We start from the raw sequence: 57671 nt of genomic DNA, 5'->3' as shown, positions 1-57671 counted from the left end.
ATTTTTAAGCCCAATACCATGAGACGACTCTTTACCATTAAATTGTCCGGTATTTTTGACACTGATACTGATCTGGTCATTGTCCTTTTTAATTTCTATATATACAAACCCACCATCTTTTTGCCGGGCAACCCCATGTTTTATCGCGTTTTCAACCAGCGTCTGAATACTTAAACGCGGTATAATGAAGGACATCAAAAGCGGATCAATGGCTATATCTTGTTGCAGGCGCCCTTCCATTCTTAACTTTTCCAGTTCAAGATAGTCCTTCACTAAGTTGATTTCATCGCTAACAATAGTCTGCATATTATCCTTGTTATACAGGCCAGATCTCAATAAATCTGATAGCAGGTCAATGGCCCTTCTGGCATCTTTAGGATTTTCAAGAACTAAGGCTTTGATAGTGTTTAGTGAATTGAAGAGAAAATGAGGGTTAAGCTGCGCAGATAAATTATGGAGCTGTGTATCCTTGTTAATCATTACCAGTCGTGCATTTTCTTTAGTAATGGCTATTTCACGCTGTGCGTATTGATATAAATGATAAGCCAGCAACCAGATAGACATGAGCCTGATCCCTGCAATAAAAATGTTCAATCCGCCGGACTTAAAAAACAATAGCAGAGATTGGGAAGGAACAGGAAAGAACCAGTACCTGAAAAGATAAGTCTTCAGTAAAGTAACTATGGTATAGGCTACTCCCATCACAAAAACAGCAGGGATCATGAGTTTTAGAATCTGGTTAAAACCTAAATTCCGCCAGTTGTTTTTTAAGGCAAGTTTGTGGTAAATATTAGTCAGACCTATATATATGGCCACATCGGTAATAAACTGCAACGATCCAATTAAAAAGTCGAAATTCCCACTAAGAAAACCTGCATATCCCCAATACAGGGATGCTACAGACCATCCTATGATCTGGCATTTCCAATAAAGGGACAGCAATGGCCGATGATTTACCCGTTTTACTATCATAATTATTTAAAGCAACGCAATTCATTCCAAACTTAAAAGAGAAAGTACATCAACGGGGAATTTAGGGGATGAGCGCAAATTTTTTATGAGATCACTCCAAATTAAATCAAATAGAGGACATGGCGGACTTAATAGCACCGATATAATTATTTCCTCTTAACCAGCTCATTATAGATTGCAATACGATGCGTACGCAGTTTATAAGGGATCTTCTCTTTGCTATTGCTCATCTGGAAACCTATAGCGTGCGACTCTTTAACCGGCATATGGCAGTCAATGCAGTTCTTTGCCAGCACAGCTTTATCTTTCTCTTTTAATGTTTCATGTTTCACCTCCTGGTGACAGCTGATGCATTTAGCAGAATAAATGGCCAGACCAGGCTTCTTGTTATCATGCACATCGTGACACGTAATACATTCTGCCTTACCAATTTTATAACATACACTAGCCTCAAGCAGCTGCTTTTGTTTTCCGTGTACATCAGGATCTTCTCCTCTGTAGGCACTATATTCAGGCATTGTTTTTAACGTATCACCAGGTTTAAAACTAAATGTAGAAGTCACCGTCCGGATACCCGTTCCTGAATGGCATACCCCACATACATCCACCCTTCTGGTTAACGCCAGCTTTTTATAACTCACCATAAATCTGGCTGTTTTCACGGTAGGATTTTCCTCATGAAAGGCTACGTGCTGTGCCGCAGGGCCATGGCAACGTTCGCAATCTATACCTGCAATAACGGAGTTTTTAACGTATTCTTCCTCTATTGAAAAATTAGCTCCCTGTACCATCTTTTTGTCCGCGAAAGAACTATGGCATTCTAAACAACGGGAAACGATTGGCCTGCCAAAATAAATCTGGTTATCAGGGAATCCCGGGCTGTTTACCCATTGATGTTCTTTAGTCAGGTAGTTCAATGGCATTTGCATCAGCTGTTTACCATACCAGAATGCAAACGTATATGCACTGTTTCCAGCACCAAAAATCATGTCTGTATGTTCTGTTTTTTTATCAACCCCATTGATCAGCGCAGACTGATACAGGCCGTCAACACGGTTCTTCACCTGTACTTTAGTCTGTTCATTAAACACAAACTCTCCGTCAGGTATATGCAGGCTGTCAGCAGAGTCAGGCTTCGTTAACATTTTTGAAGCATTAAAATGAGAATTGTGGACGGCAGATTCGGTAAGGTCTTTATGACAGCTTACACATGCAGTGCTCCCGGCGTAGGCTGGTCCCCTGCTATCATTATTTTTACTTTTTACCTGTGTACATTGCACAACCGCAAACACAAAAATTGCCAGAATACAAAAAATCAGGGAGAAGCGTCTCCGGCCCATATATAAGATTTGGTTAGAATATTAGGAATTGCTAACTAAAATAATAAAAAAAACCACTAGTACAGATAAAAAAATATAACGGCCGGATTTTCAAAATAAACCAGGGGTATTAAGCTAAATTCCCCCTGTCATTTATATTTCCCCCATGTTCATATATTTATTACTTTTGGAAAAATTCAACAGCTCTCCATGTCAAGGATATTCCGCTCTCTCCTATTTGTAATTTGTATCATCTGTATAGCAGCCTGTAAAAAAAACGAACCTTCTCCACCTGATATAGCTCCGGATCGTAACGTAAAAGGTATTGAAATCGTACGGGGGAATAATCAACTGGCATACAAAGAAGAATTCCTGGATACAATTGTACTAAGGATTAAAATGGATGCATCATATGATGGATCGCCACTGGCATATGATGAGAAATCGAATGGGCCTTATGATACTTTTCGACTATATAGTCAGGTTAAGTCCGGCGGAAACATGATCATCAAGGGCTCCTGGCTACCCTACCCCAATGTAGAGAATCCTACAATAAAACTTTACTTCTCTGCTCACTGCAACGCTAAAGATATGACCTCAGGAACCTGCAAAGCAATGGACTCCGTAGTGCTCTCCGCCAGGGTACGCAAGCCCTGGAAAAGTGTATATTATGGAAGTCAGAATGGCTATAATGTATTGCAGGATCTTCAATTCATTGATGAGTATAATGGAATAGCGGTTGGAGAAGGCTCAGGAGTAATCAGAACTGCAGATGGTGGAAAAACCTGGCTAAAAGGTGAGCCGGTAAGGGTAGATAACAGTGCTTATATTATTTCCTTTTCAAGCCGGGACACTGCCCTGGTAAATATTGTAAACAATTACGCTTACTTTACCTATGACGGAGGAAAAACTTTTTTTCAGGCCAACAACTGGACTCCCCCATTTATCGGGCACCAGAGCTCAAGCAGTTATTACCTGCAAAGCAGAAACACGATCTATTCCGTAGGTCTTCAGGGCAATATTGCAAAGACAGTAGATGGTGGGCAAACCTGGAATAAATCAGGTAGTTTCAATATACAGAACAGGCTCTATGACCTGACTCATATCGGTAGCGATACACTATTCACCTGCGGGGCAGTTGGCTTTATCGCACGAACCACTGATGCAGGCAGAACATGGAAACAACTGCCTGTTCAAATAAACAATAATTTGAATAAAATCTACTTCATAAACAGCTCAACAGGTTTTGTAGCTGGACAAAATGGAATGCTCATGCGTACCACCGATGGTGGTGAACATTGGGAAAAAATAACCAGCGGAGCTGGCTTTCCTATCATAGCTATTCGCTTTTTCGAAAAGGGACATGGCTTTCTGGTTAGCTCTGGCGGAGAAATCTCAGAATCCAGAGACAACGGGGTAAGCTGGACACAAATCATGAGAAGCAATTACGGTGTTTATGACCTTCGTAAAGCCGTAATAAAGGATGAAACTACCATTTATGGCCTGCAACAATCCTCAATTCTAACTTACGACCTTTTGAAGCCATAATCATGATCAGACTTACCAACGCTATAAAATTTTTTCTTATCCTATTTGCTGCAATAATAGTGCTTGCAGGTTGTAAAAAAGATGAAAAACCTCAACCCAACCCCATTCCTGAAACTCAGCCAAAGGCAAAGCTTACGCTGGTAAGTGGCAACAACCAGTCCGGAGCCTACGGAGAATACCTGTCTGATGAGCTGACTTTCAAGATTACTGCTCCACAAGAAAAAGAAACGGCACAATACTATCTGCAGTTCGCAATGGTTCAGGGCAATGGCATAGTTAAAAGTGATGCTGACTATTCCAAACCATATATTCTGCCTGACGGAACAGCTAAAGCCAGATGGCAACTGGGATGCAACACTCCCAACCAAAAAATAATAGCTTATGTCTATGCCACTCCGCAATTCTATACCGAGAATGGCAAATCACCTGTTCCACAAGACTCAGTTGAGATACAGGCAACAGGCAGTAAACCTAAAAGCGACTGGGCTAAAGCCTGTGGTTGCGGGACCCTGGATATCTATAACACTCAGATAACAACCTTTGACAATAAAACACTTTACCTGGTAAACAGGGAGCTTTATGCTTCAACTGATCATGGAATAAACTGGGAAAAAGTCAAAGGAATTCCAAATTCCTCTGAGATAGTGTCTGCACAATTCAATAGTAAAGGCTGGTTGTACCTACTTACCAAATCCAACGGTGTGATATACTCCAGGGATCTAAAAAACTGGCATGAGATAAATAATGGTATCCTGGACAAAAGAGATCCTACCGGCTTCATGGTTAAAGATGATATTTTGATGGTTAGTTTTTATTTCGACGGACCATATATTACTACAGACAATGGAGGCTTCTGGCAAAAATTAATCGTGTCACGGGATTCGCAGCGTTTCAGTTTTTTCAATAAACATGCTGACGGAAGTCTGTATCTTTTTGATGATTGGGGAACACTCTTCAGATCTAAAGATACCGGAAAGTCCTGGCAGTCCATCAAATTGGATTATGGTTATTATCTTTCTCAGCCTTCGGGATTTGCAATTGGCCCGGATGGTAACCTTTATGTTGGTTCAGATGACGCTATAATTGCACAAGTATCTCCACTAACGCTAAAGGGTACGGCAAAACGTTACTATGAATGGAACAGCAGCTCGCAATCTGTATCCAATATTTCATTTTACAGAGACGATGTTTTTTATCTGGTACGTTACACTCCAAAACCGGGTATCTATAGTATCAAGAACAATTGGGGAAGATTAGAGCTGGGTTTTGACAAAACTATTTATTCCTACTACATCAAGCCAGATGGAAACTTTTTGCTGGTTGGTCAGGATGGTTTGTATTACAAAAACTGATCAGTTTAAATAATCTTGTTATTAACGGCATAAGAAAGCGCTTCTACGATGTTACTCACATTTAAACGCTCAAAAATCCGTCTTCTGTAATACTTCACTGTATCAGAAGAAACAAATATTTTTTCTGCAATCTGGTTAATAGTTAATCCCTGTGCATGCAGCCGCAATATTTCCATCTCTCTTTTTGTGAGTTTAGGTTTCTCTGATTTACGCCAGACTTTAGTTACTGTATCGAGTTCCCAGGTTATATCAGTGCCCTGCTTATGGATACAAATATTACCTGCTTTTTGATGATGAGCAATAGACACTATGCACATGGCCTTCCACATCTTTTCATCGCTTGTCAAAAACAATGGGGTAAGCTTATGATTGATCAGAATGTGTTTACCATCCTGATTGACCAGATGAAAATCATAAGTTATGCTGTACATTTTTTTCGTATCCCCGGGCAGTTTCTCAAAGAAATCAAATCCTGCTTCGTTAATCAGATTCAATAATTCCAGATCATTTTCAGGAACATTTTTAAAATAGAAGTCATAGCCCATATTCAAAACCTCTTCAGAAGAATATCCACATAAAAACAATGGATTTTCTGAAACGTATTCAAATGCCATTTTTTCATAATCTATAACATAGATACTTTCATAGGTTAATCTTGCAAAAGATTTGACGACTTCCAGATAATTTTGCTGTTTAAGAGAGTCTTCTTCTGATATTTTCCCTACCCTGTTTTTGGTTAGCAGACTTGAATTAGTGTGGTTCTTCATTTTGGCATTGGCTTCTCCCAAATCTACACTAAAGTGTAGTCTTTGAGAATATTTTTGTAGTGATTTTTGGAGAAAATAACCTTTCATAATGGAGAAATTATCAGCATTAGATTTAAATGAATCATACACAGTAAGATGATCAATTGTAGAAACTGCAGTAATATAGCCCAGGGCAATTTCTGTTGCAATTGCGGTCTGCCCGTACAGATTAAAAGAGTGGACAGGCATTATGTCTTACATGAAATCTGGCATATTTTACATTTTGAAAAGGGCATCCTTTATACCATAAAAGAACTCATTAGCAGACCAGGCCAAAATATAAAAGAATTTATAACAGAGAACAGAAGCAGACTCGTAAAACCCATACTTTTTATCATTGTAACCTCTCTGATCTATACAGTGATAAATAACTTATTTCATCTTGATGATAGGTACGTTTCTTTTAACGGCCCGGAAAAATCTGCAATGACTTTAATTTTCAATTGGATCCATCATCATTATGGTTATGGTAATATTATTATGGGCATTTTTATCGCCTTCTGGCTAAAATTATTCTTCAGAAAATATGAGTACAATTTTTTTGAATTATTGATCCTGTTATGTTTCGTCTTAGGAATGGGAATGCTGATCTTTTCTGTTTTTGCCATTTTTGAGGGGTTAACAAAAGTAAGCCTGATGAAAGTTTCAGGAATTATAGCCATAGCGTATTTTACCATGGCCATCGGACAGTTTTTTGATAAAAAGAAAATCGCAAATTATTTAAAAGCATTCGCTTCCTATATACTCGGGATGATTACGTTTTCCATTTCTGCAATACTTTTAGGTCTTCTGATAGACTTTTTCATCAAATCATGAACGGAAAAAAAGCACATTACTATTTACACACATTCTGCCGTTATTTTCTGGCAACGATGATTCTTTCCTATGCTTTTGCAAAGATATTAGGAACTCAGTTTACCACACAGCCAGGCACCTATGACAAACCGGTCGGTTCACTCAGCGGATTTGAATTAACCTGGTATTATTATGGCTATTCATACTGGTATGGCTTATTTATCGCCGGGTCGCAAATAGTAAGTTCTCTGCTCTTATTCTTCAGAAAGACAACAAGACCCGGCATTATTCTCTTTCTTGCTTTTATGATTAATATCTTAATGGTTGACTTTGCATTTGATATTGATGGAGCGAAAGGTTTTGCAACAATACTGACCATGATGGCGCTGTTTGTTTTCTTTTCTGAATTCTCGCTTTTTATTAAATATTTTTGGATCGAACCACCATTATTTCAGAATCATGACCGGCCGGACTGGGTTAATAAATTCAGTAAAATAAAGTGGGTTTATATTCCGTTCGTCTTTGCCGGATTTTTCCTGCTGATCAGCACCTTGAAAAATAAGTATATGGGCCATAATCAATTTTATGGCAGCTGGCAGAATATCGACAAAGCTGCTCAATTCAACAGACTGCATTTTGATGCATTGAATACTTTTAGAATTAATGAGCGATATTCAGGAAAGATTACGTTCAAAAAAATTATAAGATCAGGGAATGTAAACTGACCCGCCGGCTTTTATCTGGCAAACCTGGCCTTCCTTTTATCACTTAAATATTTCCTCACTGGTATATCGTAAACTACCATAACCAGGTAAGCTGCTCCAACCAGCAGGATTACCCCGGATATAATGATAAAAGTCAGCTGCATAGTACCCGGCTTATGGCTGGTATAATAATTTCCGAACATCCATAACGCGGCATAATGCGTCATATATAATGGATAAGAGATTTTTCCGGAAAACAAGCAAAGCTTTTTTAAGCCTGGTGTTAATGTTGCTCCTGCACCCAAAGCTATCAGCAGGGGGAAATAAAGCAATACAACCAAAGGTTCGGAGAACCAGTTCCATTTAGAGGATGGCATTATAAAGGCCAGCAAGAGTAATATCGCCAGTCCGATAAATCCCAGCTTGTTTTTGATGATCCAGTTGGAACGGTAAATAAGCAACCCTGCTAAAAAGGAATACGATATGCGGGCAAAGCCATCCCAAAAAGTCGGGCCACTCCAGCCCCCCAGTAAATTGCCGGCACGGTAACCTACAAAGCAAATAGCAACGGCAGAAAGTATGGTCAGCAGCAACAGGTAACTACGACCAATCCGGTAAAGCACAAATGCGTAAACAATATTGGCTATATACTCCCAAAACAATGACCAGGCGGGTGCATTAAAACTGAACAGGTTAAATCCACGGTCTGCGATTACAGGTAAAGGAATAAGGAATAAGGAGCAAAAAAACGTCAGAATGATTTTACCGGTGCTGTATAATTCGGGATGACCACCAAAGGGGTCGAACAAAAATGCCAGCAAACCAAATATAGATCCTGCGACGACCAAAGGATGGAGCCTGATAATTCTTGATACAAAAAAATTGAGTATGCCCATTTTTGCTATACGATCATCATAGGCATATCCAATCACAAAACCTGATAGGCAGAAGAAGAAATCGACAGCCAGAAAACCGTGTCCGATAAAGTTCTTGCTGGGATCGGTATAAACCCACTCCATAAAATGAAAGACTACTACTGCCAGGGCTGCAAAGCCCCTTAGTCCATCAAGAATTTCGAAATGTTGTTTTGTTTGGAGAACTGTCGCGGTGGTTTTTTCCGTATGCATTTAATAAGTATCCTGTCAGGTTATTTTAATCCGGCGATAGCGCCAGGTTTGTGGTCGCCCCAAATTATCTAAATTAATCCCCCAATCAAAATAAGAATTAAAAATTAAAGCAACAGATTATACCTGCAGAAGGTAATTACCGGCACAATCCATCTTCAACGTCAATTTTACTTCAGGTAAAAATCTCTTTACATTTTTGCCAGAGTATCAGAACCAGCCCATAGCCAACATACAGGGCAATATAAAACAGGAATAAAAGCAGAATTGCTCCTTAATAATCAAGGATAAGCTCCAGAATATTGGCAAGTACCGGATTATGATCATCAGCACGCCAGTTGATAAACAGATCCGTCTTAAAGGGCAAAGAAATAAACCGGAGCCCCGGACTTTGATGATGCAGATAAGAATCTGGTAAAATAGCTATTCCCAATCCTTTCCTCACCAGCGCAATAATCGTAGATCCAAATTCGGAGTGAACAAATACATCAGGAGCAAAATCATAGGACTTAAAAAGTCCATGAATAATATCACTGTAACTGCTCCCCTCATCCCTGGTGGGCAGTATGAATTTTTGCCCCTTAAGGCTTTCTGCAGAGATGTCGCCGAACTCCTTAAAGGGATGATCCTCCGGAACCACTAAAGCTAAATGATCAGAATATAACTTTCTTGATTTTATCCCCAGTTCGTTATTGATGTCCCTGGTAATAGCCAGATCAATCTTATAGGTTTTTAGAAATTCCAGCTGGCTCTCATACAAAACCTGTACAAGCTTAATCTGAAGCTGTGGAAATGCTGCTGCAATCTTCGCCAGTATATCCGGCATAATGGAAGCCGATATAGAATCAGGATATGCAATGGTAAAAGTTCCCCGCTCCCCTAAATGTATCTGTTTTGCAAATTGATGGATATATTCAAGTTCACTCAGCTCTATCTCCCATTTCTCTTTTAAGAATTTGCCCGCAGGGGTCAATTTTACATTTCTCTTATTACGTTCAAAAAGCTGTAAGCCAAGCTCATTTTCAAGAGTTTGGATCTGACGTGAAAGAGCAGATTGTGTAATATTTATCTTTTCTGCCGTCTTCCAGTAATGAAGCTGCTCGGACAGAGCCAAAAAATACTTGATTCGCTGTAAGTCCATTAATGCAATTTATGCATTAATAAATGAATAAATAGCATTTTATTACATTTAAAGACTCCTTACATTCGTACTATGGAAGGTATCATTATCCCAAGGGTAACGCTGGAGGAAATAAAAGAATTACAGGAGATCGGAAGAGCAACATTTTCGGAAACCTTTGCGCATTTAAACAGTCAGGAAGACATGCAGGAATATCTTAAGCAGAGTTTTTCAATAGAAAAGCTGACTGATGAACTAACGAATCAGGATTCCCTGATTTATTTTGCGGTAGCCGATGAAAAGATAATTGGCTATCTGAAGATCAACCTCAGACAGGCTCAGACTGAAAAACAGAATAATGATGCTCTTGAAATTGAGCGGATTTATGTGCTAAAGGAGTTCCATGGTCTGAAAGTTGGTCAGCTGCTCTATCAAAAAGCCCTGGATCTTGCTTATGAAATAAGAGCTCCTTATGTCTGGCTTGGTGTCTGGGAAGAAAATTACAGAGCTATAAAATTCTATGAGAAAAATGGCTTCACCGTTTTTGGTAAGCATCCATTCAAACTGGGACAAGATGAGCAAACAGATCTGCTGATGAAAAAAATAGTAACTGTTGTTAGTGAATCAAAAACAGCCTGGTGAAAAAAAAGAACATTTTTCTCGGTTTATTAATTATGGGCACCGCTTTCTGGGGGATATCTTTCTCGGTTACCAAACTCGCTATTGGAGAAAACCAACCGAGTCTTTTTCTATTTTACCGGTTTTTCCTGGCTACAATCGTATTATCAGTAGTTTTCAGAAAATACGTAAAAACCCTGAACCTGACTGCAATTAAAGCTGGTGCCAGCCTGGCGCTTCCTCTTGTGCTTGGTATTTATCTGCAGACATTGGGCATCACACACACCTCGGCATCGCAATGTTCGTTTGTGGCTGGAATAACCGTTGTTATGATCCCTCTGCTTAAACTTATAATTTACAGGAAATCTGCACCGCTAAAAATATGGATAGCTGCACTTACTGCACTAACCGGCCTGTTCGTCATATCTATTAAGGAGAATTTCAGCATCGGAACAGGTGACCTGTATACCATTGCCGGAGCCTTTTGTTTCGCAGTATATCTCATCCAGATAGAAAGAGAATCAAAGATCCGCGACATTATCTCTACAATAGTGCCTATGTTTGCAACCTGCTCAATTCTGGCCTTTCTATTAACCTTAAGCCAGGGAGATATCAGGTGGATACCTCAGGGAAATACCTTCTGGACAGGCATCATCTTTTGTGCGCTATTTTCAACAGCCTACATGTATACGATCTCCAATATTTCTCAAAAATATATTAGCGCTGAGCGGGTGTCTATTATATATCTTTTTGAGCCGGTTTTCGGAGCTATAGCTGCGCACTTCATTCTGGGTGAAGATATTACATCCCGGCTGCTGCTTGGCGGAGGAATGATATTTATGGCCACTCTTATATCGGAGCTTAATCTGAAATGGAAAACATCAAATATCACTCCTTTACTCAGGATCTCAAAGAAAAAAGAGCATTGCAGTTAACTCATATAACCAATTCCAATGATAGCAAACAAGTATGCTATCAAAAGATATAGTATAAATGTTCAATACCTGATCAGAATCCTGGCAGGATAAAAAAGCTTCAATCTGTATTGAGGCTTTTTTAATGAATTAATAATTATAACCACCTGTTCCAAGGGTGTTTTAACCCTTAACATTTAGCTGTATACCTCCTCCGAATATCCGGATAAAAGAATTTATTTTGTTTTGTTAAACGACATTCATTCAACTCAAACCTACCCTATATCAACCTAAATCCTAACCCTCATGAAAAGAACAATTAATCTCTGCATTATGCTGTCAGTAGTCGTCCTGATTGCCTGCAGCTGTAATAATCAGGACAGCCCCAAAGACGGCAAACTCAAATCAGATCAGGTAACTATAGCAACAAATAATGCTTTTTTAAACCACAGGGACTCTATCCCTTCCAAAAAACAATATGACGGTCCCCTGTTTGTCCTCAGTCATGATTATCCAACAACATTTAAACCCGTTATCAATCCTTCGTGGCAACAGGCTTTAAAGGGAAAGCCAATCTCAGAAGCTAATGTATTTGCTTATATGGATTCGCTAAAGCGCTACATTAAACCTAACATAATTCCCTTTTTCACGGACAATAAAAAGTGGACATCAGCTAAATATGGCTGGTTCAACGAACCCTGGCTGGGAACAGAAAGAGAGGCTATATTAGGGGCCTATCTGGGCAATGGAAACCCGACAAATATGTTTAGTACACTTCATGAAGACGAAAGCGGATACGCACTGGTATTATATGATTCTACAGCCGCTTATACAGTTGGAAAAATATGGGGTAAAACCGGACAAAAAGTTAATTTAATAAATGATGCAGCTCAGTTCAAAGAAGGCAGTGTTATTGTAAAGTTCGCTTTTTCAAACATCAATTATCCGCAGTGGTCTGTGATGGAAAATGCACAAACCTTTAGTGTTTACGATACGATAACCACATCTGCAAGCAAAAAATGCGGATATCAGATGCGTAAGGTTAGTTTTTTCCAACTGGACGTTATCGTTAAAGATAGTAAGACCTCTCCTCACACAGGCTGGGTTTACTCTACTTTCGTATACGACAAAGATGTCAAAGGCACATTCTGGGACAAGATGGTACCACTGGGCGCTATGTGGGGCGACGACCCGAACGTCAACAGCCCGGTAAGTCCTCCTTATCCTAAACTGGCCGAAACAGTAATCAACCCTAAAGCACCCTTCTATAGTAAAGAAACATTAGGCTGGGGAGGCAGACTCAGCGGTCCGAATGATGGTGCAGTTGCCCAAAAGGCTGTTGATCTGAGTACAGGTAAAGTCTACAAAAATCTGCCCTTATCCTCTTGTATGAGTTGTCATAGTCCTGCTCAGGATAATTTCACATCCTTTGTATTGCCTGGCCCGTTCCCAAAACAAACGGATACAGCAACTTATGTTTATACGCCCGGGGGCCCGCAATGGAAATTATGGTTCAGAAATAACTACGGCAATGTACCTTTCGACAAAGGACAGGTAGCTATGGACTATGATATGGTAATGGCATTTAAAGCCGTAAGCAATTATGAAAGTGCAAATCCATCACCGAAAAATAAAGCACTTAAAAGTAATTTCGAGGCAATCCGAACTTACAGACGCCACAATACGTCCAGCAGGTTCTGGCATTAATTCCTGAAACAACAGAAAATGAGCTGACTGGTGGTCAACTCATTTTCTGTTGTTCACCAATAATAAAAACTAAGCCCCTCCTGCCTGAGTCCATGGACTTCGCCATGCCGGCGCCTCGAATGCATCTGCAAAATATTGTGTTTCATGTTTTACGTATTTGTTGTTCTTCCATGGCTCTGGTTATTTGTATTTCCTGTTCAATTACCTTTTGCGATAAAACCTGGCACACCAGTCCTCACCACAGCATTGAATCGCTGCCTGATCTGAATCTGACTGATTTCTTCAAATGCGTCTTCCGGCAATACAGAGATGTTAAAATTCTCGTGTGCACGGGATGCAGTTCTGGGTGTAGTCAGCAAAGCCGTCCCACGTTGAACCGCCCAGGCCAGTAACACCTGAGCAGGTGTCTGTCCAACCCGTTCAGCAATCGCTAAAACAACCGGATCTTCGAGCGGCCCGGATTTTATTCCGTGACCTAATGGTGCAAAAGCCAGAAACACAATCCCCTTCTCTTTACAAAACTCCAGAAGCTCTGTTTCTGGCAAATATGGATGTGCTTCAATCTGAACCACAGCTGGTTTGATTATTGCCATTTCATAAATGGGTAAGAGTTCTTTTAAACTGATATCAGACAATCCGATAGCCCGGCATTTCCCTTCGTCCACCAAACTCTCCATCGCTCTCCAGGTGTCAGCCAAGGTTACCTCGCGGTCATAAATGACATTGCCGTTTTCATCCCGGGGATCCTGCTCGTTTCCAGGTTGAAATGCAAACGGAGTATGAATCAGATACAAATCCAGGTATTCGAGCCTGAGTCTCTTCAAGCTCGCTTCGAACGCAGGTTTGACCCGCTCTGGCCTATGATTGGTATTCCACAATTTTGTCGTCACAAAGATGTCTTCACGTCTGAGCCCTTCAGCTGCAAGACCTGCTTCAAGTGCCTCGCCTACTTCACTTTCGTTCCGATATCTTTCTGCTGCATCAAAATGCCGGAATCCCGCTTCCAACGCATCTCTGGTTGCACTTATTGCCAATGCCGGATCGTTAATCAAGGTGCCAAACCCAAGTACGGGCATATTTATGCTGTTAATTGTTGCTTTCATAAACTTATCTTTTTCTATCCACCAGGTGTTTTTAATCACAGTGTAAAGTACGATAGAAAATTTCAGGCCACTGCGTGACCTACATCACATTTTTCATGCTGATTGCCTCCCGGAAATTAATCTGGATTCTCTGGTAACAACTCACCCGTTAACTATTCTAATAACCAGGGTTTAAAATCAGCCAGCTATAAATTATGAAAAGACTTGTACTCACATTAACGTGTTTTATCATTTCAATTTCTGTCTCCTCTGCACAGGAACTAAAAAGTAAAAATGTAACACCGAAAAAGAACTTAACTCACGAAGTTATTCAACTCGAAACCGATCACATTTTTAAAAAGCTGGTGGAAATCAGGAGAGATTTTCATGAAAACCCAGAGTTGGCAGGTCACGAAATACGCACGCAAAAGATTATAAAACAATATTTGCTTGATTTAGGGCTTGAAGTTGATACAAATATTTACGGTCATGGTGTCCTTGGAATTTTAAAAGGAGGACAAAAAGGGAAAAAGGTTGCCTGGAGAGCAGAAATGGACGCTCTGCCTAATGATTATCCTGATAAAGTAGCTTTCAAATCCAAAAGAAAAGGTGTTCAGCATGGTTGTGGTCATGATATACATATGGCCATTGCCCTGGGAATAGCTGAAGTGCTTGCAAAAAACAAAAACTCTTTAAGCGGAACGGTATACTTTATATTTCAACCTGAAGAAGAGACATTTATTGGAGCCAAAGGAATGCTTAACAACGGTTTACTCTCAAAAATAAGTCCCGATGAGATTTATGGATTACATGTAAGTGCATTACCGGCCGGACAAATTATGGTCAAGCCCAATGAAATGTTCGCCTACCAGAAAAGAATAAGCATCATGCTAAAAAATGAATTATCGGATGAAGAAGCAAAAGTATTAACAAAAAAAATCCACAGCTTTTTATCCCGTGCAAGTACAGGTAGTAAGCCCTGGGAAATACAAAAAATGGTTGATCCAAAAATTGGATTGATGAACCCCGGTACAATTTTCAGGGATTACCTGATCGTAGATCAGAATTTCACTATCTCTTCTAAAAATGATCAGCTCCTCCTGGAAGCATATTTATATGAGACGGATTCATCCAGGCTGAAAGACATAATTCCTAAAATCAAGCAGGTCATAGCAGCCAGTGGTTATAAAGATCAATTGCTTTCTGTTTCATTTATCCAGGAAAATCCGACAGTTATCAATGACAAACAATTAACCGGCATCGCAACAGAAACTCTCGAACACATTTATAAAAAAGGCATAGTCACTACTGCTTATGGTCAAATCCCTTTTTTCAATGATGACTTTGCCTATTTTCAACAGAAAATACCTGGTGTTTTCTTCTTTCTTGGGGGTTCCAACTTTAATAAAGGAATGGTTGCCATGAATCACTCTCCGGGTTTTGAGGTTGATGAAGAAAGTATCAGAACAGGAGTCAAATGTTTTTCATCCTTAATTCTGGAACGTCTGAGTAAAAACTAAACATCAGCTCTGCCCCTTCAATGATTTTCTGCATATCCCGTTATATGCTACTTGTAGTTGTCAATAACAACTACAAGTAGCGTAAATACAACTATAAGTTATGGCGTTTTTTTCATTCTGGTAATTCATCCGAATACCTTTGTTCTATCAAATAAACATTTAATAACTAAAGAGATAGCAACTATGTTAAATACTAAAATGATTGGTAACAGAATTGCAGAAGGGCGCAGGAAAATAAACATTTCCCAGGCCGAACTTGCACAGCGCCTGTTCATCAGTTCCCAGGCAGTTGGCAAGTGGGAACGCGGAGAATCGATGCCGGATATCACAACTTTTAATCGTCTTGCAGAAATCCTGGGTGTTGACCTTAACTATTTCTCAGAAAACTTCCAGTCGGAAACTGCCGAACCAGTATCTGTTGAGTCTCCGGATAAACGATCCGGTGAATTACCGTCCGGTCCCGCAATATCAGGAAAAAAGCTCAGCTGGGATATGTCAAATGGAAACTGGGTAGATGCAGATTTCTCCGGACTGAAAAATCTGCATGAAAAATTCAGCTCTTCGAACATACAGCGTTGTTTGTTCATTGATTCTGATTTATCAGGACTTCTTTTAAAAGGCAACCATGTTGACAGCTGTAATTTCTCTGATTCCGATATCAGCAACAGCCATATTCACAATTCTCACTTAGACAAGAACCTGTTCAGAAATTGTTCTCTGGAAGAAACCGAATTTTCAAAAAGCCATATCAAAAGCTGCGATTTCTCTGGCACCAACTTTACCGCAGTGGAGTTTAAATATAGCGGATTCGAGAAAAACACAGTGACGAATTCGCTGTGGAATCGCACCTCTTTTATTGATACGCATATCGCCGATACAACCTTCAATGGTACATTGGAAGACTGCTATTTTGAAGATTGCGGATTTACCAGGGTGATATTTCAGCAATCAACGCTTATTCATACTTTCTTTAAAAACAGGAGTTTGAAAGGAGTTCAGTTTATAGACTGTCAGGCAGACCGGCTGACCTTCGAATTCCTGAAAAACGGGAAAGCAGACTTAACCGGTATCACCTTGTTAACATCATAAAAGAGGGAATGTATTATGTTGCAAAATGAAATCGCCATTTTGGCACAAGGATTAAAAAAATCCTATAAAAACACACCTGTGTTGACAGAAGTAAATTTCCAGGTAAAAAAAGGCAGTATTTTCGCCTTGCTTGGCTCCAACGGTGCAGGTAAAACAACAATTGTAAAAATCCTGACCACGCTGCTGAAACAAGATAGCGGAAACGCTATTGTAAACGGATTTGATGTTTTAACAAGTCCTGATAATGTTCGGCGGTCAATCAGCCTGACCGGGCAGTTTGTTGCTGTGGATGAGATATTGACCGGGCGGGAAAACCTGATCATGATAGCCAGATTAAGACATCTCAGCAAACCTCATCAGGTGACAGACGATCTGCTGAAACGTTTCGGTTTGACGGTTGCCGCAGATCGCAGGGTTTCTACCTATTCGGGAGGAATGCGCCGCAGACTTGACATTGCCATGAGCCTTGTAGGAAAACCGCAGCTCATCTTCCTTGATGAACCAACCACCGGACTTGACCCGGAAGTACGCATTGAGTTTTGGCAGATTGTCAGAGAGCTTGCCGATAGCGGTATGACAGTATTCCTGACCACCCAGCATCTGGATGAGGCCGAACAGCTTGCGGATCAGATTGCTATTCTGCATGAAGGTAGAATTATCGCCAATGGCACACTTGCGGAGCTCAAAAAGCTGTTCCCGACTGCAAAAGTAGAGTATATTGAAAAACAGCCGACACTGGAGGAGATATTTCTTGCCATTGTTGGTAAAAAGGAGGAAAACTAAATGGAAACGACAAAAAGTTATTTTCTTATGGATATGGGTGTAATGCTTGGACGGTCCATGCGCCATATTCTTCGCAGCATGGATACCATCGTTACGGTTACTATCATGCCTGTTGCATTAATGTTGTTGTTCGTCTATGTGCTGGGCGGTGCAATTCAGACCGGAACAGACAACTATGTAAATTACCTGCTGCCTGGTATAATGTTAATTGCTGTTGCAAACAGTGTGGGTTATACTTCCTTCCGCTTGTTTACCGATGTGCAGCGGGGAATATTCGAGCGCTTTCATTCCATGCCAATTGCCCGTTCGGCTGCGCTTTGGGGACATGTCATGACCTCATTGGTATCCAACGTTATATCAGTTATTGTAATCATTATTGTAGCCCTTCTGATGGGTTTCCGTTCACCGGCCGGAGTATTATCATGGCTCGCCGTGTCCGGTATACTCGCACTTTTCACATTGGCCCTGACCTGGATCGCTGCGATTGCGGGATTGTCTGCAAAATCAGTAGATGGTGCAATTGCCATTGCTTATCCGATTCACTTTCTGCCTTTAATCAGCTCCGCATTTGTACCAACCAGATCAATGCCAGCGGGTGTTCGTGCTTTTGCTGAAAATCAACCTGTCACATCCATCGTGGAAACTATCCGTGCGCTGCTGTCAAATCAGCCGGTGGGCAATGAAATATGGATAGCTCTCGCCTGGTGCACAGGAATTATGTTTGTGGCCTGTTTCTTTGCGATGAGCATATATAAAAAACGGGGATAACAAAACTATCAGTACTCATGCAGACAGTCAAAACAATGATGGACTTTCCTCACATTAAACGGGTAACCATAAATAATATTGAAACGAACATCGTTAAGATACTGAACCGCTTTTTAGTTGCCTGAACGTAACCGACATGATGAGACCCACAATTGGGACAAACATATTCTCCGTCACCTTCTCCTGATTCTTCTATGGCTGGAATTGTTTCTTCCAGTATACTTCCAGCCATAGCAGCATCCCTTTGAAAAAGATGGAGTTTTACCCCTCCAAGAGCTTGTGTATAGAGAGGGTTAAGCGTAATCGTATGCTCATCAGATAAAAAGCACTGAATTCCGGCATCTATTAATCTCGATTTTACAATATTGGCTTCTATAGGATTATAGAAAACTTTAAATACAACAATCTTATCCATTCTTAATTCAAAGGTACAGCAATTTAATAAGTTCCTGAAACTCAAAAACTATGCACCAGATTCATGTCCGTTAAAATAGCTTACATTTTCATATTTCCCATATCCATATTCGCACTTCCATTTTTAAAAATCGCTTCACTGTTCAACAGATAGGCCCCATTTGTTACAACGATATCCCCCGCATTTAAACCAGACAAAACAGAGGAGTAACTTTGATTACCTGTACCCAACATAACCATTCTTGGTGAGAAGCTATTATCTGCGTTTTTAACCCATACCCTGCTGCCCTTTCCATCAGTCAATATAGCTGATGTCTGAACTGCTAAACTATGTTTCAGTTCAGTTGCTACTGAAATATAGGCCAGCATTCCGGGTCTGATCAGTCCCTGTTCATTAGAAATACTCACCCGAATAAGTGCGACTTTGGATTCACCTGATAATTCAGGATTCATAAATTCTATCTGACCTGTAATACGCTGGCTACCTAAGTCTGGTAAAGAGACACTGACCTGGTCGTTGAGATGATATTTTGCAACTTCACCAGCATATAACTGGGCTTCAATCCATAAATTATTAAGGTTTTGAGTTTTGATAACTGGCATTCCTTCAGTTACATAATCTCCTTCATGTACAGCAATATCACTCACAGTTCCACTTACTTTACTCCTGATGATTACACTTGCAGAAACCTTCCCGGACAAAGCCAGGTTTTTAATTTGTGATGACGACATCCCCCATAATAATAATTTATTCTCTGCTGCGCCAATTAGCTTTTTGTAATCTATATCCGGATTGTTAAGCATTTTTTGTTGTTGCCTGGCCAAAAGAAATTCTCTTTCTGCTTCCAGCAAATCTTCACTATAAATCCTGTAAACAGGCTGACCAATCGATATTTTCTCACCGATTGTCCTTACAAATAGCTGATCGATACGGCCAGCATTTCTGGCGCTTAATTGTTCAGCGTTATTCTCATTAGTTGTTACTGTCCCTGTCAGAGTTTTCTCGTTCCCGATATTTTCTTCACGAATGGTATCTGTACGGATACCAGCCAGCTGAAGCTGTGATGCAGTAAGCTTTATCTTACTGGCTTCCATATCAGTGTCTTTACCGGTAGTTTCTACTTTGATCAGTGTCATGTGACAAATCGGACAATTTCCCGGGTGATCCTCATGAATCTGTGGATGCATAGAACAAGTGTAATAAGTTTTATTTTCTGATTTACCCACCGGTTCTATCTTTTGCCTGCAAGCGATAAACAAAGTCACAGACAACAATAAGACCAGTAAAAAGACACCACTCACCTTTCTGTAGAATAGACCGTTAATTATATTTTTCATGATTTTCAATTTTAATAAAACCTTCACTATCCAATAAATAATGAGCATCTGCAGCTAAGGTATCAGTCGTTGAGATGCCTTTAGTGATATTCACCTGCCCCCCGGTTTGTATTCCAGCAGATACCTGTTGAACTCTGTAACTGTTCCCTCTTTTCACCCATACTATTTTATGCTGACCAAGGTCCAGTACTGCAGATGCCGGTAACCATATTCCATTTGTCGTTCCGGTTTCTATTACCGCATGAACGATGCTGTTTACTTTAAGGTCATGTTGCATATTATCTATATAAACCCTGATACTCGTCCGTTTATCACCACCTTGCAGTACAGGTTCAATGAAATTCACCTTCCCGCTTATTTTTTTGTCCGGTAAATCCGGCATGGTAATTTTAACTTTTTGATTTAGCTTTAATTGAGTAACCGAAGAAGGATCAATTTTAATTATAGCCCACAAATGATGCGGGTTTACCACATTAAACATATTCTGCCCCTTTGCTACATACATTCCTTCCCGAACATTTAATGGCGAATTGTTTACAATGCCGGATTCCGGTTTTGAATTGGTCGTACCTGCAAGTTGACTGTGAGGCATATCATGTACATGGCCATCATATGGACTATACACTGGTAAGCTATAAAATGTCTTTCCTGATTTAAGCACCTGATTGATTTGAGAACTGGTCATTCCCAGCAGTAATAGCTTCTGTTTTGCAGCATTGATCAACCCCGTGTCACCTGAAGAATTTTTAACCACATACAGAAGATCCTGTTGCGCAGTTAACATTTCAGGGCTATAAATATCAAAAATCCGCTCTCCTTTATGTATTTCCTGAAAAACATACTTAATGTATAATCGCTCAATTCTGCCAGAAAATCTGGCTGCAATGTTATTGAATGTACGGCTGTCAAAATCAAGATATCCCTCTCCTTCAATCTGAACAGGACTAAGCTTTTGTTCAGGTCTGATCACCCTGACAGAAGTGATGACCGACGAACTGACTGGCTCCAATACTGTATTCAAGCTAATACCTGCCCGTTCACTGGCTTCTCCTGATTTTTTAACCAATGTCATTCCGCATATCGGACATGCTCCCGGGTGATCTTCCATAATCTGCGGATGCATAGGGCAGGTATATTTTACTTCGTTCTTCACTGCGCGGGATATGGCTGTCTTTTTGGGCTGAGTGCAACCTCCTGATAACAGGATCAGTAAAGAGGATGCTATGACTATCATCAGACTAATATTTTTCATTTTCTCTTTCATAATCTACTTGTAATTGTAAAAGTTCACCCAAACGGTCTAAAGCCTCTATTCTTGCCATTTGTAAGGCTTTCAATCCATCCAGCACTACCTGCATCTCACCTGTATTCTGTTCGTAAGCGAGCAGCGATGTTTTATAATTGTTCTGTAAAGCAGGAATAATATTGCGGTTATAATTCTTCAGCAGGGCTTTTTTACTTTTTATCGCAGCCCTTAGTCCCGCCAGGTTTCCCTCGGCCTGATTGATGAGCTCTGATCTTTGCTGTTTTAAACGCTCTACATCAAAACCAATCCCTTTCAAATTGGCCTTATACTCTTTAGAAGACCAGGAGAAAACAGGTATAGTAACAGAGCCCATTAAAATATACTGATTAGACATCCCTCCGTAACTAAACATTTGTCCAACCTGCAGGCCAAAATCTGGTTTACGCTTACTGTACTCCATTTTTGCATTCAGGGCCTGTAAGCTGATATTTTGATCTATTCCTTTAATATCACTCCTCCTCATAGACAGTTCAGAGTTATCCGTAACCGATGTCTCATAATCCTTTACCATAAAGGCAGTATCCACTTTGAAATCAACCTGTTTATCTCTGTTCATCAGAATGTTCAGCAGGATACGCTGTTGTCTTAAATCATTATTATATTGTTCCTGGCTATTATCCAGCTCATATAATTCTGCCTGGGCCTTATAAATATTATTTAACTTTTCTTTTCCATAGGTTAGCCGGATATTAGCACTTTTGAGCATATACTGCAGTAAGCCTCTGGTACTTTCCAGCAAGTCTTGTTTTTGCGCTATAATACCCATTTTGTAATAATATCCTTTGGCCTGGGCTACTAACTGATTCTTCTGATAGTTCTTATCCTCGGCCGTCACCTTAGACAGCCCATTCATATAGTTCTGCTTAGCCCTAAGCTTACCAGGATTGGTAAACATCTGTTCTGCGCTGATCATAAAGGAACCTGTATTTGGTTTCAGCTGATATGGGGTCTGAAACTGACCGGCACTAATCTGAGGAGCAGGTAAGCTTTTAGCTCCTGTCGCATAAGCATTTTGAGCGCTAATTTTTGCATCATAAGCTAACAAGCCAGGATTCATCTCCAGTTTTGTCAGGATACTATCCAAAGATAAAATTGCTACCTGTGCTCTGGAAGTGACTGTTCCTGCCATCCAGACAAGTACGATGCAGATAATTTGATTGATTGTTTTCATATCATTATTCTTTTACGTCCAGCACTTCCAGTTTGCCGTATTTTTTTAACTCATACTCTTTTACCATCAGAAAGATCAGTGGAGTAACCAGTAAAATATGAGTGGAAGAAGTTAATACACCACCAATCATGGGCAGCACAATCGGTTGCATCACATCACTGCCGGTACCGGTTGACCAAAGGACCGGAACCAGGCCAAACAAAGCCACACTCACTGTCATTAGTTTTGGTCTCAGCCTTTTAATCGCACCATTCATGACATAAATGCGCAGGTCTTCTCTGGTTATAGTTTCATTGGAGTTACCTTTTAATTCTACCAGTTGTGCCATTGCATCATTCAGATAAATGACCATGACGATTCCTGTTTCTACTGCAATTCCAAATAAAGCCACAAAACCTACTGCTACAGCCACTGAAAGATGTACACCAAAGAAATAAACCATATATGCCCCGCCTATTAAGGCGAAAGGGATAGAGATCAGACTAAAAAAAGCCTCCCTGACAGAATGAAAAGCAAAATACAGACAGCCAAAGATAATCAGCAACACAATTGGCAGAATAAGCTTCAATGTGCGCTCTGCACGAATCAGATTTTCATATTGTCCGCTCCATTCTATAAAATAACCTTTAGGCAGGGTATTAATCATACCGTTAAGCTTGTCTTGTGCTTCTTTAACAGTGCTACCTAAATCACGCTCACGAACATTAAAAAGTACTGTTCCTCTTAAAAGTGCATTTTCAGACTGGATCATTGCCGGACCATCACTAATTTTTATATCAGCAACAGAGGACAATGGAATTGGTCCGTTAGCAGGTGTCTGTACTAATGTCCGCTTAATCTGATCCAGATTATTGCGATAATCCTGGGCTAAACGAAGGTTAACGCTAAACCTTCTTCTACCTTCAATTGTAGGCGTAATGTTCATTCCTCCCAGGGCACTTTCCACCACCTGATTCACATCGTCTATACTTAGTCCGTAACGGCCAGTTGCATCTTTATTCACCTGTATATCCAGATATTTACCGCCGGTAATTGGATCAACATAAAGATCTTTCACTCCATTGATCCCCTGCAGTGCCTGTTTCATCCTGCTGGATAAAGCATAGATCGTATCCAGGTTTTGCCCGTAAACTTTTAAACCGACATCGGTTCTGATCCCGGTAGATAACATATTGATCCTGTTGATAATGGGTTGTGTCCAGCCATTTACCACTCCTGGTATCTGAAGCTTGGCATTCAGTTCATTAATAATGTCTTCTTTTTTAATTCCTTTACGCCACTCATTTTTAGGTTTCAATAAGATAATTGTTTCAACCATGGAAATCGGCGAATTATCTGTTGCTGTATTTGCTCTGCCAGCTTTACCCAATACATTTTTCACTTCAGGAACACTTTTAATGATTCTGTCCTGCACCTGCAGAAGCTGCTTGGCTTGTGCATTGGAAACATCAGGTAAAGTAACTGGCATAAAAAGGATTGTTCCTTCATCCAGTGGAGGCATAAACTCGCTGCCCAGGCTTAATAACAGAGGAACACTGATAATTAAAGCCAGAAGGTTAATCCCTATAGTCGTTTTACGCCAATGAATACACCAGTTCAAGATTGGTCTGTAAATACGCTCCATAAAGCGGTTCAGCGGATTATGATCATCCGTTCTTAGTTTCCCCTTTAAAAAAAAGGAAATCAGCACCGGAGCCAGAGTAACAGCAAGAATGGCATCTATTGCCAGTATGAATGATTTTGTCCAGGCTAGCGGACCAAATAACTTACCTTCCTGCCCTTCCAGTAAAAATACTGGCAGGAAAGAGGCCACAATGATGAGCGTAGAAAAAAACACGCCTCTGCCTACCTGCTTACAGGAGGCTTCTATAATTTTAATTCTCTCTATGGTAGTCATGATTTTTCTTTTTCTTGTGCAATTGCCAGATTGCGATGTGAATTTTCGACCATTACAATCCCATTATCGACAATAACCCCTATGGCAAGAGCAACTCCTGTTAAAGACATAATATTGGATGATATCCCAAAAGCATTAAGCAGAATAAAGCTCGCAGCGATGGTAATTGGAATCTGAATAATGATACTGAGTGCACTTCTCCAGCTAAATAAAAACAGGATTACAATGGTGGATACAGTGATCATTTCCTCAATCAGTGTATGTTTAACGGAGCCAATTGCACTTTCGATCAGTTCGCTGCGATCATAAGCAATTTTGAATTTCACTCCTGAAGGAAGCCCTTTTTGAATGTCGGTCATTTTATCCTTTACGGCATTAATTACCTTATCTGCATTTTCACCATAGCGCATCACCACTATTCCGCCTACAGCTTCATCTTCACCATTCTGATCAAAAATACCCAGACGCAGATCTCCTCCCATTTGTACTGTAGCGACATCCTTAATTCTGACTGATACAGTGTTTATTGTACCAATAGAAATATTTTCCACATCCTGAAGACTTTTGATATATCCCAGGCCGCGAACGATATATCCCGTTCCGTTCATTTCAAACTTACGGCCACCCACATCATTATTGTTACTTTTAACGGCTTTAAGCACCTGACTTAATGGAATATTATAATAGTTAAGTTTATGGGGATCAATATTGATCTGATACTGTTTTTCAAAACCGCCAAATGAAGCGACCTCACTTACACCGGGAACTGTCTGCAAACCAAGTTTTACATACCAGTCCTGCAGCGCACGCTGCTCACCCAGATCAATTCCCTTAGCATCCAGCGTGTACCACAGGATATGACCGACACCTGTTCCGTCCGGACCAAGTGTTGGTGTGATACCTTCTGGCAGTAACCGTTGTGCATAATTCAGTCGTTCCATGACACGGCTTCTTGCCCAGTATATATCTGCTTTTTCATCAAAAACGATGTAAATGAAACTCATACCAAACATAGAAGTCGCTCTTATGGCTTTTACTTTAGGAATTCCCTGTAAATTACTGACCAATGAATAAGTGACCTGATCTTCCATGATCTGTGGACTTCTCCCCTCCCATTCCGTAAAAACAATAACCTGATTTTCAGAAAGATCAGGAATAGCATCAATAGGATTTTCCCTTACGGCATAGCTGCCCCAGGCAAAGAGGATAAGTGCTGCAATCAATACGATATACCTGTTCTTTAGAGACAGGGAAATTAATTTATTAATCATCTCTTAATACAATTAAGCGGAGCAGATAAACTGCTCCGCAGTAAAATTTACATCTTCATTTTTCCCATTGCAGGTTTGCTTTTAGCTTTCGTTTTTTTCACCAGTGTCATACCACATTTTGGACATTTGCCTGGCTTGTTACTGATTACTTCGGGATGCATTGTACAGGTGTATTGAACAGGCATCTTCATTTTTTTCATCTTAGTGGTATCAGAACCTGGTTTTGTCTGACCAGATACTGAGAATGCAGTAAATCCCGACAGGACTAATGCAAAGACAATTGACATTGCTTTTTTCATCGTTTTAATTTGAAATGATTAATTATTGTATTAAGAATTAAGACTTATAATTCCATATCAGGGGCTTGCCTTCGCCTTACTTATAATAATGGCTTACGCCAATATTTGATATAAGCATATGGTAACCCAAATGATTGAAAATTTTAATTTTTCACCTTTTGAATTTAATGTGTAAACAGAAATTAAGAGTAAACCATGAAGCCTATTATGAAAAAAATAAGCAGATAATAACAATCAGGACACTAAGAAATAGTGCCTGTTATGCTTTGAGGAAGCATGATCAGATTCTATAGATGCAGTTAAAGATATAAATAGGAACGCCATGATTTAATGGCGGAGCATTAGTCGGATTGTTTATCACAATACGCTGGACATCCGTAAGGACCGGGCCCTGATAGAAAGTATTAAAGGTTATTAAGTGGAGATCGGTAAAATACTTTGCCGGACTACTAACCTCATCGGATACAGTATGACTATCCTTTACCTTTAAATTATGGAATTGATTTTTACAACATCCATCCTTTTCATTGCCTTTGCTGCATTGCTCATTTACAGCTTGTTTAAGAGTAAGTGAAACAGATTTCAACTGTCCGCAGCAATAAAACTGTTTTACACTAAAACCAAAACTGGCAGTAGTATATATCATTAACAGCAATATGGACAGTATTCTTTTCATTTCCGGAGTAAAAGTATTGAAATTTCATTTAACATTTCTTACACAATTAATAGAGAAATTTATATAATTACGTTGAACTGGCTATAATTATTTGCCGTATATCCATTTGAGCTTATACCTCTGAAGTGGTCATCCCAAATCTCTGTTTAAAAGCAAAATAGAAATGTGACAGATTTTCAAAGCCCAGATCCAGATAAAAATCTGCAGGTTTTTGTTTCTTGTGTTTGATCATATAATAGGCTTCATCAAGACGCTTTTCACGTAACCACTGTTTTGGGGTAGTACCAAATGTTTTGGCAAAATCCCGTTTAAACCCCGAAAGGCTACGTCCTGTGAGTCTGCCAAAAGTCTCTACCGAAACATTGAACATATAGTTTTGATTCATAAATTCTTCCAGATCTACTTTATAAGGTTCAGAAAAATCAAATAACAGGTATTTGATAAAACTGCGCCCCGTTAATCCATACAAGATTGACAGGGTAGCCATTGTTAGACCTGTATAGGTTAAAATATAGTCTTCTATAAAATAAGATTTCGAGTATTCTACCGGAAAAATAATAAACACGCTGAGCAAACAAATTACAATCCCTGTCAGGAGAATAATTTTTCTGGGTTTACTGTACTTACTCATTTCCATAAATTCCATTTTCACTAAACCCTGCCATTAACATTTACTAATCTGCGATGACCCTTAATTATTGATCATTAACTGTAACTGTTCGTCCTTATTTCTTAAATCCAGACCTCCTTCATAAACAGATTTTAAATTAACCAGATAAAAAGACCACCCTGAAGCGCAGCCTAACCGGATGAACTGTTTAGAATTATCATCTGTCGGAATATTTTGCTGAGTCAGTTCAACTACAGTATAATCTCCCTTCATAGTGAGCTTTACATCTACTACACATTCACCTTCAAACGTGAACTGAAAAAAGTCCTTTCCATTCGCATCGGTGATCTTGCCAGGCATTATATCTTCATAGATATACCATTTCCATTCGTAGCTATATCCTGTTGCTGCTGGTGCCTGTTTACTGATCAAATTGTTATTCTGATCAAGAAACTTCACCTCGGCCAGGAACCATTTTTCCAGCTCCTCAGCTTTAGTCCATGCAGCATAAATTGTAGCTGGTGGCGCTTTAACAGCTATCTTTTTTTTAAAACCGGTCCAGTCAAAATTTTTCATTATTCAGCTTTATAATCAACGTATAATCATAAAGCTATTCATTATAATTTATTATTATGTATTGATTATAAGATATTTCGATGGTTATTTAATCTGAAAATGATACTGACCAGCTCCGGTTTTACAGCTATAATAAATCTCAGCCCAAAACCTCGTCAATCATTCCAAACTCTTTGGCTTCCACTGCAGTCATCCAATAATCACGGCCTGCTGCTTCATTTATTCTATCATAACTCTGTCCGCTATGCTCAGCTATTACATGATATAATTCATCCTGAATTTTCAATATTTCTCTAATGCTGATATCCATATCGGCTGCTGTCCCCTGCGTCCCTCCAGATGCCTGATGGATCATCACTCTGGAATGTTTCAGTGCTGAACGTTTACCAGCGGCCCCCGCGCAAAGCAACACTGAACTCATAGATAAAGCAACTCCAGTACAGATTGTAGCAACATCTGGTGAGATATATTGCATAGTGTCATAAATACCAAATCCGGAATAAACCGCACCTCCCGGAGAATTGACATACAGCTGGATGTCTTTATGGGCATCTACAGACTGTAAAAAAAGAAGTTGTGCCTGTATAATATTAGCACTCCTGTCATCGACCGGTTCGCCGAGAAAAATAATTCTGTCCATCATTAAACGGGAGAATACATCCATCTGTGCGACATTCAATTGTCTTTCTTCAATGATGTAGGGAGCCATTGCCACCGGGCCTGCAGCAGCTGATATGCGGGATGTATAATGATCTACAGATGAGCTGCTAATCCGATGGTGTTTTATTGCATAATTACGAAATTCATTGTTTTTCATATCCTTTATGATTAGTTAAATTTAAGACATAGGTTCCCCTGCCCTCTGATAAAGAAGGAGAATTATGCTTGTTAGCTTAAAATGATTGGTTATTTATTGAAAAGATTCATGATCTTTTTCCTAAAAGAAAAATGCCCGGGAGCCGTAAACAGCTTTTCATGTACCTGCTCTATTTCTTTTCTTAATTGCTGCCTTCCATATCTTTCAATCAGATCATATGTTCTTTGCTGCCAAAAAACACTTTCTTTCAGATCTGGCTGCAACACAGCCCTTGCTTCAAATAATATCTTATCTTCTGCTGTGGTATCAGATAAAAGAAAATCTTCAATCAGGTGCAGTTCATTCCATGATGTCTTCATACTTCAGTGATTTTTCTTTTACTGTTTCTTTTATTTTTTCAAGACACTTAAACTTCTGAACAGTTGCTGATCTCGGGCCTGAAAATCCGAACCGGTCAGCCAGGGTTTCCATGTTTAGTTTTTCATAATAAAAAGCACTCAGCAGCTCCATACATTTCTGACCTGCAGTCTGCAATAAGTGCAGCAATCTGGATGAGGAGACTTCTTCATACACAGAATCAACTAATCCCAGATCCTCATCAGACCTGTTACATAACTGATCAAGAGAGATCTCCCTACTGGTTAAGTTGTATCGTTTATTCCAAAGGTATTTTGCAATACCAAAAAGGTAGGCCTTTTCACTATACCTTAAGGTTATTCCTGTATGTCTTACTTTTTCATAATAAATGATCAGGGCATCCTGAAAAACATCCTTAGCCTCATCAAATGAACCACCCATTTTGCTGATATGGTTTGCTACCAAAGGAAAGGCATCCTGGTACAGAGACATCAGCAAAGCCTCCTGAGCCGGGTGTATTTCCTCTTTACTAACTTTTGTTTCCATAACTACTATGCTTTTATAGTATGTGCCTGTTCAACTCCAAATATCACCTAAGTCCGCTATTTTTTTGGAGATTTCAATCCGTTATTTGCTAATTTCAAATAATCAGGCTATACTGAGAAACAATGATCCCATCTTCATCGCCGTAAACAAATTGATTTGGTATAAAGTCAATATTGGCAAAATTCACAATGACATTAACATCTCCTTCAATTTTTTTTCCACTTTTAAGCGGGACTACATCTAAAGCTTTAATTCCTATGGATAACCTGGAAACAGCCACACTATCCCGGATACAGCCAAAAATAATGATACCACTCCAATTATTCTGAATAGCCAGTTCAGCTATATTATCTCCCATTAATGCACATCTTTTTGAGCCACCACCATCAACAACCAGAACCTTGCCTGTTCCATCTTTTTCCAGTGTTTGTCTGACAAGTGGGTTAGCTTCAAAACACTTTACCGTTACAATCTGTCCATGAAAAGCTTTGACTGCGCCAAAATCTTTAAGTCCGATTGGTAATGCGACATTAATACGATCACTAAATTTATCACAAAGGTCTGTAGTTCCGGTTTCCATAGTTAATTATTCTTTATTCGAAATATCATGTATTTCTTATCTGCTTAACAATTTACCTATATTTTTATTAAAAACAACCCTGATCAGTACCAGTAAAAAGCATAGGCATTTAATCACAATTATGATGATCTGGACTAGCATACTTTTCTAAACTGGCACTTAAGACTATCCCTTCAAAAATCCACCTTTGAAAGAAAATTCTATGCATATCACTTATAAATCAGACCTGAATCCGTCAGTTGATCAGGTTATTGAATTGTTAAACAGTTCCGGACTGAAAAGACCTACCGGAGACAGAGACAGGATCGCTCAAATGTATGCTCACGCTAACCTGATCATCAGCGCCTGGGATGCTGATCAGCTAATTGGTATAGCAAGATCTCTGACAGATTTCTCCTTCTGCTGCTATCTTTCAGATCTTGCAGTTAGTAAAAAATATCAGCAGGCAGGAATCGGAAAAGAGCTTGTAAAACTGACCAAAGAAAAAATTGGACCAAAGACCATGCTGCTGTTACTTTCAGTACCCACAGCAATGGAGTATTACCCTAAAATTGGAATGGATAAAGTAGAAAATGCATTTATTATTAACCGTACAGAATGATCAGCTTATATGGATTAACAAGCTTTTAATAACCGGTAAAGTGATTCTTTTAACCCAATAGCTCAAAGTACTTCACGCTAATAGTAAAAAAACTTTTTAGCATCTGGTACTTTGAGTTCTGTTTTTCCTGCTGTGAAGCCATCCATTTTCGGGATGCTCTTAAATGGATACTTAAAACTCCAGAATCTGTTTTCAGGAATCTTCTTTCCCTCATCACAGTCTCCATAATTTTCTGCAATATTGACCATTCCGGTAGAAAAATTAATATCATATTTAAAATCAAAATCACAGGTATCGTAATCATTATAAGTGGAACCAATTAAAAACCAATCCTTATTTTGAAAGCGGAAAATGTTCTGATAAGTACTATAGTGTCTGGAATTATGATTAAAAGTCTGTTTGACCAACAGTGTATTATTTTTTATACTCATTGACAGATCAACACCTTTATCTATACAAAAGCCACAGTCTTTGCTTTTCCAGAGTACAGAGGTATTCTTTTTCCAGAGCCGGGTTTCTCCATTGACGGTTTTGCAGATGTATAATGTTCTGAAAAATCCGGCATCATCCTCTTTCTTATCCGTATTATAAGCATATACCAGCTCATCAACTCCGTCTTTGTCCAGATCACCTCTGGCCTCGAGAACCTTCACATAGCCAGCGGGAACAACAAAACGGGTTAAGTTTTGAGCTGAGCTTCCAAAGGTCAAAAAAGTTAACAACAGGCCTGTAATATTAAAACGAAGTTTCATTAAGCATTGGATTTTTACTTGCATTAACCTGATAAGTAGTGATTTTATTGGTTTCATCGACTTCTACAATCCGGTATCCCCGATAAGTTGTACCCCAGTTTCCACCAAAATGAGCGTCAAAGAAATGTGGTAATTTATTGGTATAAAACACGGCATCAAGACTATGGTCATGGCCATGAAATACAGCTTTAACATTGGGATAACTATGCAACAAATTAATGGTTTCCGGGCTGTCTGCAAAAGGACTTTCCGGCACCCAGTGATATGGCGGAATATGCAGGATCACAAAAACCGTTGTAAGATCCTTAAACTTATCCAGCTCTCTTTTCATGAAAACGCTGTCCGGCGCAATATAAGTCCCTTTGGTATTGGAGGTATTGGCCAATATAAAACCAATACCATTATGCTCAAAAGAGAAGTTATCTTCATAACCAAATACAGACTTCCAGATGGCCGTATCTGCATGATCATGATTTCCCGGAATAGCATAAAAAGGAACCTTTAGCCGATCATAATATTCCTTTTTCACCTCCTGCAGTAATTCCGGCCGGTCATGAACCAGGTCACCATTGATAATCACAAAGTTAAGCGGATTTATCTGATGTGTTTCATTAAGCCACTGCACTATATTTTCATGGTCTTTTTTATAAGGAGTGCCTGGCTGCCCATAATGTCCGTCAGAGGCAATCGCAAAACGTAATTTCAGCTTGCCGGTCTGATTATTCAATGCTGCATGTTCAACCGGAACGAGTGCAGAAACAGCTCCGGGTATACCTGCCAGTGCCAATCCCGTTAAACTACTTTTAATAAAAAACCTTCTTGATGACATAAGTAATTTTGTTTATCGCTACAATATATGATTTATGAATTTGCTAAAAAACATTCTGGGAGAGTTTATCCTAAACAATTTTATCCTGATTAACCCGGGGAAAATGATCAGCTAAAATTAATTGGGTAATTACGCGATTATCTGTAACTTCTCCTTTAATAACCAGGCAATGAAATATTTTACCATAAACCCTCCGGAAAAATTAGCAGCATATGTAAGATTTTTCTGGGTTTTAGAAGGCGACGCCACACTAGAAAGCCCCTATATCCATCGCTCGATGGCAGATGGCTGTGCCGAACTACTTTTTCATTATCAGGGCATTTTTGATGAACTGATCCCTGAAAAACCAGAGGAGAAAGCTTTCGCCTCCGGGCTGGCAGGTCAATCACTACTGATCAGACGTTTTGTAATCCGGAGCAACTTTGGAATATTTGGTGCTTACCTCTACCCTTTTGCAATCTCTCAGCTTTTTTCAATTCCAGGTTCGGAGTTAAAAAATCAGATGATCGACCTGAAAACATTACTTGGAAACCAGGCTCATGAGTTAGAAGAAAAGATGATGCTTGCTGCAGATCATAGCCAGAGAGTAGAAATTATCTCAGGATTTCTTGAAAAAAGATTAGCAGTAGCCAAACAGCAACCTCCGGGGATTTTTCAGACTATCAGATATATGATTCAAACGAGTGAAATTATCAATATAGAACAGCTTGCTGCTCATAATTTTCTATCGACCCGGCAGTTTGAAAGAAATTTCAAACAGCAGGCCGGATTCAGCCCTAAATTATTTTCCAGAATAGTCCGTTTTCAGCATGCACTGGCATTATATAACCATAATAACAAGTCACTGGCAGAAATTGCCTATACCTGCGGATATTACGATCAGTCTCATTTCATTCAGGACTTTAAACAGTTCTCAGGTCATAAACCAAAAGAATACTTCTTTAATCAGGCTGAAGGTACTGCCTGGAGAACGGTCTGAAGATGTCGGATTTTTCCTATTTCATTAATGCCTGCCTTGCTAAATTAGCATAGTTAAATAAATAAGAAAATGAATATACCACAAGAACATCAGACCGTTATGCCTTATTTAATGCTGAAAAATGCTTCAGCATTTATTGATTTCACAAAAACAGTCTTTAATGCACAACCCATTGAAAGTATGCAGAAGCCAAGAGCCGATGGTTCTGGTTTAATGCATGCTGAAATTATGATCGGAACAAGCACTATTATGTTTTGTGACGCCTCCGAAGATTGGCAGCCACAAACAGCAAATCTGTTTGTATACGTTGAAAGTGCAGACGAAACTTATAAAAAAGCTTTGGATGCAGGGGCAGAATCATTAATGGGACTATCTGATCAGAATTATGGCAGAACCTGCGGTATTAAAGATCAGTTTGGGAATGTTTGGTGGATTACCTCCATTCTTTAGATAAATAAGCCTTCAAAGAGGTTTATTTATTCCGGATTTTTCTGCAAAAGCCAATCGGTCTAAGCAATTCAGCACAAAAAATTGCATATTAGGCCGATTTAGCTTTTAAAGAAATGAAGATAACAACCTTAGAAAACGTAGATACCGGATCATTGGCAGAAACTTTTAACTTATCATTTTCAGATTATCTGGTCCCCTTCAAAATCACAAAAGAACAATTAGAAAGAAAGATCAAAACCGAAAGCATTGATCTCCGGTTTTCTGCCGGAGCATTTGAGGACGATCGCTTAATCGGATTCATCTTACATGGCATAGATCATATTCATGGAAATAAAGTCGCTTACAATGCAGGCACGGGCGTAATTCCAGATGAAAGAGGAAATAAAATCACTTCAAAACTCATGGAGTATATTATCCCTAAACTAAAAGAACAAAATGTAACCAAACTCAAACTTGAAGTAATAACCGGTAATCAGGTAGCTATCAACACCTACGAAAGAGCCGGTTTTAAAATTACCAGGGATTACAATTGTTATAAAGGTCAGCTTAAAACGCACAGCGGATCAAGGTTTGAGATACGGCCGCTGCTATCTGATGACTGGCAATTATTCAGTTCTTTTTGGGATGGAGAACCAGCCTGGCAAAACTCAGTTACCGCTATGAAAAATGCGAAAGAGCTGCATATTGCCATTGGAATTTTCTCTGCGGATCAGCTAATCGGCTATTTAATTTACAATCCTGATAACCATAGAATTCATCAGTTTGCCGTAGCTCCTGCCTACAGAAGACAAGGAGCAGCAAAACAACTATTTGAATACATCTCTTCAGGAGAAAAGAAAGAATTCTCCGTGATCAATATTGATAAAAACCTGCATAGAATCCATGCATTTTTATTGACTGTCGGATATGAGCTAACGATTAAACAATATGAGATGGAGCTGAATATAAGCTGAGCAATCTAAAAATTATCCTAATTTAGCAGATATCATTCTCTTAATGGATCAGTATATTTTAACGGGTATTATAAGCTTCCTCTCTGTTTTTATTTCTTTTCTGTTCGCCCTGTTTTTACTCACTGTAAAAACCGAACATAAACTAAATAACAGACTGCTGGCTTGTTTTATCATTTTTAATGGGATTGATATCAGCGGTTTCTTTAGCTACTACTTTCTGCAGCATGAGCCGGTTTTAGAAATGTTCAGAGGACAAACCTCACTGTTAATCATTCCCTTTTTCTATTTATATGTCTTATCAGTCTGTTATGCCGATTTCAGCTTAAAGCCAAAACATCTGCTGCATATAAGCCCTTTTCTGCTGGCTAACCTGATTATAACACCACGTTTTTATCTGGCAGATTCAACGGCGCGGTTCCTTTTCCTGGACAATTACAATCAAATGCCTGAGGCCATTTTCCTCCAGATCTTTATCCTGTTTCAGCTGACCTTCTATATCACTGCGATTTTTCTTGTGCTGAGAAAATATAAAAAGATATACCTGGAAAACTATACAAATCCAGCATCTGTTACTTATCAGTGGTTATTTCAATTCACCTGTCTGTTAGCTGCGCAGTATTTCATTGCTGCCCTTAAAAACCTGTTAAAATATACAGATTATACGCATATAGCAGGCTGGGTATATCCTTTAGTCGGACTTACTGCACTGTCAGTTTTATGCTGGTTTGTTTTAAAAGCGCTGCATCATCCTGATCTTTTCAGAGGGATAGATTCCAAATTAAAATTAGTCAGTGACTTTATACCTGATTCCCCTGCAGATATGCCCACAGCAGATCAGCCAGCTTCAAACTTACCTGATCAGGATAAAATTACGGCGCTGAGAAAATTTATGGAGCAGGAAGAACCTTATCTTGAGCCCTCCTTAACGATTCAGGATCTTGCCGGTCAGATGAAAATTCAGGTACGTGATTTATCCATACTGATTAACCATCAGCTTAATCAGCATTTTTTCGATTTTATCAATGAGTATCGCATTCAAAAAGCCATGGCAATTTTAAGAGATCCCCGGAAAAACGAATTAAATATCCAGGAGGTGCTGTATGCAGTAGGTTTTAATTCAAAATCCACATTCAACTTCGCCTTTAAAAAGTATACGAAACAGACCCCAACACAGTACAGAAACAGCTCATTACAAACAAGATAACAAAAGTCGTACGTCTTCAAAAAAAAGTCGGACTATTTTCTTTCCAGAAAAATAGTCCGACTTTTTTTGTCGGTCGTGCAAGCCGGTTTTCTGAGGCAGATTTGTAGTCATAAAGCAAATCATATGAAAACAATCATCTTATACGCCCTGCTGATATTACCATTATGGGCAAGTTCTCAGGTACAGTTAAAGGGAAATGTAAAAGGTAACAACGAACCGGTAATCTGGGCAAATATCATCCTCTCAAGCCCCGAAGGCAAAGTAGTAGCTGGTACACTGACTAAAGAAGACGGCTCTTTTGACTTAAAAATCAAAAGTGGTTCCTATAAAATAAAGATCAGTTATCTCGGCTTTACAGCACAGGAAAAAGACCTGGTTATCGTAAAAGATACCGACCTGGGTATGATTACTATGCAACCAAAAGACGGCGACCTGCAGGAGATTAAAATTGTGGCGAAGAAAAAACTGATCGAGTATAAAACAGACCGCCTGATTTATAATGTAGCCAGTAGTATTGCTGCATCAGGTGGTAATGCGGTAGGTGCCCTGAGCACTGCTCCTGGTGTAATGATCCAGAGCAAAAACATCAGCATCCTGGGTAAGGGCTCATCACGTGTGATGATAGACGGACGCCTGATTGAACTAACCGGTGATGATCTGATCAATTACCTGAATGCTATAGCAGCCACTGATATTGCAAGTATAGAAGTTATCACGAACCCACCTGCAAAGTACGAAGCTGGCGGAGATGGCGGACTCATTAATATCGTCCTGAAAAAAGGGATCAGGGATTCCTGGAAAAACACAGCAACAATGACTTATGATCAGAGTACTTATAGTTTTTTCACCCTGAGAGATAACTTTTTGTATAACAAAGACAAAATCAAACTCTCCATGAACATTGGCGGGAAACTGGGTAAGCTGAAAGAGACAGAAAGCTTAAATACTTATTATCCACAAGGATTGTGGGCCCTGAACCGTACAGGAAAACAAAAACAGAATAACCTGTCCGGCGGTCTGGCATTTGATTATGATCTTTCCGGCAGTACAACTATTGGTGTGCAGTACAGTGGCAATCAAAACAATCCGGACACCAAAGATCTGACCACTATAAAAATCGGAAACACCAGTAATCAGCTGGACTCTCTGCTCATTAATGATGGATATAATAAACTGACCAACTCCAGCCAGACTTACAATGCGCATATCATAACCAGACTCGATACCACAGGAAAAAAGCTTTCTGCTGATCTCGACTATTTCAATTATAACTCCAAAATTGATAACAACTTTATCACCAGAACATTTTTGCCTGATATGAAGTATTTAAACACGAACCAGGCAGCAAAAAACCAATCTATGCAGGACATTAATAACTACAGTATCAAACTAGATATGGAACATCCTTTAAAATTCATGAACCTGTCTTATGGAACCAAACTAAGTTTTATCAATAGCAAAGCTGATATAGCTTATTATAATACGATTACCGGCGATCCGGTTTTAGACAAGACCCGTTCCAATCACTTTGAATACCAGGAAAACAACCAGGCTGTATATGTAAACGGAAATAAAAATATAACAGCTAAACTAAGTCTGCAATTAGGTCTTAGACTGGAAAATATACAGACCAGCGGATATTCTGCTACTGCAAACCAAAAAACACAGAATAACTATCTGAAATTATTCCCTACCATTTATCTCTCTTATAAAGAAAATGAAAATAACAGCTTTCTGTTTAATTATGGACGCAGGGTTAACAGACCGGTTTTCAGAGACCTGAATCCATTCCGTTCTTTTCTGAACAGTAAGAGTTATTCAGAAGGGAACCCTTTCCTCCAGCCTTCTTATAGTGATAACTTTGACTTTACCTATGTATATAAAGAAAACTGGAGAACCAATTTATTCTTTAATATTACTACAGATGGTTTTGGTATAGTATTCAATTCAGATCCGCAGACAAACGTGCAGACTATAACCAGACAAAACTACTTTAAGGAATACTATTACGGTATAGGACAAAGTTATACACTTAACCTTGTTTCCTGGTGGCAAAGCCAGAATCTGGCTTACCTGCTGGGTTCAAAAAGTGTGTTTAACAAACTGGTGAATGCAACCCCAAAAAATAGTGCCCAGTTATATTTAACCACAAATAACACCTTTTCTTTAAGTAAAGAAACAAAATTACAGGCCGATTATTTTTTCAGCTCTTCTGTTAAAAGAGGGCTCTATGAAACAGGGCAGCTGTCAGGATTAAATATAGGTATCAAACAAAGCATACTTCAAAATAAGCTGCAGCTTGCTGCATTGGTTAACGATGTCTTTAACACTGCCTACCTGAAAAACTATACCTCTGTTGTCAATGGAATAACCCAGGTATATGGTCAGAATAACAGCAGCAGATTTTTCAGATTCTCGCTGACCTACAGTTTTGGAAATGATAAAATCAATGTCAGACAACGCAGTTTTGGAAATGATGAAGAAAGAAAAAGAACTGATTAACACTCCTTCATTTAAGGAAGAGACTTCCGGAGTTTTGGCCCTCAACGGACTTTAAACTCCGGAAGTCCGGCCTTTCCTATTTAAGTCCGCCTATAACCTAATTCAGCACCTCCACTAACCGGTAAAGTACTTCCGGTAATAAACCTGGCCATATCTGAAAGAAGAAATACACAAGCATCAGCAATTACATCACCATCAGGACAATCACCCAGCGGATGTATATCATTAAGATAAGCTGTAGTAAATTCAGGCTCTGGTTGTTCTTTAACCCACTCGCGTAGCATGGGCGTCCAGGCACCGGCAGGCAGAACAGCATTGACCCTTATTTTATAAGGCGCATAATCTAGTGCCATTGATTTGGTAAGGGCATTTAAGGCTCCTTTTGTAGCGGTATAGGCAGCATGCCTTTCCTGCCCGATTGAACCAACCAGGCTACTGGTATTCAAAATACTGCCCCTTGTGTTTTTTAGCGCTTCAAAACCAAAACGCGTGGTATATAGAACAGCTCTCAGGTTAACATCCATCAGATTCTGCCATTCCTCATCTGTAGTTTCATGCAGGGGTTTAGAAGGAATGGCAATTCCTGCATTGTTATGTATAGCATCAATTCTGCCATATTTTCCAATCGTTAAGCCGATAGCATTCTTCACATCTGCAGCCTTTGACACATCACATAATACACCAAGATGATCAGGACCTAAAAATGTCATAGCCTGCTTAACGGAATCCTCAGAATTGGCAGCAATTATAACAGTCGCTCCTGCATTTGCATAGGCCTTTGCACATTCAAAGCCAATCCCTGTTGATCCTCCGGTAAGAAAAATGATTTTACCTGCTAATAGCTCCATATAATTTATCCTGTTAGAAATCTTTAAAATTCAATTTGTTAGTTTGTGTGAAACACCTCTTCCATCGGGCTCCATATTTTGTCAGAACCGGTTATAGGCTGCTGGCAGGGATCCGTCTCTTTCCACCAGCGTTGGGTATCCGGATCACGGGACATTTTTTTCATGTCTTCCTCAAAATTATTACCTGTATATTCAAAGTAGCTGAAGAGGTAATAAGCGCTGTCTATTTTTTTGAAGTAAATGGAATAATTACGAATGTTACATTCTTTTATTTTTTTCAGAACAGCTGGCCAGACATAGGCATGTAGTTTTTTGTAGTATGCTATTTTTTCGGGTTTTAATCCTGTTACCGAGCCAAATCTTTTTGGCTCTGCCGGCTTAATGGGCTCCTTGCATCCCGTAAAAGAACAATAAGCAAGAAAAAAAGCAATAATAATTCTTTTCATTTTATCTAAAAATATAATATAGTACAGCCACGGTTAACAGAAGTAAGCCTGATAATAGTTTATAATTCCCTATACCTTTCCAGGCCACTCCCTGTAAAGGCTCCCAAGGTGATTTCCAATAAAGTTTAGCACTTTCTTCAGTATGCTGAACCGGGTACCTGTAAGAAAAAAAGATCTGGATTACGACACAGATACAAAACAGGTAAAATGCCATCATCATAAATGGAGTATGGCCAATAAATGTTTCGGGGTATAACTTATTTATAGCAAATGCAATAACACCCAGGATAGAACCTATCCATAGCGTTAACTTAGCAGATTGGGCAGATGCGCCTTTCCAGAATACACCCAGCAAAAAAACACAGGTTATTGGCGGAGCAATATGTGCAATAATATCATTAATACCACTAAATATACTTTCATACCGGTCAAGCAGTGGTAGCAATGCCAGTGAGAATATAAGCGCAATACCCGCTGAAACCTTCCCTGCCCAAATTAATTGTTTATCCGAAGCTTCAGGGCGATAACGCTGGTACATATCATAACTCACCATAGTTGAAATAGAATTTAACGCCCCGGAAACCTGGCTCATTAAACCTGATAAAAGTGCAGCTACCAAAACACCGACTAAACCTGATGGAAGGAGCTGTGTAATCATTAATGTATAAATACCCTTTGACTGTACCTGCCCTTTTTCATCCAACCCAAGGCTGCTTATATCCAAATGCCCTGATTGTGCTAAAGTGTATGCAAATAAACCCGGCAATACAAAAAGAAAAACCGGCAGAATCTTGATAAAACCACAAAACAATGGACCTATCCGGGCGTGATTCTCATCTTTAGCACCAAGCACCCGCTGAACAATAGTCTGATCTGCACACCAATACCAGATCCCCAGAATAGGATAACCTAAAAACACGGCATACCAGGGCATTCCACTACTATCGCCATGTGGGCGCAGCATCGAAAGCTTATCCATCTCTCCTTTATCCCTCAGTACTGTAATCATCGGTTCCCATCCGCCCATTTTGTTAAAGGCAGCATAGCTGATTATTATTGCCCCGCTAAGTAAAACCACCGTCTGGATAGATTCGGTTACTACCACAGCCTTTAAACCACCAATAATCGTATAAACAGCCGTGATCAGGCAAATTACAATTACACTTACATACATGTTAAGGCCGAACAAAGTTTTCAGTACAATACCCCCGGCAAGCATGGAGAATGCAATGTGAATAATGATTGCTGAGACAACCGAAATTACCGCCAGCCAATCGCGGCTTGCCTTATCATAGCGCTTTTCCAGAAAATCAGGCAAAGTAGCTACACCAGATTTAATATAGAAAGGAACAAAAAATAATGATAACAGAATAAGTGTAAAAGCAGCCATCCATTCAAAATTACCGTTTAACAGGCCGCTGCTAAATCCGCTTTGTGCTAAACTTACCAAATGAACAGTAGAGATATTCGTGGCAAATAGTGCAAGACCAATAGCAGGCCATTTTAAACTTTTGCCGGCAAGAAAATAAGTTCCGGCAGCATTTGATTTACTTCTTCTGCGATGACGGATTCCGGCCCATAAACCAATAACCAGAATGCCCAAAATATAGAATGCACTAATACTTAAGTCTATTGTTTTTAACATTTCCTGTGTTTTTACAGATTAACTTAATGATTTCAAATCACTGCTGCTGCCTGGCTCCAGTGGTGTTTTATAAAAGCCTCCCTCTACGATTACCGGATGTACGAAGTGTTTTTGCAAATGAGGAATATGTTCCAGAAACAAAGCTTCGTGTCCCATAGAGATATGATTGAATAACACTAAATGCTGATGCAGCTGTCCCATATCACCCACATGAGGCACCACAGGTATTCCATATTTCCGGGAAAGCAGGCTTATGGTAATAAATTCACTTACCCCACCGACCCGAACAGCATCAGCCTGGATAAAACCAGCAGATTGGGTTTGCAGATAATTTTTAAAAACAATCCGGTTTGGCACATGCTCACCCAGCGCAAGTTTAGTCGGAGCAATGGCATCGGCCAGTATTTTATGCGCAAGCACATCATCAGGATGGGTGGGCTCTTCAATCCAATAAGGATTCATTCCTTGCAATTCTCTGCATATTTTTAAAGCCTGGGGTAATGTCCATTGCTGATTTGCATCAAGCATGACTTTTATATTGTCTCCGGCCACTTCGCGTACAATATGTGAACGGCGAATATCTCTTTGAGGATCTGAGCTTCCGACTTTTAGCTTCATGGCTGTAAATCCTTCTGCAACTGCCTTTTTGCAATTTTCGCGAACCTTTTCATCGCTATAATTAAACCAGCCAATGGAAGTGTCGTATCCGGGATAGCCTTTTACTGTGACCTTTGTACGAATTTCTTTATCAGCAGCATTATCTTTGAATAACTGTATGGCCTGTTCTGCTGTAAGCTCATCTTCCAGATAAGATAAATCCAGTGTGTTCACAATTTCTTCAGGTGATAAATCAATTAGCAATTTCCAAAGTGGTACTCCTCTTTTTTTTGCCCAGAGATCATAACAGGCATTGGTAACCGAAGCAAGAGCAAGATGGACTATTCCCTTGTGCGGTCCCAGCCAGCGAAATTGTTGTTCATTAGATAACTGATTAAATACGGCCCCAAAATCCGACATTAACTCTTCAATGTCCCTTCCCTTAAGTTGCGAAGCATAGAATTGTGCCGCTTTACATACCAGGTCGTTACCCTCGCCCAGTGTAAATGCAAATCCAGTCCCTGTTAATCCGCTGTCATCAATAAGATTAGTTACCGCATAAGAATAAATAGGGTCGCGATGAATGGCATCACTTCCAGCTCCGTTGGGTAATGGAAATCTGGCATCATTTACATGAATTTTTTTGATCATTTTGATTAAAGCTGGTTTTAAGAAATAACTGGAATACTTTCAGCGTTTGTATTAAGTTCTAACACAATAACAGAGTCATTTTGGTCAGGAAGCTGCGCTGGTAACTGAAGTGTTATTACGCCGGCAGCCTGCTGATAATTTATAGCTCCGCCGTTCAATAAAAATGCTTTTCTTACCAGTACCGCATGTAGAGCCGGTAAGATAAGCTCATTGGATTTTTTATCAAAAACATGAATATACAGTTTGTTTCCTTTGCGGGTAGCAGCATATATTTCATTCGGTTTAAATGGACCACCTTTGGTTTTATAAATACTTTCGCCATAAAGTTTAAGCCAATTGCCCATTTCCTTAAGTCTTGTTGCCTGGCGTTTTTCAATTCTTCCATCTGGCATTGGACCAACATTAAACAATAAATTTCCATTTCCTCCCGCAGTTTTAGCAAGGGTTTGAATACACTCCTTCAATGATTTCAACGAATCATTAGGTTTCCAGGCCCACTGATTACAAATTGTCATACAGGTTTCCCAGGGGTCGTTCATATTGAGTGCCCCTATCTTTTGTTCAGGTGTGGCATAATCGCCTAAAATCTCAGGTCCCAGTTTTGTGTGCTCACTATTTGCACCTATCCTGTTGTTAATAATCACCTTAGGATCGAGCTTTTTAATATAGGTATAGATATCTATGCCATATTCATTTTTCCAGGGACTTTCCCAGTTCCCATCAAACCAAAGCATATAGGGATGATAGTTATTTACAAGTTCCTGAATTTCACTTTTCATCGTAAGGACAAATTTTTTCATATCTGCCTTAGCATCAATATTTTTCTGACCAGGTTTATGAAAAGGATAATTTGGATCATGCCAGTCAAGAACAGTAAAATAAATACAAAACCTGATGTCATATTTCTTACAGGCTGCTGCCAGTAAACCGACTACATCCACTTTGTAAGGAGAATTCATAATGTTATAATCAGAGACCGCGCTTGGCCATAACAAAAAACCATCATGATGTTTTGCTGTAATAGTCAGGTATTTCATTCCTGCATCTTTAGCAGTTTTTACCCACTCATCCGCATTAAACAAAACAGGGTTGAATTCTTTGTATAAATTGTCATAATCATCAGCCGGAACATTTATACCACGACTCCAACCGATTTCTGTACCCCGTAAGGTTACAGGTCCCCAGTGAATGAACATTCCAAATCGCTGATCCATAAAATTATCCAGGACTGCTTTCGGTGTTTTAATTGCGGGATCAATAAGATTGGTTTGTGCTTTTAGCTGACAAGAAAAGAATAGAAAAATAATCAGGTAGGAAAAAGATCTCATGTTCATACTTTATAAATTTGGTTCGAACCAAAAATATCAGGTTATACAACCGCATACAATGAATTATGCACTTATCTTAATGGATTATTCAACTGCATCATTAATTTAGTATCTTATTAGCAGCTCATCACCATAAAAATAAGGATATGATTAAAACCAGGATAAGAGATGGATTTGAAGGTCAAAAACTGATTAGTTTGCCCAATATAATCTGCAAAAAAATCAGAACCTCCAATACAGTCTTAAATCAAATCTTTATTACACATATTGGATATTTCCCAAAAGCCAGTTTCCATTTTAGAGAAAGAAAAAACGGATGTGAAGACAATATCTTTATTTACTGTTTACACGGAAAAGGCTGGTATATAATAGATAAAAAAAAAGTATGAGGTTACACCGGGGCAATTTTTCCAAATACCGGCCACAGATCAATATATTCAGTACGGAGCAGATCAGGAATTGCCCTGGACAATTTTCTGGATTCATTTTAGTGGTAATGATATAGATAACTTTAACCGGGTTTTGAATATTTCTGTAAATGATGGGCCCAGGGATATTCCTTATAATGAGAAAGGACTTCAGATTTGGGAAGAAATGTATGCTTGCCTGGAAATGGGCTATAGTAAAGGCAATCTGAATAATGCCAATATGTGTTTGTACCACTTTCTGGCTACTTTTCAATACGTAGAGAAACATTTTTCAATTGCAGAAGATAAAGATAATATGATTAGAGAAACCATCGTTTTTATGAAAGAAAAGATCGGATGCAAGTTTAAAGTAGAAGATTTTTCTGTTCGTTATAAACTTTCGGTCTCGCATTTTTCAAGTATGTTTCATCGCTCTACCGGAACCTCACCAATGGAATATTTTATCCAGCTTAAAATCCAGAAAACCTGCCAGTTACTTTATACAAAAAGCATCACCATTAAAGAAATTGCATTTAGTTTGGGTTATGATGATCCTTATTATTTTTCCCGTCTGTTTAAGAAGATGATGGGCATCTCGCCAGAGCAATACAGACAGACCAGAAATCTTAGGTCTTAAGCGCCATCATTCCGGTTTCAAACACCAAAGATCAGTGTCTTCAGGGTTTATAAACTACAGGTTTATAACTACTGTATGATAATAAGTTTTGCCTGTTTTTGCTTTTTATTCGTCCTTTTTAAATAAAAAACCAGTATTTTAGTCTTGAGTTCAATTGTGAATTAGCTTTTACAGACCTATAAATCTGATTTTTTAACCACCAATAATTATACATATGGGAAAATTTGTGATTACAAAAAGAAAGAACGACGAATTTCAGTTCAATCTGAAAGCCGATAACGGACAGGTTATTCTGGCAAGTGAAGGCTATTCGGCAAAAGCAGGATGTGAAAATGGTATCGCATCGGTACAGAAAAATGCGCCTGATGATGCAAGGTATGAAAGAAAAACCTCTACAAATGGAAAAGCCTATTTTAATCTGAAGTCTACAAACGGACAAATTATCGGCACCAGTGAAATGTATGAGAGTGTAGCTGGCAGAGAGAACGGAATAGAATCCGTTAAGAAAAATGCGCCAGGTGCATCAATTGATGATCAGACTGTTTAATTCAGAAAAGCCTATTCAGGCATATAACAAAATGCAAAAGAGGCTGATCATACATGAAAAATGATCAGCCTCTTTTGTTTATAGATCTTTTTAAAGACCAGCAGCCTGGTTTTTATATTTAATTGCTTCTGATTTTAAAAATGGAGTTGAATCTGACCCGCCTGTGAAATCTACTCCAATGATAATAACGCCATCAGCACCAATTTTTTTCGCCTTGTCAATAATCCTTTGTTTTGCTTTATTTTCATTAACAGTGGTTTGAGTAAAGAGATGTCCAATCACCTTGTATTCCTTCTTAACATCCTTAGCGGCATAAAAAACATCCACATTGGTAGTAGGAGTCATTGTATCACCAACATATGAAATTGTAGCAGCACAAGAACTAAGTATAGTTGCCGAGACCAGCATAATCAGAAAATTGACCTTAAGTGTTTTCATATTATTATATAATTTAAACTTAAATAAAGGTATTGATTATATATAATAAGATATATATCAAAACAGCCCGTCACTGCCTATTAAATCGCATTATTTTTGTTACAGTTAAAATTTAACCCCGCTTTTACTTCTGGCTAATGCCTCTAAATAATAATAATCAGCATAGATAATAGGCACATCTATTTCAGACTTTGCTGGCTTATGTCCCGTGCTATGTGCCAGTATAAAACCTTCATTACCTCTGTTTTCACTGGTATATTTTGCTGTCAGGTTATTCAGTATCTGATCAGCAGTTTTTCTGTAATTTTTGCCTTCTTTACTGTAGCCGCTCAACTCATATAACCCCGAAGCTACAATGGCAGCAGCCGAAGCATCCCTTGGCGAGGCAGGAATCTGAGGATCGTTATAATCCCAGTAAGGCACCTTATCAGCAGGCAGTGCCGGGTTAGTCAGAATAAATCTGGCAATACCCTCCGCCTGTTTTAAATAAGTTTTGTCTTTGGTTTCACGATAACACATCGTATAGCCGTATAAGGCCCAGGCTTGTCCGCGTGCCCAGGCCGAAGTATCAGCCAGTCCCTGAGCAGTACCTTTCCATTTTACATCACCAGTTTGCGGATTATAATCAACCACATGAAAAGAGCTGTAATCTTTACGGAAGTGATTTTTGAGTGTAGTATTCGCATGGCTGACGGCTATTTTATAAAATGAAGAATCGCCTGTTAATTTAGTCGCTTCAAATAATAATTCCAGGTTCATCATGTTATCAATAATAACAGGAAACTGCCATTTATCAGCATTATGATCCCATGAACGAATGACTCCTGCTACCGGATTATATCTTTTGGAAAGACTTTTTGCAGCCTGTATAATCACGGCTTTATAACTCGTATCTTTTGTTAAACGGTAACCATTACCAAAACTGCAGTATACCATAAAACCCAGATCATGAGTTCCTGTATTGTACTGTTGCGGTGCAAGTTTTTGAGTAAACTCTCTGGCCGGCGCCAGCCATTTCGGATCTTTGGTCAGTTCATACAGATACCAAAGCATCCCCGAGAAAAAGCCACTTGTCCAGTCGCGGCCGGCCACCAATTTTAACTGGCCATTTTCCAGCGTTCGCGGAGCAATCAGCTTTGTATCTTTAGCTATTGCTGCTTCAGATTTTTCAAGCAGTAAGTTCACTTGTTTTTCTGCCGGGACCAATGCTCTGGCCACATTTACCTGCTGCGCATTTACTGTCGTGTTCAAACACAGTAAGGTAGCCAGGGCTAAGGTTAAGTTTATTTTCGGTTTCATCTGTTTATGTTTTTGGTTGATTAATAAGGTTTCTTTACGTGTATGTTTACATCCAGATCAGTGGATGACGGATAGGCAGATTCCGGATCACTTCTGCTACCTGCGGGTAATGATCCAGTTTTTCCCAGGTCCTGTACCAGTCCTTTTGCTGATAAGCATTTGCACCAAATAAAAGAAAAGGCTGAGCCACAGGCCAGTTGTCCCAGTACATCACATCAGCTTTTAAACTCCATTTGGTTTTATCCGCAATAAAAGGATATAAATAAGCAATTCCGAGTCTGATAGATTTACCATCTGCCGTTTTAAAATCCCATAAATTATCTTCAGGAACAGACAGGATCTGACAGAGTATAGCCATTGCATCCAGGTTAAATATCGAGTATCCGTAAGGTTTGGTACGAGCCATTTCCAGAGGAAAACTTCCATCTGCCCCCATTTGACCAGGCAGTAGTACTGTTTTATATCTTACTCTCATAGAATCAAGCATCGGCTGATCATTGCATAGTTTAGCAAACGAAGCCACCTGAATTGCCCAGCAGGTTGCATGATTATTTTTAACCATTTTTTCCTGAATACCCGGTTTACTGGTGTTCAACCAGTTTGTATATTCCGCAAACCATCCCTTTATCGCTTTGGCAGACTCAGGGTCAAAAACCCCTGCTTTCTCCATAACAATAATGCCCTGTGCTACTTCCATTAAATGTATTGTGTCAATAATGCCATAATTCCGCCCGGTAAATTTTCCCTTCACAGCCTGTGCAAAACTGAGATTTGGGTTCATTAAAGTCTCCGGGTTTACAAACCAGGCTTTTAAATGGACAATAGCCTGTTTAACATATTTCTCGTCACCTGTTAATTTATAGGCCGAAGCTAAAGCACCGATCACTTTACTCAGCCGGATCATGGCTTTGCGATGCTCCACAAAATTGTCCGGATTAGTTAATCCATCCCGGTTGATATACGGACCATCAGGATTGGCAGGGTCTGGCCAGAAATAATCAGCTTCAGAGAAAAAATCATGTTTTCCTCCTGCGCTTCTGGGTGAAGAAGCAGCTGTTACAGTCACCGGTTTTTGCGTCATTGCCCAGGCAGCTTCTGCCAGGGTCTGTTTGCGCAGCAGCATTGCAGCCGCTTTAGCGATCTCTTGTTTTCCAGCTGAACGATGAGTTACAGCAGCGATTAAGGTATCCCGGTCAGCAAAACGTGATTTTACCTCCTCACCGGGATTCACAGTATGTTCCGGACTACCTGGATGTCCCGGATTAAATATTAAAGAGGCAGCACAGATCACAGCTGCCGGGAAAACAGAAAATATTACATACATAGCTCCATAATTAAATCAACAGATTTGAAATTTATATCCTTTAAAGATTAACAAAAGCAGTAGCCAGACCTTCAGACTGTACTGCCACCATACTTTTCCCTTTATTCAGTTTTACCTTGATAATTGCCCGGCCATTATAAGCCTGTACTTTTCTGGAACCCGATGAAGTGCCCAGATTATCCAATAGTTTACCCTCGCCGGCCAAAGAAAAATTAATCCAGTTCATAGCATCCGGACACAGTATATTTTTATCGTCATATAACCGGACTTCCACTGTCGCTATATCATCCTGCTGATCAATTTTTGTCAAAGTCAGTTTTGCAGGTTTTGCCCATTTTTCGGTCTGATAATTAAACTTAATTTCATCTTTCACCGTAACCTTTCCTTTTTTGGCAATCACGCTAACCACATTTTCCCCTTTAACAAAAGGAAGGTTCCAGCGCAATCCCGCAGCCGGAAAGTCCTGACTGTTTCTTTTTTTAATGCCAAAACTTTTGCCATTCAGGAATAACTCTGCTTCAGTGCAATTCGCATATACTTTTACCATTTTCTCTTCTCCATCCGCTCCCCATCTGACCGGCCAGGTATGTCCGTAGATATGCACCATAGGCTTATCCGTCCAGTAAGACTGAAAAACATAATAAGCTTCTTTTTTGGTCAGATCTCTTTCTACCACCCCTTTCTGGTTCATATAAGGAACAGGATTATCTGGTCTTACCGGAGTAGAAAAATCTTTAAATGGCCAGTAAGCAGTTCCGCTTAACCAGGGCATGGTTTCCTGTTCTTTCAAATGCCAGTCAACCAGATTAACCAGATAAGATTCACTCCAGTCGCCATCTTTAGAGATTCTTGCTGCTCCACCAAACAAAGATGCATCGCCCGCCCGTTCATCAGCACCAAGACCTGTTTTGATTTTACTCAAGGCCTTATCCGGATTTTCAGAATGACGCATAGCATGGCTGTCTCCTCCCCACTCCACATGGATAAAACGCTTTACTTTTTTAAACTCTTCTTCACTGACACTTTTGTAGTCCGTATAATTACCACGATACCAGCCTGCCCAGATTGAAGGGGAATATACATCAACCAGGTCACTGCAAAAGTCACATCGCCTGATGGCTGTTAAACGTGAATTATCCAGCAGATGAGAAAGGTCATTCAGTTCTTTCATAAATACCCTGATTTTTTCTTTATCAAATTCAGGAAAATCTCCCGGCCAGTCATTCTCATTTCCCATACCCCAGAGAATAACCGAAGCATGATTATAATGCTGTTCGATCATATTGGTCAGCATCCTGCGCGCCTGTTCCTTGTACACCGGCCCTCCCAGACCACCACGGCACCATGGAATTTCTTCCCATACCAGGATACCCAGGCTATCACACAGATTTAAAACAATACGCGACTGCTGATAATGTGCCAGACGAATGAAGTTAACCCCCATTTCTTTCATCATGATCATTTCCTGACGAATCGTATTTTCTGTCATGGCTGCAGCTACACCTGCATGATCCTCATGGCGATGCGTTCCTCTCAGCAGCAAACGTTTCCCGTTCAGCATAAAAGGTCCCTTTTCTACAAATTCAAAATTCCGGAAACCAACTTTCTCTGTTCCTCTGGCCACTCCCGCAGACGACTGGATTTCGTATTGCAGTGTATATAATAATGGCTGATCTGCTGACCATAACACAGGTTTCTTTAGCTGAAGATCCCAGAGCTCTGTATCAGTTGATAACCCATTGATTTTCTTCTCAGTACTGGAGACCAGCTTACCTGCAGGATCAGTTAGTTTCAGCACTATTTTAGCTTCACCTATAGCCAAAGGATTATAGAATCTGGCTTTTACACTCAGTTTTCCCGATTTCCCTGCCGCATCTGTTTCAGCTTTGGCAAAGAGTTTATCCATTGAAAGTGCTGGTGTATAAACCAGGTTCAGATAACGGTAAATACCACCATAAATATTAAAGTCAGAAAGATCTGACGGAATCATTTCCAGATCTCTGGAATTATCAGTACGGATAGAAACAGGTACTTTTCCTTTGAATTGTTTCTTACAGATTTCTGTTTTTTTAAACGCATTTACCGCCGTTGTCAGATCAGCAGTCCACTCATCATAACCACCAACATGAGAAGCGACTTTTGTCGTATATACATAGACCTCTGTTTTCTGACCCGCACCTTCAAAATGCAGCAGCGTACGCCCGTTTTGATAAGGATTAGCTATATCAATTGTAGTACGATACCAGGACGGTCCCTGATAATAATTGACATCAGGATCAACAGCGTCTCTGGCATTTACACAATGCGGCAGATTTACAGCTTCCCAGAGCGGTACACTTTCCGGATTCCCTTTACCTACCGGCCGTACCGCTTCCCAAATTCCACCTAAATCCTGTTTTAAAAATTCCCAGTTATGATTTAATCTTATGGATTCCTGTGCCTCTACCGGAGTGAATCCAAGTAGAGATCCAAGAACAACAAACACACGCAAATATCTGATCATCATTAATAAATTTTTCTAAGCTGTAAAGCATTCAATACCGGTATACCATTGATCGCTTTAAAATCCAAACTAATTCCTTTTCCACCGCTTACGGTAACTCTTGTCTTTTTCTTTACCGCAGTCGTATATCCATAATCTGCTGCCAGATTCAGATTTTCTAAAAACGTTTCTCCATTGATATATACACTAAAGATCCGTTGTTTAACCTCTTCTTTCTGATGATTATTATCCAGGTTATAAGCCAAAGATTCCTTAGCCGCACCGCCTGTCAATTCTGCAAAGTGCAAACAGAGTTCATATTCCCCATCCGGTACATCAAAGCGGAACTGCTTAATTCCAACCTGTTGAGTCTGATAAACAGGATCCTGATCAGTGTCCAGAATATTCTTGTCACTACCATAAGACATCCTGTTATTGGTCCCTTTATATGCTTCACCACCGATATATCCCCATCCGCCTTTTCTGTAAGGCTGATCAGGCATCCAGATCTGATGTGTTGTTTCGTTGATATAAAAGCGCTTTGCACCCATCAGTATATTCACTTCATCAAAAGGAACAAGGCCATCGGTTAAATTGAATGGCTGCAGTTTAAAATCAGTTTCCAGTTCGTCAGTACTGTTTTCTGCTGCTGCTCTTAATTTGTTAAGCCCATTTACAAATGGAACCTGCCAGACACAAACATGATCCACCGCTTCTTTCATCCCCAGGCTTTTGCCATTTAAAAACAATTCGGCTGTTTTCATATTAGTCATGACCTGTACCGGCTGTGTAGCAAAGAGCCGGGCAGAACCGGCAATTCCTGTTCTGTTTTTCCATGCTGCCGAAGCAATTTTCAGAAAAGGTTTATGCAGCAAATAAGCCTGATAAAGAAAATAGCTATCCTTTGGTTCTCTGCCCAGTGTCAGCAAACCTTTATTATTGATATGAGGCATGGTTTCTTCCCGGGTTTCAGAATTAAAATCTGCCAGATTCCAGACCATTGCACCACTGACAAATGGCCTTTTGATAATATCATTTAAATAAACCTGGTTAAATCTGATTGCATACTCTAAACTCTTATCAAACCTGACTGGTGAAAATGAACGGATACGCGGATCTGCATCAGCACCATACTCCGTAACCAGCATAGGTTTATCTGCCAGTTCCTGATGATGCCGGTCTAAAAACTGACCGAAATCAGCAATATTACCAGAGTACCAGCCAGAATAAAGATTCCAGCCTACAATCATCGGGATTTTAGTCAGACCGATTTTGTGATAACTATCAAAAGCACCATGATTAGCTATCATCGTATAACGTGAAGGGTCTTCTTTCCGGGTTAAACTATCCAGTGTCTGTGCCAGCTCTACAATATGTTTAAAATATACAGCCTGCCGGATCTTGTCATCAGCAAATTTTGGCCGTAGCAGAATCTCATTCATGTAGGCCCAGATGACCACGCTCGGATGATTAAAATTCTGTCTGATCATTTCCTGCTGCATCTGTTTACAGTTCTGCGTAAAAGCGGCAGATTCTGTAATTGTGTTGACCACTGGAATTTCTACCGAAGCCAGAATTCCCAAACGGTCACATGCTTCCAGAATTTGCGGATCCTGCGGATAATGGGCTACTCTTAAAAAGTTTCCTCCCATTTTTTTCAGCAGTTCGACGTCTCTTAACTGCAAAACATCAGGAACGGCATTGCCCATTCCCATATAGTCCTGATGACGGCTGGCCCCTATTAATTTAAGTGGCTGTCCGTTTAAAAAGAACCCTTTTTCCGCATCAAATCTAAACCAGCGGAAACCCAGCGGACTGGAAACCTGATCCAAAGTCCGGTTTGTTTTACGGGTTATAATTTTGGAAATTATACGGTACAAATAAGGATTTTCAGGAGACCAGAGATGAGGTGAACTGATATTTTTAAATTCCTGAACCGCAGTAATTGTCTGCCCGGCAGGTATAACCAGATCTGTAAACGCAGTAGCAATTACCAGCCCCTGCTGATCGATCAGTTCATTTTGTACCTGAACTTTCTCTGCAGCGGCTGAAGCATTTTCAATTAGGCTTTTCACCTGTACTCTTGCTTTCCCTTCAGAAACCTCTGGTGTAGTCATATAAATGCCCGGATTACTGCCATGATCATTTCGGGCAAAATGAACCGGTTCAGTAATCAGGAGATCCACATTTCTGTAAATCCCCCCAAAAAAGGTAAAATCAGCAGTCAGCGGTGCTATGTCTTCATTGAACTGATTGGTTACTCTGACCTGTATTTCATCATCCTGATGATTCAGCAAACGGCTTACAGGCACTGTAAATCCGGTATATCCACCAATATGTTTCCCGGCAGATTTTCCGTTGACATAAACTTCAGCTTCCTGATTTACTCCGTAAAAAACCAGGAAAACCTCTTTATTTTTCAAAGAGACATCCAGTTTCAGTTTCCTTTTATACCAGCCTGTACCCCGGTAATAACCAGGGGTATCGTCTATGACATCTTCAGCATTCCAGGTATGCGGAATACTCAGGTTCTGCCAGTTTAAACCGGAAGAAGGTTTCTCTGCACTGGTCTGATCTTTACTAAACTTCCACTGCTCATTTAAACTAATCAGTTTACTTTGCGCATAGCTATTGGAGAAGCCTGATAAAATGCTTGCAATCAGTAATAATAACGGGAGTCGGCTGGTATATTTCAAAATTCAGGGCTTAATTAAATTAATTTACATCCCGGCTTATTTTAGATAAGCCGGGATGTGTACTATTTTATTTCCAGGAAACGTATATAGGCCTGTGAAAAAGTGCCTACAGTATATTTCTCATTTACATTTTTAACCAGGTCAATTTCTATCTTTCTTGTCCCGGCAACCGTACTGTTTAATACCTTGATATAAATAGTATCAACCAACGCTTTCGCCTGCGGAAAATTAAGCGAATAAATATTATTCACAGCAGTAATGGCATTTCCGTTTTTATCAACCACAGCAAAATCCTGCCCCGCAACTGCCGGATTGTTAATTCCTGTAGCCGCGAGCGTATATTGAGCAGCCGCATCATAATCACGGATAAAAACCGAATGAAACTGAACAGGAAACTTAACTAATTTTGTTTGTGTTCTGAGTACTGATTCTGTACCAGTATTATTCCAGGGCAGAAATCCTGCGTAATAATAATTCTCATATTCAGGTAAACCCCGCTTACCTTCATCATCCTTCTTACAGGCTGTAAAAATGCTTGCAGCCAATGTAAAAAAGGTTATATAGATCAATGTTTTCTTCATCAGATTATAATTTTTTAAGGCTCCCTGTTAATTCCAACCCGGATTTTGTACCACATTATTTCCACTCAGAGAAATTTCCTGTAATGGAACAGGATACAAATAATCTCTTGCCGGATTAAACGTCCGCTTGGCTGCATCTTCTACAATCAGAATCTTGTCAGCATTCAGATTCAGTGAACCAGCAACAGTCCCTACCCATTCGGCAGCATTGTATTTAGCACCCATTAAGGCTTTTGGCAATACTGTTTCAGCTATTTTCCAGCGTAATAAATCAGTGTAACGGAAACCTTCGAGCGCAAGCTCTACTGTCCTTTCTCTTCTGATTTCCTCACGCATATCCAGATTGTTGGCCAGAACAAACGCATTGGTCAATTTAACTGTCATACCTGCTCTGGTTCTTAAAGCATTAATTGTTGAATTCAGATCTCCATCGCTGATAGCTCCGTCCAGCTCATATTTTGCTTCTGCAAGAATCAGTAAAACTTCTGCATAGCGGATAAGCGGTTTATGGACTGTAGCATTATTATTGGTTGTCCAGTCGGCTGCATTAAAGCCTTTTTTTGCAGCATAAGCAGATCTGGTCCCCAAAGAAGTTCCAGGAACCCAGGGCCGCTGATAAGACTGCTCACCACTTCTGTAAACCAAAGTTGTAATCCTTGGATCTCTGTTATCCAGGATAGTATTGTAATTTACTTCGTCTTTCTCATTGACAAAAAAGGCAGACTTAGTAGCTGAAGGGGTATTGTCTGTATTATAAGCAGGTAAACCGTCTTTATATAGAAACATACGGATTAAATTACGGGTGGGTGCAATCCTGCCGTTTTCCAGATCACGTGAGGTATTGTGTGTTAAACCCAGCGCAGCAGTTAGTCCGTAAAGCTTGACAAAAACATTCTCCGTATTCCCTGGTCCTTCCCCGTCATGGGTAAACATGCCCTGATAATTAGCAAACAAAGTATGTCCCTGCCCCATAACCAGCGTTGCCGCCTGTACTGCAAGCTGAAGATGCTGCTGGTAATTCGGGGTATTAAAGAATTTGCCTCTTGTCCCCTCATCGAGCGCTACCCTGGCTTTCAAAGCCCAGGCGGCACTTTTGGTAACACGGCCATATTGGGCCGCTGGCAGGGCTGCTCTGGCGGGTAACCATGTTGCAGCATAATCAAGATCATCATAAATTGACTGCACTACCTTAGCCCTTTCAGTACGCGGCATGCTTAATTCCGGTGATTCAATGGTCAGTGTTTTTAACAGCAAAGGCACATCTCCGTATTTTTGAACCAGCGCTGCATAAGCATAGGCTCTGAAAAAACGGGCCTCGGCAAAATATCTGTTTTTAACAGCATCACTCACCTGAGCTTTCCCTCCCTTTTCCAGGATATTATTAGCTGTAAAGATCTGTTTGTACGGCACAGACCAGTCGTCACTGGTCCCGGCAACACCGCGATTACCATTGCTGACTACATTTAAGCCCGACTGATTGACATTATCATCCCCCCTGTTATCAATAGTATACCCAATCAGCTGTTCATACATTCTGTTTGCAGCATTCATTAAGTCATTTTCTGTATTCCAGAACTGATCATCTGTAAAAGATGTTTCTGGCAATCTGTCCAGCTTTTTACAGCCAGGGTTAAGTAAAGTAACCATCAGGACAGAGATCAGTAATATATTATATTTTTTCATCGCTACGTTTTATAATTAAGATTACAGGGTGATATTCAGCCCAAATGACACTGAACGGTAGAAAGGATAAGTCTGCGCATTTACATCTTTATTATCGCCTCCCAGTTCCGGATCGAATACACTCAGCACGTTGGTTTTCTCAAATAAATCCTGACCAGAGAAATACACTTTAAGATTCTGAATATATTTCCGGTTAACTTTAAAAGTATAGCCAAGCTGAACATTTTTCAGGCGGATATAATTTCCGTTCTGCACCCACTTATCTGAGGGCCTGAAATTATGCGCACTGGTCTGATACATGCGTGGGAAAAAAGCATCCGGATTATCTGGCGTCCAGTGATCCTGATGTATCGTCCATGGCATATTGGAAGTTCCAAGAATAGGCGACAATGTATTTTCTTCAATTAAGAAGGAACGTTTCAAAACTCCCTGGAAAAACACCGAGAAATCAAATCCTTTCCATGTTGCGCCCAGATCTATTCCAAAAGTATATCTCGGATTGGTATTGCCCAGATAGACCAGGTCACCCGGCTTTTCTGGTGTACCGCCTCCTGCATCTATCACACCACTCCCATCCAGATCCTTATATTTTACATCACCAGGGCCCGGACTGGCAAAAAACGGGTATTTTACTTTGGTTTTGTAAGCATCGGCCTCTGCCTGAGTCTGGAAATAACCATCAGTTTTATATCCCCAGATACTGTTTAGCGGGTATCCCTGTAAAAGTGAAACCCGACCACCAGAACCGATAGAGTTTTTGCCATCATATTTGGTCAGTTTATTCTGGTTATCGGCAATACTGAAACCAATATGGTAATCTCCGTTTTTGAAAATATCTCTCCATTTGATTTCCAGTTCTGATCCCCAGCTTTTCAATTCTCCTACGTTACTGCTTGGAATACCTACCCCGATAATACTGGGCAGGTTTAGCGTTGCCAGCATATTCTTATTATACTTTTGATAATATTCTGCTGTAATGGTTAACCTGTTTTTGAACAGGCTGGCATCTATACCGATATTACTGGATTCTACAGTCTCCCAGGTCTTATTTCTCGATGCCAGATCTTTTTGAAACAGGTACTGTGCTTTTGTACCATTAAAAACCAGGTTTGGCTGATCAGTTACTGTTAACCCACTGGTGATTAAAGAAATATAATCATACAAGCCTAAAACCGATCCATTTCCCTGTTGTCCCCATGATCCGCGTATTTTCAGGTTATCAACGAAGTGTATATTGTTCTTAAAGAAAGGCTCTTCACTGATACGCCATCCGCCGGAAAATGCCGGGAATATCTGAAAGCGGTTATCAGGCGCCAAACGGGAACTGCCGTCACGTCTGACTACTGCTTCGAACAAATATTTTCCGTCATAGTTATAGTTGAACCTTCCGAAAAGGGAACCAATAGCCCAGGTCTCTATCTTATCACTGTTGGTCTTATTAGCCGGATCTCCGAAGTTCAGACTAAAGAAATCATTGCTGACCATATTGGTTGCACTTGCCGAAGTTTCATCCTTACGATATTGTTCAAATGAAGCACCACCTAATAATTTAAAATTATGTTTATCAGCAATTTGCAGATCGTATGTAAACTGACCAGTAAGGTTATCCTGATATCCTTTATTTTTGGTCAGATCCAGCTGATTAGGTGTATTGAGGGAGTTTCTTATCGTAGCGGTACTCTTGCCATACCAGATCAGTGTTCTTTTTTCTGA

54 protein-coding genes and 1 pseudogene (2 of these 55 only partly in view) are annotated in these 57671 nt (G+C 39.8%); 20 read left to right on the top strand and 35 right to left on the bottom strand.

Features of this window, described 5'->3' with window-relative positions; genetic code table 11:
* Both PL_RS01080 and PL_RS01075 read right to left on the bottom strand, forming a co-directional pair.
* Positions 1-972: the 5' portion of a sensor histidine kinase gene (locus tag PL_RS01080; RefSeq protein WP_041877450.1), read on the bottom strand. It extends 105 nt beyond the left edge of the window; 972 of the gene's 1077 nt are visible here — the first part of the coding sequence; it begins with the start codon at positions 970-972; the stop codon falls past the left edge of the window.
* 146 nt (positions 973-1118) lie between these two features.
* Positions 1119-2117: a cytochrome c3 family protein gene (locus PL_RS01075; protein WP_160292049.1), complete on the bottom strand. Its 999-nt coding sequence runs from the start codon at positions 2115-2117 to the stop codon at positions 1119-1121.
* Between the two features lie 384 nt (positions 2118-2501).
* Between PL_RS01075 and PL_RS01070 the strand changes: the two genes are divergently transcribed.
* Both PL_RS01070 and PL_RS01065 read left to right on the top strand, forming a co-directional pair.
* Positions 2502-3839: a WD40/YVTN/BNR-like repeat-containing protein gene (locus PL_RS01070; RefSeq protein ID WP_348620789.1), complete on the top strand. Its 1338-nt coding sequence runs from the start codon at positions 2502-2504 to the stop codon at positions 3837-3839.
* A gap of 2 nt (positions 3840-3841) precedes the next feature.
* Complete coding sequence (locus PL_RS01065; protein WP_041877456.1) at positions 3842-5191, top strand: hypothetical protein; 1350 nt, start codon at positions 3842-3844, stop codon at positions 5189-5191.
* A 5-nt stretch (positions 5192-5196) separates the two neighbouring features.
* On the opposite strand, the gene PL_RS01060 is transcribed toward PL_RS01065, so the two are convergent.
* Positions 5197-6186, bottom strand: coding sequence for a response regulator transcription factor (locus PL_RS01060; protein WP_235324392.1), 990 nt, complete (start codon positions 6184-6186; stop codon positions 5197-5199).
* Between PL_RS01060 and PL_RS01055 the strand changes: the two are divergent.
* The 3 genes and pseudogenes from PL_RS01055 to PL_RS01045 form a co-directional block, all read left to right on the top strand.
* Positions 6094-6342 (top strand): annotated as a pseudogene (locus PL_RS01055) (DUF3667 domain-containing protein); the annotation flags it as partial. The gene PL_RS01060 and the pseudogene PL_RS01055 sit on opposite strands and share 93 nt — an antisense overlap.
* 81 nt (positions 6343-6423) lie before the next feature.
* A complete protein-coding gene (locus tag PL_RS01050) occupies positions 6424-6813 on the top strand; it encodes a hypothetical protein (RefSeq protein ID WP_235324402.1) in 390 nt (129 codons plus the stop codon).
* Positions 6810-7517: a hypothetical protein gene (locus PL_RS01045; RefSeq protein ID WP_052495968.1), complete on the top strand. Its 708-nt coding sequence runs from the start codon at positions 6810-6812 to the stop codon at positions 7515-7517. Before PL_RS01050 ends, PL_RS01045 begins: the two co-directional genes overlap by 4 nt.
* A gap of 11 nt (positions 7518-7528) precedes the next feature.
* Here the strand turns inward: PL_RS01045 and PL_RS01040 are convergent, their stop codons facing one another.
* Together PL_RS01040 and PL_RS01035 are read right to left on the bottom strand one after the other, a co-directional pair.
* Positions 7529-8623 (bottom strand): acyltransferase family protein, encoded by a 1095-nt coding sequence (locus PL_RS01040; protein ID WP_041877459.1) that lies wholly within the window; start codon positions 8621-8623, stop codon positions 7529-7531.
* Positions 8624-8894: 271 nt separating this feature from the next.
* On the bottom strand, positions 8895-9761 hold the full coding sequence (locus PL_RS01035; protein WP_041877461.1) for a LysR family transcriptional regulator: 867 nt from the start codon (positions 9759-9761) through the stop codon (positions 8895-8897).
* A 72-nt stretch (positions 9762-9833) separates the two neighbouring features.
* Between PL_RS01035 and PL_RS01030 the strand changes: the two genes are divergently transcribed.
* From PL_RS01030 to PL_RS01020, 3 genes are all read left to right on the top strand, one after another.
* Entirely contained in the window at positions 9834-10382 is a 549-nt protein-coding gene (locus tag PL_RS01030; RefSeq protein ID WP_041877465.1) for a GNAT family N-acetyltransferase, read from the top strand.
* On the top strand, positions 10379-11293 hold the full coding sequence (locus PL_RS01025; protein WP_041877467.1) for a DMT family transporter: 915 nt from the start codon (positions 10379-10381) through the stop codon (positions 11291-11293). Before PL_RS01030 ends, PL_RS01025 begins: the two co-directional genes overlap by 4 nt.
* 285 nt (positions 11294-11578) lie before the next feature.
* Complete coding sequence (locus PL_RS01020; RefSeq protein WP_152620241.1) at positions 11579-12979, top strand: hypothetical protein; 1401 nt, start codon at positions 11579-11581, stop codon at positions 12977-12979.
* A 197-nt stretch (positions 12980-13176) separates the two neighbouring features.
* On the opposite strand, the gene PL_RS01015 is transcribed toward PL_RS01020, so the two are convergent.
* Positions 13177-14082, bottom strand: coding sequence for an aldo/keto reductase (locus PL_RS01015; RefSeq protein WP_041877544.1), 906 nt, complete (start codon positions 14080-14082; stop codon positions 13177-13179).
* A 194-nt stretch (positions 14083-14276) separates the two neighbouring features.
* Between PL_RS01015 and PL_RS01010 the strand changes: the two genes are divergently transcribed.
* The 4 genes from PL_RS01010 to PL_RS00995 all read left to right on the top strand — a co-directional run bounded on the left by PL_RS01010 (position 14277) and on the right by PL_RS00995 (position 18221).
* Positions 14277-15581 (top strand): M20 metallopeptidase family protein, encoded by a 1305-nt coding sequence (locus PL_RS01010; RefSeq protein WP_041877469.1) that lies wholly within the window; start codon positions 14277-14279, stop codon positions 15579-15581.
* A 183-nt stretch (positions 15582-15764) separates the two neighbouring features.
* Positions 15765-16670 (top strand): helix-turn-helix domain-containing protein, encoded by a 906-nt coding sequence (locus PL_RS01005; RefSeq protein WP_041877471.1) that lies wholly within the window; start codon positions 15765-15767, stop codon positions 16668-16670.
* A gap of 15 nt (positions 16671-16685) precedes the next feature.
* Positions 16686-17453 carry an ABC transporter ATP-binding protein gene (locus PL_RS01000; protein ID WP_041877473.1) on the top strand — a complete coding sequence of 256 codons (768 nt, stop codon included), beginning with the start codon at positions 16686-16688 and terminating at the stop codon, positions 17451-17453.
* Positions 17454-18221, top strand: coding sequence for an ABC transporter permease (locus PL_RS00995; protein WP_041877475.1), 768 nt, complete (start codon positions 17454-17456; stop codon positions 18219-18221). It begins immediately after the preceding gene.
* A 49-nt stretch (positions 18222-18270) separates the two neighbouring features.
* Here the strand turns inward: PL_RS00995 and PL_RS00990 are convergent, their stop codons facing one another.
* The 14 genes from PL_RS00990 to rraA all read right to left on the bottom strand — a co-directional run bounded on the left by PL_RS00990 (position 18271) and on the right by rraA (position 30079).
* Positions 18271-18636: a putative signal transducing protein gene (locus PL_RS00990; protein ID WP_235324393.1), complete on the bottom strand. Its 366-nt coding sequence runs from the start codon at positions 18634-18636 to the stop codon at positions 18271-18273.
* Positions 18637-18716: 80 nt separating this feature from the next.
* Complete coding sequence (locus PL_RS00985; protein WP_052495970.1) at positions 18717-19973, bottom strand: efflux RND transporter periplasmic adaptor subunit; 1257 nt, start codon at positions 19971-19973, stop codon at positions 18717-18719.
* A complete protein-coding gene (locus PL_RS00980; protein ID WP_052495971.1) occupies positions 19957-21237 on the bottom strand; it encodes an HlyD family efflux transporter periplasmic adaptor subunit in 1281 nt (426 codons plus the stop codon). Before PL_RS00980 ends, PL_RS00985 begins: the two co-directional genes overlap by 17 nt.
* Positions 21212-22450, bottom strand: coding sequence for a TolC family protein (locus PL_RS00975; protein ID WP_082035770.1), 1239 nt, complete (start codon positions 22448-22450; stop codon positions 21212-21214). Before PL_RS00975 ends, PL_RS00980 begins: the two co-directional genes overlap by 26 nt.
* Before the next feature lie 4 nt (positions 22451-22454).
* Positions 22455-24347, bottom strand: coding sequence for an efflux RND transporter permease subunit (locus PL_RS00970; protein ID WP_041877480.1), 1893 nt, complete (start codon positions 24345-24347; stop codon positions 22455-22457).
* Positions 24344-25618, bottom strand: a complete 1275-nt coding sequence (locus PL_RS00965; protein ID WP_041877483.1) for an efflux RND transporter permease subunit — start codon at positions 25616-25618, stop codon at positions 24344-24346. Before PL_RS00965 ends, PL_RS00970 begins: the two co-directional genes overlap by 4 nt.
* Positions 25619-25665: 47 nt before the next feature.
* The gene (locus PL_RS00960) at positions 25666-25917 is read right to left on the bottom strand and encodes a heavy metal-binding domain-containing protein (protein ID WP_041877485.1); all 252 of its coding nucleotides are present in this window, start codon (positions 25915-25917) and stop codon (positions 25666-25668) included.
* 280 nt (positions 25918-26197) lie between these two features.
* Positions 26198-26593, bottom strand: a complete 396-nt coding sequence (locus PL_RS00955) for an HYC_CC_PP family protein (RefSeq protein ID WP_041877487.1) — start codon at positions 26591-26593, stop codon at positions 26198-26200.
* 112 nt (positions 26594-26705) lie between these two features.
* Positions 26706-27230, bottom strand: coding sequence for a helix-turn-helix domain-containing protein (locus tag PL_RS00950; protein ID WP_235324394.1), 525 nt, complete (start codon positions 27228-27230; stop codon positions 26706-26708).
* A 54-nt stretch (positions 27231-27284) separates the two neighbouring features.
* Complete coding sequence (locus PL_RS00945; protein ID WP_041877490.1) at positions 27285-27779, bottom strand: SRPBCC family protein; 495 nt, start codon at positions 27777-27779, stop codon at positions 27285-27287.
* A gap of 139 nt (positions 27780-27918) precedes the next feature.
* Positions 27919-28596 (bottom strand): ATP-dependent Clp protease proteolytic subunit, encoded by a 678-nt coding sequence (locus PL_RS00940; protein ID WP_041877492.1) that lies wholly within the window; start codon positions 28594-28596, stop codon positions 27919-27921.
* Between the two features lie 89 nt (positions 28597-28685).
* A complete protein-coding gene (locus tag PL_RS00935; protein ID WP_041877494.1) occupies positions 28686-28955 on the bottom strand; it encodes a hypothetical protein in 270 nt (89 codons plus the stop codon).
* Positions 28936-29499, bottom strand: a complete 564-nt coding sequence (locus tag PL_RS00930; RefSeq protein WP_041877497.1) for an RNA polymerase sigma factor — start codon at positions 29497-29499, stop codon at positions 28936-28938. The genes PL_RS00935 and PL_RS00930 overlap by 20 nt, the downstream gene beginning before the upstream one ends.
* Before the next feature lie 94 nt (positions 29500-29593).
* The gene (gene rraA, locus PL_RS00925) at positions 29594-30079 is read right to left on the bottom strand and encodes a ribonuclease E activity regulator RraA (RefSeq protein ID WP_348620777.1); all 486 of its coding nucleotides are present in this window, start codon (positions 30077-30079) and stop codon (positions 29594-29596) included.
* Positions 30080-30266: 187 nt separating this feature from the next.
* Between rraA and PL_RS00920 the strand changes: the two genes are divergently transcribed.
* Positions 30267-30680, top strand: a complete 414-nt coding sequence (locus PL_RS00920) for a GNAT family N-acetyltransferase (RefSeq protein WP_235324397.1) — start codon at positions 30267-30269, stop codon at positions 30678-30680.
* A gap of 77 nt (positions 30681-30757) precedes the next feature.
* Here the strand turns inward: PL_RS00920 and PL_RS00915 are convergent, their stop codons facing one another.
* Together PL_RS00915 and PL_RS00910 are read right to left on the bottom strand one after the other, a co-directional pair.
* Positions 30758-31432 carry a hypothetical protein gene (locus tag PL_RS00915; RefSeq protein ID WP_041877500.1) on the bottom strand — a complete coding sequence of 225 codons (675 nt, stop codon included), beginning with the start codon at positions 31430-31432 and terminating at the stop codon, positions 30758-30760.
* Complete coding sequence (locus PL_RS00910) at positions 31416-32261, bottom strand: metallophosphoesterase family protein (RefSeq protein WP_041877501.1); 846 nt, start codon at positions 32259-32261, stop codon at positions 31416-31418. Before PL_RS00910 ends, PL_RS00915 begins: the two co-directional genes overlap by 17 nt.
* 169 nt (positions 32262-32430) lie before the next feature.
* On the opposite strand from PL_RS00910, the gene PL_RS00905 reads away from it, so the two are divergent.
* From PL_RS00905 to PL_RS00885, 5 genes are all read left to right on the top strand, one after another.
* On the top strand, positions 32431-33240 hold the full coding sequence (locus PL_RS00905; protein WP_041877503.1) for a response regulator transcription factor: 810 nt from the start codon (positions 32431-32433) through the stop codon (positions 33238-33240).
* 69 nt (positions 33241-33309) lie between these two features.
* Positions 33310-33690: a VOC family protein gene (locus PL_RS00900; protein WP_041877504.1), complete on the top strand. Its 381-nt coding sequence runs from the start codon at positions 33310-33312 to the stop codon at positions 33688-33690.
* A gap of 113 nt (positions 33691-33803) precedes the next feature.
* Positions 33804-34643, top strand: coding sequence for a GNAT family N-acetyltransferase (locus PL_RS00895; RefSeq protein WP_041877505.1), 840 nt, complete (start codon positions 33804-33806; stop codon positions 34641-34643).
* Between the two features lie 43 nt (positions 34644-34686).
* Complete coding sequence (locus PL_RS00890) at positions 34687-35847, top strand: helix-turn-helix domain-containing protein (protein ID WP_041877506.1); 1161 nt, start codon at positions 34687-34689, stop codon at positions 35845-35847.
* 123 nt (positions 35848-35970) lie between these two features.
* Positions 35971-38349, top strand: coding sequence for a TonB-dependent receptor domain-containing protein (locus tag PL_RS00885; RefSeq protein ID WP_041877508.1), 2379 nt, complete (start codon positions 35971-35973; stop codon positions 38347-38349).
* 80 nt (positions 38350-38429) lie between these two features.
* Here PL_RS00885 and PL_RS00880 read toward each other — a convergent pair whose 3' ends face one another.
* From PL_RS00880 to PL_RS00860, 5 genes are read right to left on the bottom strand one after another with little or no spacing between them, the layout of a single operon-like run.
* A complete protein-coding gene (locus tag PL_RS00880; protein ID WP_041877509.1) occupies positions 38430-39197 on the bottom strand; it encodes an SDR family NAD(P)-dependent oxidoreductase in 768 nt (255 codons plus the stop codon).
* Between the two features lie 38 nt (positions 39198-39235).
* Positions 39236-39643, bottom strand: a complete 408-nt coding sequence (locus PL_RS00875; RefSeq protein ID WP_082035772.1) for an L-rhamnose mutarotase — start codon at positions 39641-39643, stop codon at positions 39236-39238.
* A 1-nt stretch (position 39644) separates the two neighbouring features.
* Positions 39645-41288 (bottom strand): sodium:solute symporter, encoded by a 1644-nt coding sequence (locus tag PL_RS00870; protein WP_348620771.1) that lies wholly within the window; start codon positions 41286-41288, stop codon positions 39645-39647.
* A gap of 18 nt (positions 41289-41306) precedes the next feature.
* Positions 41307-42536, bottom strand: a complete 1230-nt coding sequence (locus tag PL_RS00865; protein ID WP_041877510.1) for an enolase C-terminal domain-like protein — start codon at positions 42534-42536, stop codon at positions 41307-41309.
* Between the two features lie 17 nt (positions 42537-42553).
* Positions 42554-43864: an alpha-L-fucosidase gene (locus tag PL_RS00860; RefSeq protein WP_348620769.1), complete on the bottom strand. Its 1311-nt coding sequence runs from the start codon at positions 43862-43864 to the stop codon at positions 42554-42556.
* 522 nt (positions 43865-44386) lie between these two features.
* On the opposite strand from PL_RS00860, the gene PL_RS00855 reads away from it, so the two are divergent.
* Entirely contained in the window at positions 44387-44908 is a 522-nt protein-coding gene (locus tag PL_RS00855) for a helix-turn-helix domain-containing protein (RefSeq protein WP_348620766.1), read from the top strand.
* 214 nt (positions 44909-45122) lie between these two features.
* Positions 45123-45455, top strand: a complete 333-nt coding sequence (locus PL_RS00850) for a YegP family protein (protein ID WP_041877511.1) — start codon at positions 45123-45125, stop codon at positions 45453-45455.
* Positions 45456-45545: 90 nt separating this feature from the next.
* On the opposite strand, the gene PL_RS00845 is transcribed toward PL_RS00850, so the two are convergent.
* The 8 genes from PL_RS00845 to PL_RS00810 all read right to left on the bottom strand — a co-directional run.
* Positions 45546-45893: a hypothetical protein gene (locus PL_RS00845; protein ID WP_041877512.1), complete on the bottom strand. Its 348-nt coding sequence runs from the start codon at positions 45891-45893 to the stop codon at positions 45546-45548.
* Positions 45894-45998: 105 nt separating this feature from the next.
* Positions 45999-47192: a glycoside hydrolase family 88 protein gene (locus tag PL_RS00840; protein ID WP_041877513.1), complete on the bottom strand. Its 1194-nt coding sequence runs from the start codon at positions 47190-47192 to the stop codon at positions 45999-46001.
* Positions 47193-47238: 46 nt separating this feature from the next.
* Entirely contained in the window at positions 47239-48516 is a 1278-nt protein-coding gene (locus PL_RS00835; protein WP_235324400.1) for an alginate lyase family protein, read from the bottom strand.
* A gap of 40 nt (positions 48517-48556) precedes the next feature.
* Positions 48557-51019: a glycoside hydrolase family 2 TIM barrel-domain containing protein gene (locus PL_RS00830; RefSeq protein ID WP_041877558.1), complete on the bottom strand. Its 2463-nt coding sequence runs from the start codon at positions 51017-51019 to the stop codon at positions 48557-48559.
* A 2-nt stretch (positions 51020-51021) separates the two neighbouring features.
* Positions 51022-53694: a glycoside hydrolase family 2 TIM barrel-domain containing protein gene (locus PL_RS00825; protein ID WP_200890672.1), complete on the bottom strand. Its 2673-nt coding sequence runs from the start codon at positions 53692-53694 to the stop codon at positions 51022-51024.
* A 62-nt stretch (positions 53695-53756) separates the two neighbouring features.
* A complete protein-coding gene (locus PL_RS00820; RefSeq protein ID WP_041877514.1) occupies positions 53757-54275 on the bottom strand; it encodes a hypothetical protein in 519 nt (172 codons plus the stop codon).
* 27 nt (positions 54276-54302) lie between these two features.
* Positions 54303-55958, bottom strand: a complete 1656-nt coding sequence (locus PL_RS00815; protein ID WP_041877516.1) for a RagB/SusD family nutrient uptake outer membrane protein — start codon at positions 55956-55958, stop codon at positions 54303-54305.
* A 21-nt stretch (positions 55959-55979) separates the two neighbouring features.
* A protein-coding gene (locus PL_RS00810) for a SusC/RagA family TonB-linked outer membrane protein (protein WP_041877517.1) crosses the window boundary here: on the bottom strand, positions 55980-57671 show its 3' portion. It continues 1428 nt past the right edge of the window; only the last 1692 of its 3120 coding nucleotides appear in the window; its start codon lies off the right edge, out of view; it ends in the stop codon at positions 55980-55982.

The sequence above is a fragment of the Pedobacter lusitanus genome, assembly GCF_040026395.1.
Classification (GTDB): domain Bacteria; phylum Bacteroidota; class Bacteroidia; order Sphingobacteriales; family Sphingobacteriaceae; genus Pedobacter; species Pedobacter lusitanus.
The sequence above is the reverse complement of the archived record's forward strand: the minus strand, read 5'-3'. Positions and strand labels throughout refer to the sequence as shown.

What these genes read in the sequence shown, in the direction of transcription:
- PL_RS01075 (WP_160292049.1), bottom strand. Translation starts at nt 2,117, where the DNA reads ATGTTAACGAAGCCTGACTCTGCTGACAGCCTGCATATACCTGACGGA.
- PL_RS01070 (WP_348620789.1), top strand. Translation starts at nt 2,502, where the DNA reads ATGTCAAGGATATTCCGCTCTCTCCTATTTGTAATTTGTATCATCTGT.
- PL_RS01065 (WP_041877456.1), top strand. Translation starts at nt 3,842, where the DNA reads ATGATCAGACTTACCAACGCTATAAAATTTTTTCTTATCCTATTTGCT.
- PL_RS01060 (WP_235324392.1), bottom strand. Translation starts at nt 6,186, where the DNA reads ATGCCTGTCCACTCTTTTAATCTGTACGGGCAGACCGCAATTGCAACA.
- PL_RS01050 (WP_235324402.1), top strand. Translation starts at nt 6,424, where the DNA reads ATGACTTTAATTTTCAATTGGATCCATCATCATTATGGTTATGGTAAT.
- PL_RS01045 (WP_052495968.1), top strand. Translation starts at nt 6,810, where the DNA reads ATGAACGGAAAAAAAGCACATTACTATTTACACACATTCTGCCGTTAT.
- PL_RS01040 (WP_041877459.1), bottom strand. Translation starts at nt 8,623, where the DNA reads ATGCATACGGAAAAAACCACCGCGACAGTTCTCCAAACAAAACAACAT.
- PL_RS01035 (WP_041877461.1), bottom strand. Translation starts at nt 9,761, where the DNA reads ATGGACTTACAGCGAATCAAGTATTTTTTGGCTCTGTCCGAGCAGCTT.
- PL_RS01030 (WP_041877465.1), top strand. Translation starts at nt 9,834, where the DNA reads ATGGAAGGTATCATTATCCCAAGGGTAACGCTGGAGGAAATAAAAGAA.
- PL_RS01020 (WP_152620241.1), top strand. Translation starts at nt 11,579, where the DNA reads ATGAAAAGAACAATTAATCTCTGCATTATGCTGTCAGTAGTCGTCCTG.
- PL_RS01015 (WP_041877544.1), bottom strand. Translation starts at nt 14,082, where the DNA reads ATGAAAGCAACAATTAACAGCATAAATATGCCCGTACTTGGGTTTGGC.
- PL_RS01010 (WP_041877469.1), top strand. Translation starts at nt 14,277, where the DNA reads ATGAAAAGACTTGTACTCACATTAACGTGTTTTATCATTTCAATTTCT.
- PL_RS01005 (WP_041877471.1), top strand. Translation starts at nt 15,765, where the DNA reads ATGTTAAATACTAAAATGATTGGTAACAGAATTGCAGAAGGGCGCAGG.
- PL_RS01000 (WP_041877473.1), top strand. Translation starts at nt 16,686, where the DNA reads ATGTTGCAAAATGAAATCGCCATTTTGGCACAAGGATTAAAAAAATCC.
- PL_RS00995 (WP_041877475.1), top strand. Translation starts at nt 17,454, where the DNA reads ATGGAAACGACAAAAAGTTATTTTCTTATGGATATGGGTGTAATGCTT.
- PL_RS00990 (WP_235324393.1), bottom strand. Translation starts at nt 18,636, where the DNA reads ATGGATAAGATTGTTGTATTTAAAGTTTTCTATAATCCTATAGAAGCC.
- PL_RS00985 (WP_052495970.1), bottom strand. Translation starts at nt 19,973, where the DNA reads ATGAAAAATATAATTAACGGTCTATTCTACAGAAAGGTGAGTGGTGTC.
- PL_RS00980 (WP_052495971.1), bottom strand. Translation starts at nt 21,237, where the DNA reads ATGAAAGAGAAAATGAAAAATATTAGTCTGATGATAGTCATAGCATCC.
- PL_RS00975 (WP_082035770.1), bottom strand. Translation starts at nt 22,450, where the DNA reads ATGAAAACAATCAATCAAATTATCTGCATCGTACTTGTCTGGATGGCA.
- PL_RS00970 (WP_041877480.1), bottom strand. Translation starts at nt 24,347, where the DNA reads ATGACTACCATAGAGAGAATTAAAATTATAGAAGCCTCCTGTAAGCAG.
- PL_RS00965 (WP_041877483.1), bottom strand. Translation starts at nt 25,618, where the DNA reads ATGATTAATAAATTAATTTCCCTGTCTCTAAAGAACAGGTATATCGTA.
- PL_RS00960 (WP_041877485.1), bottom strand. Translation starts at nt 25,917, where the DNA reads ATGAAAAAAGCAATGTCAATTGTCTTTGCATTAGTCCTGTCGGGATTT.
- PL_RS00955 (WP_041877487.1), bottom strand. Translation starts at nt 26,593, where the DNA reads ATGAAAAGAATACTGTCCATATTGCTGTTAATGATATATACTACTGCC.
- PL_RS00950 (WP_235324394.1), bottom strand. Translation starts at nt 27,230, where the DNA reads ATGGAAATGAGTAAGTACAGTAAACCCAGAAAAATTATTCTCCTGACA.
- PL_RS00945 (WP_041877490.1), bottom strand. Translation starts at nt 27,779, where the DNA reads ATGAAAAATTTTGACTGGACCGGTTTTAAAAAAAAGATAGCTGTTAAA.
- PL_RS00940 (WP_041877492.1), bottom strand. Translation starts at nt 28,596, where the DNA reads ATGAAAAACAATGAATTTCGTAATTATGCAATAAAACACCATCGGATT.
- PL_RS00935 (WP_041877494.1), bottom strand. Translation starts at nt 28,955, where the DNA reads ATGAAGACATCATGGAATGAACTGCACCTGATTGAAGATTTTCTTTTA.
- PL_RS00930 (WP_041877497.1), bottom strand. Translation starts at nt 29,499, where the DNA reads ATGGAAACAAAAGTTAGTAAAGAGGAAATACACCCGGCTCAGGAGGCT.
- rraA (WP_348620777.1), bottom strand. Translation starts at nt 30,079, where the DNA reads ATGGAAACCGGAACTACAGACCTTTGTGATAAATTTAGTGATCGTATT.
- PL_RS00915 (WP_041877500.1), bottom strand. Translation starts at nt 31,432, where the DNA reads ATGAAACTTCGTTTTAATATTACAGGCCTGTTGTTAACTTTTTTGACC.
- PL_RS00910 (WP_041877501.1), bottom strand. Translation starts at nt 32,261, where the DNA reads ATGTCATCAAGAAGGTTTTTTATTAAAAGTAGTTTAACGGGATTGGCA.
- PL_RS00905 (WP_041877503.1), top strand. Translation starts at nt 32,431, where the DNA reads ATGAAATATTTTACCATAAACCCTCCGGAAAAATTAGCAGCATATGTA.
- PL_RS00900 (WP_041877504.1), top strand. Translation starts at nt 33,310, where the DNA reads ATGAATATACCACAAGAACATCAGACCGTTATGCCTTATTTAATGCTG.
- PL_RS00895 (WP_041877505.1), top strand. Translation starts at nt 33,804, where the DNA reads ATGAAGATAACAACCTTAGAAAACGTAGATACCGGATCATTGGCAGAA.
- PL_RS00890 (WP_041877506.1), top strand. Translation starts at nt 34,687, where the DNA reads ATGGATCAGTATATTTTAACGGGTATTATAAGCTTCCTCTCTGTTTTT.
- PL_RS00885 (WP_041877508.1), top strand. Translation starts at nt 35,971, where the DNA reads ATGAAAACAATCATCTTATACGCCCTGCTGATATTACCATTATGGGCA.
- PL_RS00880 (WP_041877509.1), bottom strand. Translation starts at nt 39,197, where the DNA reads ATGGAGCTATTAGCAGGTAAAATCATTTTTCTTACCGGAGGATCAACA.
- PL_RS00875 (WP_082035772.1), bottom strand. Translation starts at nt 39,643, where the DNA reads ATGAAAAGAATTATTATTGCTTTTTTTCTTGCTTATTGTTCTTTTACG.
- PL_RS00870 (WP_348620771.1), bottom strand. Translation starts at nt 41,288, where the DNA reads ATGTTAAAAACAATAGACTTAAGTATTAGTGCATTCTATATTTTGGGC.
- PL_RS00865 (WP_041877510.1), bottom strand. Translation starts at nt 42,536, where the DNA reads ATGATCAAAAAAATTCATGTAAATGATGCCAGATTTCCATTACCCAAC.
- PL_RS00860 (WP_348620769.1), bottom strand. Translation starts at nt 43,864, where the DNA reads ATGAGATCTTTTTCCTACCTGATTATTTTTCTATTCTTTTCTTGTCAG.
- PL_RS00850 (WP_041877511.1), top strand. Translation starts at nt 45,123, where the DNA reads ATGGGAAAATTTGTGATTACAAAAAGAAAGAACGACGAATTTCAGTTC.
- PL_RS00845 (WP_041877512.1), bottom strand. Translation starts at nt 45,893, where the DNA reads ATGAAAACACTTAAGGTCAATTTTCTGATTATGCTGGTCTCGGCAACT.
- PL_RS00840 (WP_041877513.1), bottom strand. Translation starts at nt 47,192, where the DNA reads ATGAAACCGAAAATAAACTTAACCTTAGCCCTGGCTACCTTACTGTGT.
- PL_RS00835 (WP_235324400.1), bottom strand. Translation starts at nt 48,516, where the DNA reads ATGTATGTAATATTTTCTGTTTTCCCGGCAGCTGTGATCTGTGCTGCC.
- PL_RS00830 (WP_041877558.1), bottom strand. Translation starts at nt 51,019, where the DNA reads ATGATCAGATATTTGCGTGTGTTTGTTGTTCTTGGATCTCTACTTGGA.
- PL_RS00820 (WP_041877514.1), bottom strand. Translation starts at nt 54,275, where the DNA reads ATGAAGAAAACATTGATCTATATAACCTTTTTTACATTGGCTGCAAGC.
- PL_RS00815 (WP_041877516.1), bottom strand. Translation starts at nt 55,958, where the DNA reads ATGAAAAAATATAATATATTACTGATCTCTGTCCTGATGGTTACTTTA.